The following is a 45,787-nucleotide window of genomic DNA, read 5'->3' as shown; positions in this document are numbered from 1 at the left end:
ATCCTATGGTACTGATTATTTTGAAGGGCGTTTGCAAGCAAGTCTTTTTCAGATAATAAATTTTATTTTAACTGATATAAATTTTGTATCTCGCTTGAAGGAGCTTTTAAGTAAGACGGCCCCAACTTTTGGAGAGCTTGTTAGATATAATGGACTATTAATATCTTTAGCTCCGACGGCCATAAGATGCGGATTAATGTTTGTTTTCCTCGTTTCTTTTATGTTACGAAGTTTTCATATTTCCCTGCTTTTATTTTTACAACGCTTGGTGGAAAGTGAGGCTCCAGTATTTGCATTGATGGGAAGCGCGATAGGATTTACTGCAAAACTTATCCAAGTATTAATGCAATAGTTTCTATTTTTTCATTCGCCGCCTGGGCAACCAGGCGGCTTTTTTATTGCCGCAAGCGGACGCGACGCGGTGCACGGCCGGAAGGCCAACGATAGGGCGGATGCCCGGAAAGAACGACCATGCCATTCAAATACAACGCAGACGGAACCATTGCCATCGACGGCGAGAAGAAGTTGCCGATCTTCATTCACCCGAACGGTACCGAAGCGCCATTCGACGCGGATACCACGCTGGGCACGATCACCCGCCTGAACGGCGAGGCCAAGACGCACCGCGAGGCGAAGGAGGCTGCCGAGCTGCGCCTGAAGGCGTTCGATGGCATCGAAGATGGCGTGGCCGCCCTGGCAGCACTGAACACCGTGAAGAGCCTCAGCTCCGGCGAACTGAAGACAGCTGCGCAGGTCAAGGAAATCCAAGATGCAGCCGCGAAGACCGCGCAAGAGCAGGTCGCTGCGCAGGCCAAGGCGAGCGCCACGCAGCTGCAGGAACTGACCGCGCAGCTGGAAAAGCGCACCAGCGAACTGAACACCCACATGATCGGCGGCGGCTTCGCCAGCTCGAAGCTGTTCACCGACGATAAGCACCCGATGCGCCTGGCCATCCCTACCGAGATGGCAAAAGCCTATTTCGGCAACAACTTCAAAGTCGAGGACGGCAAGACTGTCCCGTATGACGCCGCCGGCAACAAAATCTTCTCGCCTACTCGTCCTGGTGAAATCGCCGACTTCGACGAAGGCCTGGCGCAGTTGGTGCAAGCCTGCCCATTTAAGGATCAGATTCTCAAGGGCTCCGGCGCCTCCGGTGGCGGCGCCACGGGCGGTGCCGCAGGCGCTAGCGCAGGCAAATCTATGACGCGCGCGGCTTTCGATGCAGCAACGCCGGCCGCCAAGGCGGAATTTGCCAAGGGCGGCGGTGCTGTTACCGATTAATTGCCCGACATTATGCGAAGGTCGGCGCCACGCTGACTCTTTCCATTTCCGCAGTACCGCAACGCATAGCCAACGCCTGGATGGGGGTTGGTGCTTTGGGCTGGATGGCCTGTCTGTTTTAAAAATTCCAAATCACCAACTTTTAAAGGCTTTACCATGAAGAAAACCTTGCTGTCGGTCATGGCTCTGTGCGCTATGGCCCTGTCTTTCACCGCGTCGGCGGCCACCGCGATTGCCCACAAGGCCGTCGAGATGTTGGTGGCCGTGCCGGAAAAAGCCGATTTCGCCGGTCGCGTGCTGGTCGAACTGGCATATCGCCACATCACCAACTACGCCGCGCGCACCGGCGTTATCATGGGCGCCAATTCGCTGAGCGGCCTGATCACCACCATCTACAGCGCTTCGGATCAGGTTGCGCGCGAGTTGGTCGGCTTCATCCCGGCAGTTTCCGCAGATATGAACTTTACCCGAGCAGCGGTCGGCCAGGAGGTTACGTCGCCAGTCGCGCCTGCTGCGGTTGCTACTGATATCGCTCCAGCGGTGACGCCGCCCAATGACGGCGACCAGAACATCGGCAAAAAGGGCGTGGTCATCACCAAGGCGCGCCGCGTCCCGATCCGTTGGAACGGCGAAGAGCAACTTGCCTTGGATAACAATGGCGCGAGCTATAACGTGATCCTGCGTGATCAGATTTCGCAGGCCATGCGTACCCTGGTGAACGAAGTCGAGAGCGACTTGGCCGCGCTGTATGTCAAAGCATCCCGCGCTTGTGGCACTGCCAGCGTTGCCCCGTTCGCTACTGCCGGCGACCTGACCGACACTGCTGGCGCGCTGCGCATCCTGGAAGAGAATGGCGCTCAAGGCCTCGACTTCCAGTTGGTGCTGGGCTCGGCCGCCATGGTCAACCTGCGCGGCAAACAATCGGGTCTGTTCAAGGTGAACGAAGCTGGCCGTGAAGATATGCTGCGAAACGGCATGACTGACCGCCTGCAGGGCTTTGCACTGCGCAACAGCTCGGGCATCAAACTGCATGCCAAAGGCACCGCCGCCGCTGCAACCACCAATGCCGCAGGCTATGCAGTTGGCGCCACTGTCATCACCCTGGCGGCAGCTGGTACCGGCACTTCACTGGCTGGCGACACCATCACCTTCGCTGGCGATACCAATCAGTACGTCGTGTCGAGCGGCGATGGCGATGTCTCGAACGGCGGCACGATCACCCTCGCAGCACCAGGCCTGCTGAAAGCCATTCCGGCTGCCGCCACTTCCATCACCGTCGCCGCGTCGGGCTTCCGCAATATGTTCTTTGCCCGTTCGGCCATTCAACTGGCAACGCGTGCGCCGGCGTTGCCGAAGCAGGGCGACTCGGCCGTCGACCGCATGCTCGTCACCGACCCGTTGACCGGACTGACCTTCGAGATCAGCATGTACGCCCAGTACCGCCAGATGCAATACGAAGTGGCGCTGGCATGGGGCTGCGGCTCGGTCAAGGATGAATTCATCGGCATCCTGCACGGCTAACCATCAACCTGGCCCGGCCATCACTGTGGTGCAGCCGGGCCTCACCTGGAATTCATCATGACCATCAAAATTGTTTCCACCGATCCGGCCAGTCAAGGCCCTTTCGTCATCATTGACCGGGCCAACTTCAACCCCGACGTGCACGAACTGTACGGCGATCAAGACCTGGGCGCACCAACCGAGCGCGTGCCAACGATGGCCGAGCTGTTGGCCGCGCACGATCAACTGCTGGAGCGCGAACGCGCACTGGATGAGCGTGAGCAGCGCCTGGCCGAAGCGAAAGAGCGCATCGAGGCCCAAGGCGTTACCAACGAAGTCGAAGCGCTGCGCCTGCGCGACGAAGCTGCACGCATGCAGGTTGCCAACGATACCGCCACTGCCACCACTGCCACCGCTCCGCCGCCGGCCGCCACTGCTGCCTCGACCGAAAAGCCAGGCAAAGCCGCCAAGGCATAAATACGGGTCAATACCTCCCGCCGCACGACGGCATTCCCCAATCAGGACACGCATGCTCATAATCGAAACCGGCGCAGGCCTGCCTGACGCCGAATCCTACGCCAGCATCGCCGCAGCAGACGTGCGCTGTGTCAGCCTGGGTTCAACCGCCTGGGCTGCGCTGGCCGAGACTGACAAGGAAATCGCGCTGCGCAAGGCCATGATCTTCATGGCCACCTACCGCATGCGTTGGGCCGGCCGTCGCGTCTGTCAGCGCCAGGCGCTGGACTGGCCGCGCTACGGCGTGGGTGTCGATGGCTTCACGGTGCCGAGCACCAGCGTTCCGACGGACGTGGTCAATGCCTGTATCGACCTGGCCGTGCGCGCCGGCAGCGGCGAGGATCTGCTGCCCGACCTCGACACCGGCTCGAACGCCATTAAGCGCGACAAGGTGGGGCCGATCGATACCGAGTACTTCCAGAACACTACGGACGCGCGCGAACGCTTCGTGGCCGTCGACGCGCTGCTGGCGCCTTACTTCGGCTCGGCCGGCGGCGGCAATTCGATCAAGGTGACACGAGGATGAGCGCATACCCGGCAGTGAAGATCGACGGCTGTTTCGTCGCCGATAACACCTACAGTTCCGATGGAAAGGTATGGACCGTCACAAACCTGATCGCGCGCGCCAAGGATCTGGAACCGTTCGATTTGCCGCTGGCGGCGATCTACTCTGGCACCGAGGTCTGGACTCCCGTCGGCTCAGCCTACGGTATCGCGCACCACGTGCGCCGCGCGTTGGACGTCAACACCGAATACCCGATCATTCTGTGCCAGCAGGGTTTCATCATGGACGGCTGGCATCGCGTGCTGCGTGCCCTGATCGACGGCAAGACCACGATCAAGGCCGTGCGCTTCGTGGAGACGCCGCCGTATGACTACTTGAAAGCGCCATAGGCTATGAGCGACTACAGCAAGACCGCTGCGCGCGCCGACCAGTCCCTGCGCCGCAAGGGCGGCATCGTGGTGCTGCGCCAGGTCGTCACCGGCCCATATGATCCAGACCTGGGCACGGCGCCCATTACCACCACCGACTACGAAGGCACGGGCGTCAAGATCGCCTACGAGGCCGAGAACATCGATGGCACGCTGATCCAAGCTGGCGACCAGAAGCTACTGCTGTCGCCGCTGCAGCGCAATGGCCAGGCCATGCCGGCGCCGACAGCGGCCGACCTAGTGCTGTTCGGCGGCGCCAGCTACACGGTGAAGAGCATCGAAACTACTGCGCCGGTCGACGTGGCCGTGCTGCACACGTTGCAAATCAGGGGGCTTTGATGGCCAGTATGTCGTTTTCCATGCAAATCGCCGAATTCATCGCCAAGACAAAAGGCAATGTGGACCTGGTCACACGTGCAATCACCATGAAGGTCGACAACAAGCTGGTACAGCGTTCGCCGGTCGGTGACGCCAAATACTGGAAGCATAAGCCGCCGCCTGGTTACGCTGGTGGCCGCTTCCGCGCCAACTGGCAGCTTTCCATCGGCTCGCCGTCCGCCGGAGTGCGCGACCTGATCGACAAGGACGGCAGCGCGACGATTGCCGCGCACGGCAGCACGATCAGTGCGGCGAAGGCGGGCGACGTGATCTATCTCGTGAATAACCTGCCTTATGCGAAGCGCATTGAGGAAGGTTGGTCCCGCCAGGCGCCCGTCGGCGTGGTAATGCTGACGGTCGTGGAATTTCGCACCATTGTGGACAATGCTGTGAACGGCGTGCGCGACGGCACCACCGCAAGCGAGTTCGCCCAAGGCTATTCGAGCTACAAATTATGAGTCAACCAACAATACGCGCGGCGCTGGAAGCAGCGCTGGCCAGCCTCGCGCCGGCCATCGACACGGCATGGCAGAACGTGCCATACACACCAGTCACCGGCCGACCGTATCAAGCCGCCTACCTGCTGCCAGCGGAACCAAACAACCATTCCATGGGCGACGGCTCGCGCCAGGAGCGCGGCATCTTCCAGGTCAGCTTGCTGTATCCGCCAGGGCAGGGCACCGCAGCCGCCGGCGCGCGCGCTGAAATTATCAAGGAGCTGTTCCGCCGCGGCGCAAGCTTCACGAAGGGCGATGTGACCGTGCAGATTGAGCGCACGCCTGAAATCGCCGACGGCCGCGAGGACGGCGACCGCTGGATGGTCCCGGTCAAGATTCGCTGGTTCTGCAACCTGTAACCCGCATCAACCCACACAGATCGCCTCGGCGGTCTTTTTTTTCGACCAAAGAAAGGCACTCCACACCATGACCACTGCAAACGGCATCGACAGCCTGCTCGTTATCGCCAAACAGCCTGCGGAAGGCACGAAGGCGCTGGCCGCCGCCGGCCGCCTCTATCCGCGCGTGACCGCGACGTTCGACACGGACGCCGACAAGTACTCGAGCAATGAGATCGACCCAAGCCAGCAGCAAAGCGATACGCGCCTGGGCAACTTCCGTACCTCCGGCGCCATCAAGGGCGAAGCCAGCTGCGGCACCTACGCCGCGCTGCTGGCCGCGCTGCTGCGCCGCGACTTCACTGCTGGCGGCGTCACCGCAGCGCAAAACACCATCGCATCGGGTGCTACGGGCCTGACGCGCAGCGCTGGCTCGTTCCTGGCTGACGGCCACCGCGCCGGCACTGTCGTGCGCATCGGCGGCTTCCTGACCACCGGCGCGGCCAACAATGCCAAGAACTTCTTCGTCACCTCGGCCACCGCGCTGAAGCTGACGGGCCAGTTCATGGACGGTAGCGCCATGACGGCGAAGGTGGAGGGCGATCCGGTGACCGTGACGGCATCCGGCAAGCGCTCCTTCACGCCGCTGACCGGCCATACCACCGACTGGTTCACCGCAGAAGTTCAGGATCCTGGCATTGCCGTCAACCGCTGCTTCATCGACCAGCTGGTGAGCAAGGTCGACATCGCTGTGCAGCCGAACGGCATCACGAGCCTGGACTTCACCCTGATGGGCAAGCTGGAAGGCCCGACCACGCCTGCGGCGTATTTCGCGGCGCCAGCATCCACGCCCGGCACCGGCAAGTTCTCCGGCGCCACTGCGATGCTGTCGGTCGCTGGCATCCCGTCGCAAATCTGCACGGGCATGTCGCTGTCGCTGGACGGCCAAGTCAAGATCGACCCCGTGATCGGCTCGAAGTTTGCCACGGCCGCCTCGCGCGGCAAAGTGCTGGGCAGCGGCCAGTTCACGGTCCTGATGCAGGATTCGGCCTATATCGATTACTTCAAACAGGAGGTCGAACTGCCGCTGGCCTACGCCATGGCGGCCAGCACGGCGCCGCTGGCCGAAGTCATGGCGATCGCCATGGGCCGCATCAAGATCACCTCGGCCAAGGTCGATGATGGCGAGAAAAACAAGATTATCACTTGCGCCTTCGACATCTTGCGTTACCAGGGCGCTGACGCGCAGCACGAGGCCACGACCGTGGCGTTCCAAGACACCAGTTTGTAATCATCCCGCCCGGCCACGCACCGGGCTTTCTTTTGGCGCAAGCGCCACCCCAGCACCGACTGGTCGCTGTCGCCTTCGTGGGCGCGGCGGCCGGCACGGGCACTTATCAAAACCCACGAAAGGCATTACCCATGAGCACTACCCAAGCAACCCTGAACACCGCGCAAACCCTGGCCGTCGTCGGCTTCGACATCGCCAACCTGTCCGCACCTGCCGCCCGCGTGACCTTCGACGTGCCCGTGATCTTCGACGCCGATGGTGAGCCCGTGGCCGGCATCAAGATCGTCGGCAAGAATTCCGACGAGTACCGCAAGGAAAGCCACGCGGTGCGCGCCGAAGGCTACAAGAAGTCGGCAAAGCGCAAGACGGCCATCGACGCTTCCACGGACGAAGGCGCGGATCAGCTGGTGCACGTCATCGATGACAACCAGAAGCGCCTGGCCGTAGCTGTAGCCGTCGACTGGTACGGCTTCACCAGCAACGGGGGCCCGGTGCCGTTCGACAAGGGCCTGATCGCCATGGCGTTCGACAAATACCCGACCTGGCAGGATCGCGTCACGGCTGCCCTGGAAAACGACGCCAATTTTTTGAAGGTCTGACCCAGGCCCTGCTGCTGTACGCCGACCACCTGTTTGATCGAGCAGCGGCGGCAGGCGACGGCAATGCCAAGGGCGACCACCTGGACACTGCCCGGCAAAACCCGCTTTATCGGGCGCCCGAGGCACCAGCAGCACCGCAACTGCCGCCGGAGCTGGCCTACATCTGGGCCTGGTTTGCCCAGATGAACCAGAAGCGCCAGTGCGGTATGGCCGTGAACGCGCTGACTAGTGCCGAGATATTGGCCTGGCAGGCGCGCCACGGCGTGCGCTTCGATCCGTTCGAAGAGGGCGTGATCGATCGCCTTGACGTGCTCTTCATGCACCATCAAAACAAGAAGGAAAAATAAATGCCTGATATCGCCCAACTTGGACTTTCCATCGATACGCGCCAAGTAGCCGAGGGCAGCAAAGCCTTGGATTCCCTCGGCGAGGCGGCGGTGCGCGTCGAGCAAAAGACTGTTGGTGCGACGGCCGCCGTCGACAAGTTGGGCGAAGCCAGCTCTGGGGCCAAGACCAAGGCGACTGAGGGTGCGGCGGCTGTCGATGCGCTGGGTGATGCTGGCGCGCGCGTCGCGCCAAAAGTTGTTGGCGCAACCGCGTCCGTAGATTCGCTGAGTGCGGCGACGGCGCGCGTGCGCTCGACATCTGCCGAAGGCGTCAGCGCGCTGGACAACTTCACCAACTCGTCGGCCGGTGTATGGCGCCGCGGTAGCGATGCCGCTAAAAGCGTAGAAGCGCTCGGCGACGCCACGCAGCGCACTGGTCAGCGTGCGGCGATCAGCAATGGCCAGATGGACGACACGTCCAAAATCATGCGCGCGCAGGCTGAGACGGCGCGTCTGGCGGCCCAGGCCACGCAGGCGCTGGGCGGCTCAACCACGCAATTGACGCTGGGCCAGCAGCAACTGATCGAGCGCATGCGCGAACAGGCGGCCACGATTGGCATGAGTCGCACACAGCTGCTTGCCTATCAGGCAGCGCAAATGGGCGTGACCAAGGAAACGCAGCAGGCAATTGCCGCGATTAAGGGCTATGAGGACGCCATCAAGGCTGCGGCAAAGGCAAAGGAGGATGCCGCCAAATCGTCAGACATACTGGCGCTTGCGGTCAAGGCACTTGTCGCGGCCTATGCCGCCCTGAAGGTATGGGACTATATCAAGGAATCGTCACTGCTGGCGGCCCGCTATGAGACGCTTGGCGTGGTCGTTCAAGTCGTCGGCCGCAATGCGGGCTACACCAAAACCCAGATGGATACGGCGACCGACTCGATCGCTCGTCAGGGAATTACCATGGTCGAGTCGCGTGAGTCGGCCACCAAACTGGTCCAGGCTCACGTCGACCTAAAGAACGCCACCGTGTTGGCGCGCATCGCCCAGGACGCGGCCGTGATCGGTCACTTGAATTCGTCGGATGCGTTCGACCGCTTGGTGAACGGTATTTCGCGCGGCAATGTGCTGATCTTGCGGAACATCGGTATCAATGTGAACTTGCAGACGGCCTATCGCCAGATGGCTGATGAGCTGGGCAAGACTACCAAAGAGCTGTCGGAAAACGAGCGCGTGCAGGCTCGCTTGAATGCTGTGATCGACCGTGGCTCGGATATCGCCGGCACCTATGAGGCTGCCATGGGCACGGCTGGCAAGCAGATCACGTCGATGCAGCGCTACATGACCGATCTGAAAACCGTGGCCGGCGAAACTTTCCTTGAGGTGTTGACCGTTACGGTCATGGCGCTGACGAAGGGCTTCAAGGACGCGAACGGCGAAGTCAGCGAATTGTCCCGGAATAACCAATTGCACGAGTGGGGCAGTACGCTCGCTCAGGTGTTCGTTGTGGTCGCCGACAACGTCAACAATGCTTTTTCCGCAATGAAGCTGCTGGGCGCGGCGGGCTCGTATGCCAGCAAGGCTTCTGAAATTCATACTCAATACACGATTGACCGCTCAGAGGCAGGTTTTAGCATTACAGGTCAAATTGATGCCTATAAGAAGATGCAAGCGGCGATGGAGGCCAACGCCAAACTGCTTGGTGATACGAAAGACCAGATCCTTGCGGGAGAAGATAAGTTCCAAAAGGCCTATGACGAGCGGGTCCTGACCATCAACGCAAAAAGAAAAAAAGACGCTGACGAAAAGCTCAAGGCGGACAGTGATTACGCGCAGCGCGCACAGGCTCTGCTGGTGGAAAACGCCGGCAAGAGCCTGAAAATTCAGCAGGATGCCCAAGTTGCACTTGCAAATTCGGTGTATGTTGGCACTCCGACGTATCGGGACACTGAAGGCCGCGAGCCAAAGCCAAAGGTCGATCAGGTCGAAAACACGCAACTCGCTGATCGGATCAAGCAGTATGAGAAAGTGGCTGCGGTAGCCAAGGCGCATTATGATGAACTTGCCAAGCTTGACGATATGTACCTGAAGGGCGGAGAGTTGTCAGTTCAACAGGCGTACGAGAACAAGCGCTCGTATGCAATCAAAACCTATGAAGCGCAGATTGATGCGTACGACCTAGAGCTTGATGCATTGGCCAGCCACAACAGCCGTACCAACGGCGAGGCTGCGAAGCACGAACAGCAAATCAATGAAATTCTCGGGAAACGTGACGCGGCCGAGAAAGCCTTCTTTGACGAGAGTTTCCGCCGGGACGAAGAGGAACGCTTGCGCCAAGCGGCGAGTGCCACCGCCGCATCGGATGCTGCCAACAAAGAAATCGCGGCCATTAACGCCCAGGTAGCTGCCGTCGAAGAGCAAATCCGGACTTATGGCTTGTTGCCTGCGCAAAAAACCGCTTTGGCTGTCGCTGACCTTGAAGAGCAAAAAGCTGCTCTTGCTAGTTTCGAGGGCAATGAGAAGGTCATCGGTGGCATCAATCGCAAGATTGAAGCGTTGAACCGCCTTGGCAACGTGCAAGGCAAGGCTTCGGCGCAAGAGAAGGGCGGCGACGTGGCCAAGGCCAAGGAACTGCTGGATATCCTGACGGCTGTCGATGCCGCAACGAAGTCGGCAGCGCAAGGTATGACAGCGTCCTTCGGCGCGGTCGGCACTGCCATCGGCGGGCTGACGACAGCATTGTCCGGTTATGCCGTGCAGCAGCAGGCAATCGCTGCCCATTTGGCCGCTGCTACTAAGGATGCCTATGGCGACCCAACAAAAGTCGCCAAGGCCCAGGCCGCTGCTGCCCAGCAGGGCGCGCAGGCCCAGATCAAGTCCTATGGCGACATGGCCAGCGCGGCCAAGGGATTTTTCAAGGAAAACAGCACCGGTTACAAGGTGATGGAAACCGCAGAAAAAGCATTTCGTGCCTACGAAATGGCCATGGCCGTCGAGTCGATGATCAAAAAGATCTTCTTCAAAGAGGCGGAAGTCGCCGCCAACCTGACCTTGAACGCCACCAAGCTGACTGGCGAGGCGACGACCACGGCCGCGTCCACTGGCCTTGCCGCGACTGAGGCCAGCGCCTGGGGCATTACTGCCGTGGTGAAGGCCTTGGCCAGTCTGCCGTTCCCGCTCAACCTGGCGGCCGGCGCCGCGACGCTGGCGGCCGTAGTAGCAATCGGAGCAAAAATGTTCGGTGGCATGGGCGGCGCCAGCATCAGCCTGTCCGAACAACGCCAGGCGGCCAACGGCACCGGCACGGTCCTGGGCGATTCGTCCGCGAAATCGGAATCGATCGCGCACAGCCTAGCTATCATGGAGAAAAACTCCGGCCTGGGCTTGGCGCACACCATTTCGATGGACTCGTTGCTGAGGAAGATGGTGAGTGGGATCGGCAATCTGGCCGGCCTACTCGCCCGGTCGGGCGTAGTTGCCGAGGGCGGTGGTGCTGCAGCTGGCATACAGACCGGCTCGGTGTCGACGTTCGGCAAGGGTGGGCAATTGGCCCTGTCCGGTGCGGCCACCTACGGCGGCGCCATGCTGGGTGGCAGTATCGCCGGCGCGATGACGATGGGCACGATTGGCAGTAGCTTGACGATGATGGGCGCAGTCGCTGGCCCCATCGGCATGGCAATCGGTGCGGCAATCGGCTTTGCGGTATCGAAATTGTTTAAGACTTCGACGTCGATCAAAGACCAGGGCATTACCGGCAACGCCATGACGCTTGGTGATGTGGACGCGTTGGGCTTTACCGCTCAAGCGTATGCCGATGTCAACACGAAGAAGAAGGCATTCGGTTTCACCTATAAGGACAAGGACAGTACACATACCGCTGCGCTGTCGGCGGAAATGAATAACCAGTTCAGCATGATCATCAGCAGCATGGGGCGGACGATCCGCAGTGCTGCCGATGCGCTGGGTATGGGCGGCGCCGCATTCAATGCCCGGCTAAATTCGTTTGTAGTCGATCTGGGTAAGATCAGCTTGAAGGGCTTGTCCGGGGAAGAGCAGCAGAAAGCGCTGGAAACAGCATTTTCCAAGCTCGGCGATGACATGGCGAAGTTCGGCGTGTCTGGCTTGCAGGAATATCAGGCGGTGGGCGAAGGCTACCTGGAAACGCTGGTACGCGTCACCAACGACTACATGCAGGTGTCCGACGTGCTGACCGTGCTGGGCAAGTCCTTCAATACAACAGGCCTGGGTGCTGTGGCGCTCAGCGAAAGCCTGATCGCCGCAGCCGGTGGCCTTGATAAGCTGACCAGCGGTACCGGCTTCTTCGTCGAAAACTTCCTGACCGAAGCCGAGCGCATGGCGCCGATCACCAAGTCGGTGAACGATGCCATGGGCAAGCTGGGTATATCGGGCGTGACCACGGTCGATCAGTTCAAAGCCCTGGTGCTGGCGCAGGACCTGAGCACGGCTGCTGGCCAGGCGATGTATGTGGAGTTGATAGCCCTTGCCGAACCGTTCAAGAAAGCTGCCGATTACGCTGCCGAAGTGGCTGCGGCAACTGGTGAGTATGCAGCGGTGCTTAAAACCGCGAACGAAATTGCCAGCGAACACCGTGACCTGCAGCAGCAGCTGAACGAATTGACGAAAAGCGAAACGGAACTGCTGGCCATCCAGCGCTCCAGCATTGCCGCCGTCAATCGTGCGCTGTTCGACCAGGTGCAGGCCGCCAAAGCAGTGGTCTCGGCCAAGGATGCACTGGGCAAGGCCTACGAAAAGGAATCAGCAGCGGCCCAGACGGCGCTGGATAAATCGAAATCGTGGGTGGCCACGCTCAACGGCCTGAACGCCAGCATGGCACTGGGCAACCAGTCCATCCTGACGCCGGAGCAGAAGTATGCCGAGGCGCGCGCCCAGTTCGAGAAAACCCTGGCGGCGGCGAATGCCGGCGACACGACGGCGCAGTCCGGCCTGTCGGCAGCCGAGCAGGCCTTCCTGACGGCTTCGCAGGTGGTCAACGCCTCGGATGCTCGCTACGCAGCAGATTACGCCCGCGTGCTGGCGGCCAATAACGAGGCGCTGAAATGGGCCTCGGCTCAGGTCGGCGTGCAGCAAGCCAGCCTGGATGCGCTCAAGGCACAGGTGTCGGGCCTGATCACCATCAATGACAGTGTGAATGCGGGATCGCTGACGGTGGCGCAAGCCATCGCCAACCTGCGTGCGGCGATGGGCACGGCGACTGGCTTGGGCGTCAAGTTCGACGGTTCGCATGCCGGCGGCCTGGCCAATGTCCCGTTTGATGGTTACGCCGCTGAGCTGCACCGCGGCGAGGTGGTAGTGGACGCGCAAGCGGCCGCTGCCATGCGCCGCTACTTTGGTGGCGCACCCAGCCAGGGCGGCGGCAATAACGACGCCCTGGTGGCCGAGATCAAGAGCCTGCGGGAAGAGGTCAAAGGGCTGCGCGCCGACCAGGACAAACAGACCGGCGCCATGATCCGGGGCACCGTCGAGTCGAACGACAAGGCGGCCAAGACGGTCGTGGCTGGTGTCGACAAATCCACCAAGGCATCCGCCTGGGCGAAAAAAGTGGAGTACTCCCAATGACTGATGCACAATTTTTGGCGTGGCTGCAAAACTCGTCGGCCACCCGCATGGTGCTGATCGAGGTGCAGGTGAATGTGGCGGGCGTCGAAGTGACGCGGTTTATCTCGTCCTGGCCGTATATCACAGGCCCGACCGACATCCCGCCCAACGTCGAGTACTTGCCACTGGCCACTGGTGGGCTGGCCTTCACTGAACAGGTCAGCCTGACAGGTGAAGCTGGCCTGTCGGGCGGTGATATTGAAATCGATAACGCCGATGGCGCGCTTGATGCCTGGCTCGGTGACGTCTGGCGCAATCGGCCCATCAAGGCCTGGTCCGGCGATCCGGCCTGGCCGCGCGGCGACTTCCGGCTGGTCTTTGACGGCATCGTCGCCGATATCGGCAGTTCCGCGCGCGAATCGATCAACTTGTCGCTACGCGATAAGCTGCAGCGCCTGGACACGCCGATTGCCGAGGCGAAGCTGGGCGGCACCACGCCAAACAAGGACGCAACCTTGCCGATACCGTTCGGCGAATGCCACAACGTGACGCCCTTGCTGACCAACCCAGCTACGCTGGAGTATGGTTTTCTGGGTGCCGTCGAGTCGAGTTTCGAGGTGCGCACCAACGGCAAGCCGATTGCCGTGGCCCTGAATGACCAGGCCGGGCGCTTCAACCTGACCACCGACCCGTTTTCCACCACGATCACGGTCAGCGTGCAGGGTGACAAGGGCGGCGGCTATGCGCCGCGCATCGCGCCGCTGGTGCAGCGCATTGCCACCGCCTATGGCAAGGCCTCGGATCGCTTCACTCTGGCCGACCTCGATCTGGACAACCTGGCCGCCTTCGACGCCGCCCACCCGCAGCTGGTGGGTCTGTACGTTGCGGATCGGACGAACCAGGCGCAGGCGATCCAGCAGCTGGCGGCCAGTGTGGGCGCCCAGGCGGTCATGTCGCGCACCGGCCAGCTGCGCCTGGTGCAGATTGCGCTGCCGGCCGCCGGCGTGCCGGTGGAGATTGGCCCAGAGCACATGCGGCTCGATTCCCTGCGCCCGGTGCAGCGCCTGCCCGTGGTCGCCGCCGTCAAGATCGCCTTTGACCGTAATTACACGGTGCAGGCCAGCCTTACCACCAGCATCCCGCCGGCGCATGCCGACCTGTATGCCACGGAATGGCTGACCGAAACGGCGGTCGATGAGGCGGTGCGCACGCGCTACCGCCTGACGGACGACCCGCCGCAGATCGATACCTGCCTCAAGACCAACGCAGACGCCCGGGCGGAAGCGGCGCGGCGCCTGGCCCTGAACAAGGTGCAGCGCACGATTTACGAATTTGATGGAGAGCCTGAAATGATGATGCTGGAACTGGGGCAGCCTGTGGTGTTGCGCGATGATCGCTTTGGCCTGCAGGGCGGTGCACCTGGCGTGGTGGTGCTGCTGTCGCACCAATGGCTGGCAGGACGCGTGACGGTGGGAGTGCTGGTATGACAGCCATCGGCGGTGCCCGTGACACGCTGCTGCAGGCGACAGCGGAGCGCTTCAGCACCACAGCCGACGGCAAGGCGATCCTGATGGCGGGCAGCACGCCCGTGTTTCGCGTGAACAGCGCCGGCGCCGGCGCGCCCGGCTCGATTGCCATCACCGCCAAGCCGGTGAATGTGGTGGGCGATATCGTGTTTTCGGTGTCTGCCGGCACGCAGCTGACCGTCAACGGCAACGTGGCCACGGTTGATTTTGCCAGCATGACCACGGATACGGCCCTGGTGCAGGCGCGCATCCGCGAATTCGGCGTCGACTACGTCGGTAATTACATGATCAGCAAGGTCTTCGATGGCGTCGCCGGCAAGACGGGCCTGGACGGCTTGAACACGGGCCAGGCCTTTGCCTACAAGCGAGCGGCTGCCGCGCCTGCCGATTCTCCGGGTGACGTGATCTTTACTTTTGCCACGGCCGCCATCACGACGCCGGCCGGCAATGACCTGGCCAGCGGCTGGTCGAAGAATATCCCGGCCGGCACGGCGCCGCTGTACGTGCGCGTGGCCGCCGCCAGTTCGCGCAACGCCACGGACAATATTGCCGCCAATGAGTGGGCGGGGGCGGTGCAAATGGCCAAGGACGGCGCCGACGGCTTGAACGTGGCCCCCGTGCGCATCTACCAGCGCGGCGCCACCAACATCGCGCCGGCGCTGCCGAGCGCGGCATGCACGTTCACCTTTGCCACGGGCGCGCTCGCCGGCCTGAACAACGGCTGGTCGACCCAGGTTCCGACTGCCGGTGGCGCCTATCTGTTCACCTCGGGCGCCACGGCCGCGTCGCGCGCGGCGACCGATGACATCGCCCCAGGCGAATGGGCGGCCGCTGCGCGCCTGGCTGCCGATGGCGCCACTGGCCAGCGCGGTACCGTCACCGTGACGGCGCCCGGCTATTCCACCTGGTCGGATGCTTCGGCCGTGTATGAGCTGGGGCATGCAGGCTACGGCGTCCCGATCAACCGCGACGTGGTCACGTTATATGACGCCACGCATGCCGTGACGAAGTATTTTGACAACGGCGAATGGCTGGTGCTTGGCACGGTACTGAACGGCAATTTACTGGTTGATGGCTCGATTGCGGGCAAGTCGCTATCCGCTGATAGCTTGGGCGCCATCAAAGCCAAGCTCGGCACGGTGGTGGCGGGCGATATTTCCGCCTCGACCATCCATGGCGGTCCTGGTTACGCTCATTCATCGTTTGATTGGCCTCCAGCCGCTAACTCGGGTGGCGGTTTCCACCTAAGTGAGCAAGGCCTGCTGCTCGGCAACTACAAATCAGGCCGATATTTTATTGTGTATGCAAATGGCCAAATAGAAGCACCGGGCCTGTTAATTAAAGATGGGAATGCCACTTTTTCGGGCGCCCTGTCGGCGGCCACGGGCACGATTGGCCTGCTGCGAAGCCGAGCCAGCGGTGCACGTGTGGAGATTCGTGGCGATGTACAAAAAGTGATTGGCGTAAATGGTAGCGGTGTCGAAGTGGTGGTCGTACAAATCGGGGATTTGGACGCATGAGCAGCTATGGCGTGCTGTGCCGGGATATGCAAACCCGGGAGGTGCTTTATGACAGCCGTGCAGAAAGTACCTTGTTCTGGATCGCCGAAGTGGGCATTCCCGGCGCCAGTGTCGGCACCGGCACTGGTCGTACATTCTCCTACCCGGCGTATGCCGGTAAGAAAATCGTTGCCAACCTGGTTTCACCCTATCAAACCGGTGACGTTGACGGCTGGGCGGTGCTGAGCTGTCGCGTCAGCTATCCATCGGGCATCCCGACGGTTCAGGTGTTTGTCGACAATGCCACTGCCGGCTTACCGGTGTGCGATGGCTACATGATGATTTACTTTACCGGAGCGGCGCTATGAGAATGGGGTTTCAAACGAAGAATCTGGCGAAGGGTAACATCACCATCGATTCCAACTTGCGTGCGTATGTCTACCTTGGGAAGTACGCGATACCCAGCCAGATTGGCGCCTATCCGACAATCGACTTCCAGTGCAAGGGTATGCCCCAACTGTACTTTGACGTGCCTTACAACATCACGGCACAGGACATCGGTACTACCGGTCTGAATGCTTTCCGTTCGCGCACGGGCATTTGCCTGCGCAAGCTGCAGTCGCTGGGCGGTGACAACTGGCGCGCAACCATGGCCATCAACAACCACAACGGGCCTCCTTTGGCACTGTTCTTGCGAGTATTCGGACGTCTGGATCTGAACCCTCCAGCAGGCCCATATGGCTACGGCCTGCTGGTCCGCACGCTGGAGGAAAAGGCGTTGGTGTTTCTCAGCGGAAAGCGCATGTTGCGCCTGGCTGGCGATACCTACGATGTCGAGCTCACCCTCCCCTGGCAGGTGCCGCCCAGTGATAGCGCCCCAGCCAGTGGGCAGGACACTGCGGTCAACTTGCCGTTCAGCATGCAAGGCAAATCAATCAGCGCGAACACCCGGGGCATGGTCTCGATGCCGTATTACCTGTATTCGTACGATGACGACGGCCGGATCATGAACAGCTATACGGTGATGCACTACGAATCGCTGTTCTGGGCCATCGGCAATCAGCTACAGATGCGCCGTATCGCGGCGAGCGAAGACAGCATGGATGTCAGTGGCTCTCTCATTATCGACAATTCAAAATGCCAGACGGTGTACTCGCGGCTTTCAGTGATTGACAACTCCCAATTCCCATAATATGACCAACCTCCGCATCATCTACGACAACGCTGCCGACCGGGCAGTGCTGACGGCATCGAGCCAGGCCGGCGCGCTGGGCCCGGCTAACCTGCAGCGCGATGCCAAGTCAGCGGTGCTGCGCGCTGCCGGCACTGCGCAAACCATCACCGCCACCTGGACAACACAGGAGTCCATCGCCTGCGTGGCGCTGATCTTCACCAACATGACCAGCAGCGCGCGCATGCGCGTGCGCGGCTATGCCCAGCCGGGCGATGCCGTGCCTGTTCTCGACACAGGCAGCATCTTCCCGTGCCCGGCCGCCGTGCATGGCATTTATCCCTGGGGCGTGCTGCCGCTGGGTTGGAACGCCTACAAGTGGGGTGGCGCGAATACCTGGGCGCGTGGCGGCGGCGCTGATGGCGTGGCCTGGTTCGCGCCCGTGCGCGTGCGCAAACTGGTGATCGAGGTGTCCGCGCCACAAAGCCCGGGAGGCTACCTGGAGATATCGCGCCTGGTGGCGGGCAACTACTGGTCGCCGGAACACAATGCCGAGTACGACGCCCAGCTGCAGTTGCAGGATGCCAGCGAGGATTACCGCACGGGCGCCGGCGACCTCAAGACGCAGATTCGCCCGACCAGCGACAAGTTGAGCATCAACCTGGCACACCTGACGCCAACGGATCGCGCCCGTTTCATGCGCATCCTGCGCGAGAACGGCAAGGGGGAAGCCATGCTGTTCAGCCTGTTCCCGGAAAACCCGGATCCACTGCTGGAGCAAGACCACATGCTGTATGGCAAGGCCAGCAATCTCGATGCGGTCGCTACACCGTACTTTGAAACCTATTCTGCACCACTCCAAATCGAAGGAATTTAAATGGCGGACAAATTTTATGACGGCATGCCGAACGTCAATGAGGAACTCAATAAGCTGAATACGGCATTCGAGAAGGGGCCATACAACGCGCTACCGCTGACGGGCGGCAACTTGACCGGGCCAGTAGGAAGTAGCAGTAGTATCTCGGTGGCTAATAGATACCCGGGTGGCATTGCTCTCACGTACAGCTTGCTTGGTTGGTTCCGGGTGGCAAGACTCGCGGCAGTGTATGGCGGCGAGGCTATCCTGCGAATCTCGGGAGCGACTCCTTACTCCAATGGTGCGCTGACGATCATTACGATGCGCCGCGACAATGATGCGCAAATCAGGGGCACTTTTCACTCGCTCGGCGTCCCAGCCACCGGCGCAATCACTGCCGCGAAAATTGATATTGATGGGACAGTCTACGTCCTGAGTAAAAACTATTCGACCTTGTCCGTCTATTGCGACTCCAATATGGCGAACACTCCGCTGGTCGAATTTTTGGGGACCGGTGTCTTGCCGCCGTCGACCGCGATTGACGCCACGCCAGTATGGTGCCTGAAGATGGGCGATCTGGATGCAGTCAACGTCACTCCGGCGGGCATCGCTGTCGGCGCACGGCTGTCGCCAGCGGTGGACAACGCCTACGATCTTGGCCAAGCCTCGATGGCTTACCGCACCATTTATGCCCGCACTGGCACCATCAACACCTCAGATGCGCGCCTGAAATGTGATTTCCGTGACCTGACTGCAGCCGAGATTGCCGCCGCCAAGGATATCGCTCGTGCTATCGGCGCTTACCGCTGGCGTGATGCGGTCGACTGCAAAGGCGCTGACGCGCGCGAGCACGTCGGCCCGACCGTGCAAGCCGCCATCGAAATCATGCAGGCGCATGGCCTGGACCCGTTCAACTACGGCTTTATCTGCCACGATACCTGGGAGCAACAATCCATCGAGCACCCTGCCATCGAGGCCCAGCCCGCCGTGCCCGCTAGCTTGTCGTTGCCGGAAGTGCTTAATTCGTTTGGTGACGTCGTTACGTCGGCGGTGCAGGCAAGTGACGGTTTTCCCGCCGTCGAAGCGCGCGCCGCCTACACCGAGGTGGTGCTCGAAGCGGGAGACCGCTACGCGTTCCGGTATGACGAACTGGGCATGTTCATTGCCGCCGGGCAGGAGGCGCGGCTGGCGGCGCTCGAAGCGGCATAGAAAATCAATGCTTCACCACAAACCCGCTTCGGCGGTTTTTTTCATTTCCACCATCAGAAAAATACTGTCTCACCTTTCCCTAGAAATGAGACAGCTGTCGCCGTAATGTCGGCACCACTATCTTCTCCAACACCACCTCACGAAAGGCATCACATGGCCATCGAAACAACCGCCGCTGGCGGCGCACTGATTAAAATTTTTGGCATCCCGGTCCTGGCCGGCGCTGCCGCAACCTCACTGGGATTCATGTTCATGTGGCCAAAAACTGCCAAGGAAGCGGGCGTGCGCTTCTTCGTCACCATTCTGTTTTCCGCCCTGATGGGCCCGGCCCTGGTCGTGGTCGCGCGCAACTGGATGCCGGGCCTGTTCGACAGCGCGCGCGCCGTCGCAGTGCTGTACGGTAGCGACCCGGCCCTGGGCTTCTTGTTCATCGCTGCGCCGCTGATGGTGGCGGCCGGCTTGCCCGCCTGGTGGGTGCTGGGCGCCACAGTGCGCTGGCTCGACAATCGCCGCGACAAGGATATCGGCGAGCTGGCGCGCGACGCGGCCGCCATCGTCAAGGACGTGCGGGGTGGCCTGTGAACCTGAGTCCACATTTCAGCCTGGCCGAGCTGGTCGCTTCGCAGGTGGCCACCCGCAAGGGTATCGACAATGCGCCGGCGGCCGCTATCGTCGCCAACCTCACGCGCCTGGCCGCGCTGCTCGAGCAGGTGCGCGCGCTGGTGGGCGCGCCCATCGCCATTTCCAGCGGCTACCGCTCGCCGGCGCTGAACAAGGCCGTGGGCGGCGCGGCCAGCAGCGCCCACGTGCTGGGCCTGGCCGCCGATATCAGCACGGCCAAGCTGGCGCCCAAGGCGCTGGCTCTGCTGATCCGGCAAAGCGATATCGCCTTCGATCAGCTGATCTACGAGGGCACCTGGGTGCACATCGCGCTGTCGGCTGGCGCGCCGCGGCGTCAGGTGCTGACGGCCAAGTTCGCCGGCGGCGGCGTCAGCTACGTGGCGGGCATCGTATGAGCGCCCTTGGCACGCTGGCTGCTGGCGCCGTCAGAGGCATCTGGAAGGTGGCGGCCATCGTGCTGTCCGCCGCGCTGCTGCTCGTGGCCAGCTCCACCGGCACGGGCTGGTGGCTGACAGCCGCCGACCGTGACGCCGCGCGCGCTGCGCTGGTGCAGGAGCAAGGCGTCACCGCTGCGCTGCGGGCCTCGATCAGCGAGCAAAACCGCGCCATCGATGGCATGGGCAAGGCAACCCTGGCGGCGCAGCAGCGCGGTGCGGCGGCGCAGGCTGCGGCCGCCGCCAAGGGCAAGAAGTACGATGCTGCCCTGGCACAAGTTGTTGGCGCGCGCGCCACGACCTGCGACGAGGCCATGCCGGCTGTCAGGCAGTTGCTGGAGGGGGTGCGATGAGGCCCCAATTGGCACTACAAAATATTCCAAAAATTATTCCGATCCTGTTGCTGGCCGGCTGCGCCAGCGCGCCACCGGCGCCGCAGCGTGTAGAAATTCCCGTCTTTACACCATGTGTAAAGACGATGCCGCAGCGCCCGGTGTACGAGTTCGACCAACTGTTGCTGACCGCGACGGATGGTGAGATCGTCTTGGCGCTGGCACGCGACTGGACTCGCGGCCGAGCCTACGAGGAATTGCTAGTGGCAATTATCGTGGGCTGCGTTTAGCATATGTGACTTATCCTCTGCGTAACCGGTTAATGTGTCGTCTCGACTAATCCCGATGTAAATGGATGCAGTTGCGCAGTTGATCCCGTCGGTGATCCACTTCAGGAACGATGTATTGACGTGGTGTCGATAATATTTTGAGCTTCAGATTTTTTACTTAGGGAAAATTCCTGCCTAATACCGCCGGCTGCTGGTATTGAATCTAGATTCAATTGCATGGCGTCCTTTACTACGACAGATGATTCATATGATAAATCGAATTTTAGGAGAGTATCAATTATCGTTATTAGTAGCACATAGTTTGAAAAGAAAGTTCGCCACGATCCTTGATCCAAGATGAAACTTCCTTGGGGAGATGACATGTCCTCCCCCGTTCCGGTGTGATGTATGCGGATAAAAGTGCTCTTTTTGAAATTCTGTATTAATAAATAAATTTTATAACCACTTACATGTCGCTCCAATTGATATTCTTTTTCAAATGATTTGGCTAATTCTGTAACAGATAAAATGAAAACATCAAGGCCTTTTACGAAGTCTTGATTGATTTCGTAGAGCTCCGACTTTGAATTCGACTTTGAAAATATTAGTCGATAAATTTTTCGTGGCTCTGGAGCATACTTATCATAATTTTCATGGTCTTTGCAATATTTTTCAAATTCTTCAATATGTTTGTAATAGTTTGAGAAATTATTTTGAATTTTGGTCAGTTCTATTTGTTTGTTTGTTAGATCAATTTGATTCGCGGTCCTTTCTATTTGTTTTTTTGTTTGTTCGGATCTGTGGTTGGCCGCGCATAGTCCCACTAGCGTAAATCCGATAGCGAGAAGGGCTGCTGGAACTTTGTAAAGCTCGGCGAAATAATTGAAGCCGCTGGATGTGAAATCGAATGAAAGATTGCGTAGGCTATAAATTATTGTAAAAGTTACTATAAGCGCGAGTGCTGCTGATATTCCGGCGCACCAACGCACGATTTGGAGGTTGAACAAACTTTTTTCAGGCGAGAAATCAATGTTCATAATGTTTAATATTTTGTGGTTGGCAAAGAACCATTTAGTGTCAGTCGAAAAAAGCAAAGCATGCAGCAGCTATCACTATCGCAGCACCAATGAATTTGGTGGCACGGAAAGCTAATTCCCCTTTTTTTACTCGCTCCCATTCTGATTTTAGTACAATTTTCGCTTCATTAATTAATTGTCGTGCAAGTTCCTCTTCCTGCTCTGTTATAGTTTTGGTGTGAGTTATTTTTAGCTTGGAGATATTATCTTGAAATGAGTTTACTTTGCCCAAAAGGCTCATGTGTTTTTTGGGGTTAAGTCGTAGAACTATTCGATACTCGCTAGCATATGCTTCATGGGTTTGATCCGCCAATTCGGTTAATATTTTTAATTTTATGTCTGGCGTAGAGCCGCCATGAGCGCGAGCTATCGAATACAGCGAGGTCACTTTTGCCACATATTCAGCAATATCTTCTCTTAAAGCATCAATCCAAATCTGTCTAAACTCGGAGGTTTTCTGTTCCTTGGATAAAACGGAAGTTATATAAACTATAGCGCCGCTAATCAATGCTGCAATAATTGCTCCGATTGCGACGTCTGGGATGGGCATTTTCGACCTTTTGGTAATTGTGACTAAGGTAAGTAGCCAATACTGATTGGCCAGAATATTTTACTCTATAAATTTCTAGGCATAAGTTAATGCCACGCTCAGCCCAAGGAATTCGCTTTTAAAATACTCAAACAGTATATAGTACTGGTACACCTTGACCTTGCTGCTGTGTTGGAACTAGCGTTTACAGGTTACTGCGGTGAGATTGTGACGCGCTGCGATATTGTTCTATAGTAAACCTATGTGCGCTGACTACACCCCCAGCCGTAAAGAGCATATCGTAGACCGCTTCGGTATTCGACCGCCCGAACTTGACTTGCTGCCCGAGGCATGGCCAGGCTACATGGCGCCAATCCTGCGAGACTCACATGAAGCGCCCGGTGAATTAGGAATCACCCCGGCTATGTTCGGCATGGTTGCCCACTGGGCCGACGTCAAGCTGGCCCGCCAGATCTACAATACCCGCACGGAGACGGTGGCCAGCAAGCCGACCTTCCGCAGCGCCTGGAAGCGCAAGCAGTTCTGCATCATCCCAGCATCCAACTTCTTCGAACCCAACTACGAAACCGGCAAGCCTGTGCGCTGGCGCATCGAGCGCGCTGATGGTGGTCCGGCGGCCATCGCGGGCATTTGGGATTACCGCCCGGCGGATCAGCTGCTGTCGTTCTCGATGCTGACAATCAACGCCGACGGGCACCCGCTGATGCAGCGTTTCCACAAGCCTGGCGAGGAAAAGCGCATGGTGATGATCCTGGACCCTGACCAGTACCACGGCTGGCTGGATGGCTCGCTGGTGTCGGAAGAGGACGTTTATCGGCAGTATCCGGCGGAGCTGCTTGTCGCGCAGCCCGATCCTATGCAGCCGCGATCACGTGCAAAAACACCTGCGTCGGCCGCGCCAGCGGAACAGGGCGGGCTCTTCTAGTTACAAATTTCGCCTTCTGGTTTCCTAAGCTTGGCAATATACTGTGTTTTTATACAGTAAATTGATTTGGTTATGGACGGCACAACAAACAAGCATCAGTGGCCGGCGAAAGTAGAGGAGCGGCAGGGCATGCCTTTTCGTGTGATTTTGCTAAGGGATAAGGGGCGTCGAATTACCCGCCAGGAGATGCTCGACTCCGCGCCATTGGAAGGCCTGCTTGTTTTCGAGCATGTGGGAGCGGGCGCATGTGTTCGTTACCATAGCTCTGCCTCGCTGCGCCGGCCAAACTATGCCGGCTCGACCAACGTTTGCAAGCCACTTTTTGAGCCTGCGATGGAGCGTTTGGATGCTGATGGCCTGATACTCAAGGGGCATGAAAACGAAACAGTAGACGGAGCCCTAGTCCAGTACGTCCAGGTCTGGCTCTGCGTGCCCATTTTCCCCAGCGCTGTTGCAGCGGGCGCCTGACGATGCCCAGCCGACTACGCGCTGCTTCTGGTCGACCAGCACGATGACTTGGCAGCCGGCCGCCGCGCTGCCATAGTTCAGTTGCAGGTATTCGCCCTGGTGTTGATAGCTGGAGGGCGTGCCGAAGCGGGCGGCGAGGGCGAAGCTGTTCATGTCAAAAACGCCGGGTCGCGGTAGCGCTCGCGGAAATGCCGCTCCGCAACCTTGCTGCGTCAGCACGATGAAAAGAAGTGCTCCATATAATGAGTGAGATGTGGGCACTGATCCGCCAAGAACGTTGTATTTAAGTCATTATGGCTAATTGTGTTGGTTGGGGCTTGAGGTACGTCACTTCGTGGCTCACGTAAAACTCAGTGTAATTCTCAGTGTAATCCAGTGCAATTCAAGGGGTGTCACTGGAGTCTATTCGGCGAACGCCCCCTATGAGAGCACTGCGCAGGCCGATGCGCAAAGGCATTCACACTGCAGGGGTCGCAAGTTCGAAACTTGCACTTCCCACCAAATTTTTCGTTTGTATTCAATGACTTAGGATTTTACGTCTTGTCAAAATACGAACTTGGGGCAAGCTTGGGACAATAGGATTTTTAATCCACCACCCAGCCTCAACGATACGGCCGCTTCCTGCGGCCGTTTTCACATCAAGCCGACCTGGAATGTCAGATAATCCTCTTGCTTGCTCTCAAAGTAACAGTTTCGTACGCGGAACCAACCCGGCCGGCAGCTACCGGGATAGATTGGTTCACTTAGCATTGGTAGATGGGTTTTCCTCCCTGTCGGTAGCGATCAGGCAGCCTTGCAATGCTGGCGTGCCAAGGCGAATTGCTGCTTGAATTGGATGCATGCCGATCGCTGGCGCGCAGCCCATCATTTGTGCGTTTCCTCGATCTTTAAGGGGAGTGTCAAGTTTGCCTCCAGGCCGCCCTCCGGTCGCTGCATGAGTTCTATCGCACCACCAAAGCGCTCGGCAATTGCTGCGACGATGGACAGGCCCAATCCGCTTCCCTGACCGGAACCGCGCCGCCAGAAGCGCTCCTTGACCATCATCAATTCTTCCTTGCCAAGGCCGCTGCCTTGATCAAGTACACGGAAAACACAGCTAGTCGCGGCCAGCCGCATCTCCAGGACGATCTCTTGCGCCGCCGGCGTATGGCGCAGTGCGTTGTCGAGCAAATTACGCAATGCAGTAATTGCCAGGGCTTGCGGTAGCGCCAATCGCACCGGCCTGCCGGCAGGATGGAAAACGATGCGCTGCTGCCCGTTGCTGCTTGCGCCGGCATCACGAATCGCCAGCCGTGCGACTTCTTCAGCATCGGCACGGTTGCCGTCTTCCCAGGAAAACGGTCCTTCAATCTGCGACAGCGTCAGCAATTGCCCGAGCGTGCGCTGGAGCCGCGCCACGCCTTCCTCCGCGTAGTCCATCGCGAGCGCGGCGTCCTTGCCTTTGGTGATCCGCGACACCTGCAAATGCGTCTTGATGGCCGTGAGCGGGGTGCGTAGCTCGTGTGCGGCATCGCTTGTGAAGCGGCGTTCGCGGTGGATGGTGACGTGGACGCGTTGCAGCAAGGTGTTCAGCGTCGTTACCAAGGGCATGAGATCGCGCGACATCGCGCTCTCGGGGATCGGCGTCATGGTCTCCGGGCTGCGCCTGGCGAGTGCCTGCCGCAGCCGCTCCAGCGGCAACAAGCCGCGCTTCACGCCAAACCACAGAACGATCAGGCTGCCCGCCATGGCGACGACAAAGGGCAAGACTGCCGCCATTGCCACATTTTGCAGCAGTGAATTGCGTTCGGCCAGGCGATCGGCGGTGGTTACGCGCAAGTTGTCGGTCTCAAACGTGTAGCTGCGCCAGCGTTCGCCCTTGATGACCGTTTCGGAATAGCCGGGCTTGCCCATCGCGACAGCGTCCACGGTGGCGCCCGGCGTGCGCGCTATCACGTCGCCGCGCAGGGAAGTGATCTGGCAGTCGAAGCCTTTGGCCAGCGCGGGCGTCTTCAAGACCGCCTGGCTCTGCGTGGGGCCGCGCCCATCCCAGGCGGAAGGATTCTGCGACATCAGGCCGGCGACCATTTGCGCCGACATCGCCAGCCGCTGGTCCAGCGTGTGGTGTACTTCCGTGTCCAGACTGCGCAACATCCATATCGCTACGGCGCCCCACAACAGGCTGAGCGAAATTCCGATGAGCAACAGCAGCCGCAAGCGCAGGCTCATGGGTTCACCATGGAAATCTTGTAGCCCAGGCCGCGTACGGTTTCGATCAGGTCCGTGCCGAGCTTGCGCCGCAAATGATGGACATGCACGCTGAGGGCGTTGCTTTCAATCTCTTCATTGAAATGATAGAGACTATCCTTCAACTGATCGGCGCTCAGGATGCGTCCGCTGGCGTGCAGCAACGCCGACAGCAGGGCCAGCTCGCGGCGCGACAGATCCACCTGCTGGCCGTTGAGATGGACTACGCCGCTGGCGGGGTCCATGCGCAAAGGCCCGTGCTCGATGACGTTGACGCTGCGTCCGGCAGCGCGCCGCAGCAGGGCGTGCAGGCGCGCGACCAGTTCATCGAGGTCGAAAGGCTTGAGCAGGTAATCGTCGGCGCCGGCGCGCAGGCCCGCAACCCGGTCCTCGACGGCATCGCGGGCACTCAGCACCAGTACCGGAAGAGTCATGCCTGACGCGCGCAGGCGCGGCAGCAGGCGCATGCCATCTTCATCGGGCAAACCAAGATCCAGAATCACCACGTCCCAATGCAGGGTGGCCAGCGCCGCTTCGGCCTGTGCCGCATTGCTCACGCCGTCGGCTGTCAAGCCGTGCGCACGCAAGCCGGCCAGGATGCCGTGGGCAATCAGTTCATCATCTTCCACCAGTAATACACGCATCTCTATCCTCCATGCCCATCATTATTGCAGCTGTTGATTATCGCATCGTTAACGTGGCCTTAACCTGCATGAAACAGGATGGAAGCCTGTCTACTTCGGAGCTGCTTATGTTACGTATTCTGCGATACCTATGGGTGTTGGCCTTGCCCCTGCTGCTGGGGATGCCCGCGCATGCCGAAAATAATTTTCTGCCACCCGAGCAGGCGTTCAAGTTCAGCGTCTCTCAGGAAGAGCAGGGGAGGGTTCGCTTGACCTGGCAGGTCAGCGAAGGTTATTACCTGTATCGCAAGCAATTGAAGGTTGCCGCGGAGCCGTCCGACAGCGCCTTGCACATCGACTATCCGGCCGGGACGATGCAGACGGACGAATTCTTTGGCGAAAGCGAGGTGTACCACGACAGCGTCGAGCTGATCGTCAACGCCGCCGGCGCCCGGGCCTTGACCGTGGGCTGGCAAGGCTGCGCCGACGCTGGCCTGTGCTATCCGCCGCAAAGCCAGAAGGTCGAATTGCGCAGCGCAAGCGTGTCGCCGGCAGCGGCATCAGGCGAGGTGCGCGGCGAGGACCAAAGCATGGCGGATCGCCTGTCACAGTCCAGCCTGGTCTGGATGCTGCTGGTGTTCTTCGGCCTGGGTTTGCTGATGACGTTTACCCCTTGTGTGCTGCCGATGATACCTATCTTGTCCAGCCTGATCGCCGGCAGCGGCGCCGGACCCCGGCGCGGCTTTGTCCTGTCGCTGGCCTTTGTGTTGCCGATGGCGCTGACGTATGCGGTATTTGGCGCGGCGGCGGCATTGGCCGGTGCCAATTTACAGGCGATGCTGCAAAACCCGTGGGTGCTCGGCGTGTTTGGCGCGATATTTGTTGCACTGGCAATGGCCATGTTTGGTTTCTATGAACTCCAGTTGCCGGCGTTCCTGCGCAACCGTCTCGATCAAGCCAGCCAGGGCCAGCGCGGCGGCACCGTGCTCGGTGCCGGCGCGATGGGCGTGCTGTCGGCGCTCCTCGTCGGTCCCTGCATGACGGCGCCGCTGGCTGGCGCCCTGCTATATATCGGCGACACGGGGAACGTCCTTAGCGGCGGTCTGGCCTTGTTGTTCATGGGCCTGGGCATGGGCGTGCCCCTGCTGCTGGTGGGCACCGTTGGCGCGAAACTGCTGCCACGACCAGGCAACTGGATGAACCGCGTCAAGGCCTGCTTTGGCTTTATCCTGCTGGGCATGGCCATTCTGTTCGTCGGCCGGGTATTGCCTGCTTCCGTCGCATTGGCCCTGTGGGGTGCCTTGCTGCTGGCATGTGCATTGAGTCTGTCTACGTTGGCGCAGCAGTTCGTTGCTGACGGCGGCCGCTTGCTGATGCGCTGCATCGCATTACTCATCGGTATTTGGGGCGGCATCATGGTCTTGGGCGCCGCGGCCGGCGGACACGACCCGCTGCAACCGCTGGCTTTCGCCGCGCCTGCCAATGCTGCCGGGAACGCCAGCGGCAAGCAGAATTTCATGGAGACCTTTGCGACCGTCAGGACGCCCCGGCAGCTTGCTGACGGCGTCGCCGAGGCTGGCCGCAACGGACAGTGGACGCTGGTCGATTTCTACGCTGACTGGTGTGTCTCCTGCAAGGCGATAGAACGCGAGGTGTTTGCCGATCCCCGGGTGCAACAGGCCTTGGCCGGCATGCAGTTGCTGCGTCCCGATATCACGGCAAACAATGCCGATGACGTGGCGATGCTGCGTGCATACCAGGCGTTCGGCGCGCCGACCATCCTGCTGATCGGTCCGGACGGCAAGGAGCACCGCGCCGAACGCATTATTGGTGAACTGAGCGCGGAAGAATTCCTCGCGCGCCTCAAACGTGCGCAAGACAAGGCCTGAACATGCCCACGGCGCCGTGGCCGCGCTGCCGGCGGCAAGCTGCAAGCCGCTGGGTGAGGCGGCTACAGGCGCCTGAGCCATCCAGGCTGTCCCATCCTCTTTTTGAAAACCAGGAGTAAATGAACCATGCGCAAATATTCATTCATGTTCGCCGCAGCCATGTCTGTGGCGACCGGCATCGCCGTGGCAGCCCCCGCGGTCAACTGGCCGGCGCCCATCAAGGCACTGGAAGCACAGGGCGTCGAAATCGCAGGACGTTTTGATGCGCCAGGCGGCATGCAAGGCTATGCGGGCGTGCTGCAACAGAAGCCGCTAGGCATTTATCTGACGGCAGACGGCAAGCAGGCGATCGTCGGCACCATGCTCGATGCCAAGGGCGTCAATCTCACCGAAGCGCCATTGAAAAAGCTGGTCGGTAAACCGATGACAGCGAAAAGCTGGCGCAAACTTGAAAATAGCAGCTGGATTGTCGACGGCAGCAGGGACGCGCAACGCGTCGTCTATACCTTTACCGATCCGAATTGCCCGTATTGCAATAAATTCTGGAAGGATGCCCGCCCCTGGGTCACGGCGGGCAAGGTGCAAATACGCCACATTATGGTCGGCATCATCAAGGACAGCAGCGCCGGCAAGGCGGCCGCGCTGCTTGGCGCAAAAGATCCCCAGGCCGCCCTCAGGCAGCATGAACAGCAACACGCCAGCGGCGGCATTCAAGCCATGACGACGGTTCCAGCAGGCATACGCGTCAAGCTCGACAGCAACAAAAGCTTGATGCGGGAACTCGGATCTTTTGCCACGCCCACAATTTTCTACCAGGATTCAGAAGGCATCCTGCAAACCGTCCAGGGGGCGCCTGGGACGAATGCGCTGAACGCGATTCTCGGCGCGCGCTAGCGCCGCAGGCCGCAGTTCGAGATGGTGTCGCGTGCATCATCCGCCGGGCGCAAGCAGGCAGGCCCATGCGGTACCTGGGCAAGACTACGTGCGGCGAATGGCCGCATTGGCAAGGCCAAGGAAGAGCCAGGCAAGCAGCACGAAGGCAAACCATAGGCCGAATGCGTTGCGCAACGCCATGTGATAGCCAATCGACATGACGTCGATAAATGGATATGGGTACATTCCCAGAACGGCGCCGCGCACCAGCGCATAGACGAAGTACAGTAGCGGGTACAAGGACCAGGCCAGAGGCGACCACCATGGCAGCGGCGGTGTTTTCAGAGGGGTGATGAGACGCGTAAACAGCCAGTACATGCAGAAAGCCAGCGGAGTCAGGTAGTGAAGGATCAGGTCGGCAAGCCACTGCGCGCCGGTCGGATGCCACAGATCGCGCAACAGGAAATGGTAGCCTAGTCCGACAAAGGCGATGCTGGTGGCGGCACAAGCCCATACTTCGGGCCGGGCAAAGATGCGGCCTGTCGGGCTTCCAGGCGCGAATGCCGGCAGAGTCAATGTGAGCGCCACGAAAATATTCGTCGTGACTGTGAAGAAACCGAAGTATTTCACCAGTCCCGCTACGATGGAGGCGCCATGTGGATGGGCCAGATTCAACGATAGCCAGAATTGCAGGAACACGCCGGACCATGCCAGCAGCGTGAGGATGGACGCGGCGGTTTTTTGCACACGGGAGTGCTGTTCAGGCAGTACGCCACATGGGGTCATAGTCATGAAAGAGCGATAAGATACGCCGTATATTTTTAGGCATGAATTGGTAAATTATCACAAATGTGTCCATGCAACAATTTATGCAAGTTCCCTGTCGGGAAGCAACTGCCTGCTCGGCAGATACAGTCACCTGTAATTCAACGTTTGCAAACCCAGAAAAGGAGTTTTAAATGGCAAGTATGAATAGTCTTCAAGGCAAAGTTGCCTTTGTGCAAGGGGGATCCCGCGGTATCGGCGCCGCTATCGTCAAGCGGCTGGCGCAGGACGGGGCTGCGGTCGCATTCACGTATGTCTCTTCTGCAGAGCGGGCAGAAAAAGTCGTTGCCGAAATAAGCAATGCAGGCGGCAAGGCGCTTGCCATCCAGGCTGACAGCGCTGATGCCAATGCCTTGCAGCAGGCAATACGTCAAACCGTCGCGCATTTCGGCGGCCTGGATATCCTCGTCAATAGCGCCGGCGTCCTGTCATGGGGGGGCCTTGCAGACCTCACGCTGGCCGACCTTGACCGTACGCTTGCGGTCAACGTACGCAGTGTCTTTGTTGCCTGCCAGGAGGCCGCGCGCCATATGGGCGAAGGGGGCCGCATCATCAATATCGGCAGCATCAACGCCGAGCGCGTGCCCATGGCAGGCGGTTCCATATACGCGATGAGCAAGTCGGCGCTGGTAGGGCTGACCAAAGGCATGGCGCGCGACCTGGGGCCACGCAAGATCACGGTCAATAACGTCCAGCCGGGTCCCGTCGATACCGAGATGAATCCTGCCGATAGTGAAACTGCCACCGAGCTGAAAGCATCCATGGCGCTGGGGCGTTATGGTAGCGCTGAAGAGATTGCTGGTTTTGTTGCCTATCTCGCGGGACCTGAAGCCGGATATATCACGGGCGCCAGTTTAAGTATCGACGGCGGTTTTTCCGCATAACGCACGCCGCGGACAGGATGGATGCGCCAGGCCTGCCCGCCCGCAGCGTGGCGCCGCCTGGAGAAACCTGAACGCCGTAACGTTCGCGCCGCTTCAGCGGAAAACAAGCTGGCGGCCAGGAGCGCCGCCAGTCCCCGTGCCGGAGATTTTTACACCTGCCTGCCGCGCCTGTCGCCCCCATTTCAAAAATGCTTTGTAAACAAACGCTTGCCATGATTACCTGACGATGGCATTGATTTTGCATAGCACTATGCAGCTGAAAACTCCATGGAGAAACATTCCCCAGGTTTCCAGGCAATCCTGTCAGAGGAGAAGTCATGAGCATCATACAACTGCTGTTTGCTGTCCTTGTTTCCATCCCTGCGAGCCTGAGTTTTGCCGCTGTCTCTACCGAAGTGGATTTGAAACAATATCTTTCATACAAAAATACCTACCTGAACGGTGTCGGCGGGCCGGATCTGTACATCACGGATACCAGCGACGTCTTCGAGTACTACACCAATGAGTTCGACATATCTCGCCGTACATTGAAGATCAGCTATGACGTTCAGTATGTGGCCGATCCGCTGACGGCGGACCCGACCTACGATCTCCTGGCCTTCCGGGTTTTTCCGCAGGGGCAATGGGTAACGCATTGGGGAACGACAGCGGGAGACGTCGACGTGCTTGATTTTGCCCCCAGAATCGATGTCTCAAAATCGATCATCATCGACCTGGCGCCCTTTCAGGGCAGCGCCATGGCACTGGGCTGGGCCTTTGTGTCGGATGTGCCATCCCAGGCGCACATCGTGATATCCAATATACATATTGAAACGATAGATGAACCTGGAACTTTTGCGCTATTGGGTATCGGCTTGCTTGCCGCGTTGACTTTCATGCGGCGGTATCGCGCCGGGAAGTGAAACGCTTGTGGACGACAGGGCAATCTGCCGTCCGTTCTGGACGGGATGCCTCCGGATGCGGGGCGATATGTGCGCTCGCGCGGCGCACCTGCGTCCGGCGTTTCTCGAGCAAATGGATGACCACGTCCTCGCCGACTTGCTGAAAATCCTCGTACCATTCGCCTACCGAGTGGAACGGGAAAGGGGCGTGCAGGCAGATCGTTTCATCGGCGATGCGGGACAGCGCTTTGCGGCTTGCGCGGGAAGCGACGGGGACGGCGACGATGATCTTCGCTGGCTGCATGCGGCGAACGGCACGCACCGCCATGCACATGCTCGCTCCGGTGGCGACGCCGTCATCGACGAGGATGATTATCCTGCTCTCAAGCGGCAGGGCTGGCCTGGCAGCGCGATACAGGCGTTCGCGCCTCGCTATTTCCGCTCTTTCCCTGTCGATCAAGGCTTGCATCGTGCTCATCTGCATTGCGGATGACCTGATCTTTTTCATGCGTAGCAGGCACTGCCCATCGCCTGCGACGGCACCGAGCGCATATTCAGGCTGGGCTGGCAGCCCCAGTTTGCGCACCATCAAGATATCGAGGGGCGCGCCCAGCGCCCGCGCCACCCGATACGCTGGCGGCACGCCTCCCCGTGGCAAGGCCAGCACCAGCACATCGGGATTGCCGGCGTAGGCCGCCAGGCGCCCCGCGAGCATATTGCCTGCATGAAAACGGTTTTTGAACAGCGAGTGCATGAGCCATCTCCCGGTCCGACTTCGCGCAGCCCCCTGTGCGCCCGTTCAGCGTTGGACCGGTGGCGGACGGTTTGGTTTGCGCCGGTGTCCTGCTGATGCTGTGCGCTTATGCTGCGCCGCGCCGGGGCATGTGAGGCGCCGCGTGTCCCCTGATGTGGCGAGTGGCGCCGTCCTGCCGCACGATTGACGTGCATCAAGCGTGGCAGATGGGCGGTTCTTATGCTGATGGGAGTACCTCGCGGCCTGGCGGGATGGCAAGGCCAACATCAACTGGTTAACGGAGGTGGGTATGCTGAGCGATAGTGAAGTCAAAAAGAATGTCGAGCATGAACTGGACTGGGCGGCGGATGTCAGCGCCGGCGATATTGGCGTAGCGGTCAAGGACAGCGTGGTCACGCTGACGGGCTTCGCGCACAGCTTCGGCGACAAGATGCGCGCCGAACGCTGCGTCAAGGGCGTGGCCGGGGTGGCTGGCGTGGCCAATGATATCGAGGTGAGGCTGGCAGGCCAGGCCCGGCCCGATCCCGAAATCGCGCGCGATGCCGTGGCGGCTCTCAAGGCGCAGTTGCCCAGTTCCTCCGAGGCGATCAAGGTGGTGGTGCAGGATGGCGTGCTGCGGCTGGAGGGACCGGTGGCGTGGAATTACCAGCGCCAGCGGGCCGAGGAGGCGGTGCACAATGTGCGCGGCGTGCGCAGCGTCGTCAACCAGATCAGCTTGCGGCCCAGTGCCTCGGCTGGCGAAGTACGGCAAAAGATCATTTCGGCTTTCCAGCGTAGCGCCACCGTCGACGCCGCGCGCCTGACGGTCGAGGCGCATGGCCCGCGCGTCGTACTGAGCGGCAATGTGCGCTCGTGGGTAGAGCGCGAGGATGCGGAAAAAGCCGCCTGGAATGCCCCCGGTGTGACGGAAGTGGAAAACCACGTCAAAATCAATCCAACGCTGGCATAGCCGCCGGCAATCGCGAAACGGCGCATGCAGCGGCGTATCTGCCGCTCCATTCGCTTGAGCATCGGCCACTACCTGCCGCGCAACTGGATGGTTTGTTGCGTTGGTATTGTGCCGTGGTATTGCGCCGTTTGCCAGGTGCATGCCTAGATGGGCGACAGGCCGGGAGCGAAGGCGGGCGGGGCTTGCCCGAGCCGGCCCAGTTCCGCTGCCAGAGTCCTTATCTGTTCAAGATGGTGGCTTGTCCGCACCGCATCTTCGCGCAGGCACAAGCTGGCAATGGCTTCCCGGTGGCATAGCGCGGCCATTTCGTCGAGCGCGTCCTTGCCACCCCGTCCGGCCATGGTGCAAAACAGGCCGACGCGATGAAAATGCTGGCGCTGCTGTTCAATGTAGCTGCGCATGGGCGCGCTCATATGACCCGCCCAGACTGGCGTTCCCAGCACGATGAAGGGATAGTCGGACGGATGCCGTTGCGCGGCGGCGATGGGCGCCGGAATGCGGCACACGGCTTCCCAGCCGGCACGCAGGAAGCCGCTTGCCTTGCGGTAGGGGCGCAGCGCCTGCAGTGCTTCCAGGTCCGCGCCGCATGCCGTGGCCAGGTCCTGGGCGGCCTGCGCGGTCACGCCCGTGCGTGAAAAGTATACGATCAGACAGCTTTTCATGGTCTTCTCCTCGATGGACAGGTTCTGATGGCGTGCTTGCATGCCCGCATGGCGCGCGGCGTTTCAGCCGGCCATACCGTCCGCGCGTTTATCGGCTGTAGACGGCGCCGGCATCGCGGGGCCAGGAAAACCCACCGTCTGGGCCAGGATGATGCGCTGGGTTTCCCGCAGCCCCAGGACGTGGGCCAGCACCGGCCGGTCCACCCAGGCGCGGGCCACGGTAGCGAGGCCCTGCGCGGCGCAGAACAGGTAGACGTTCTGGCTGATGTAGCCCGTATCGAGCGCGGCATAGAATTTTTGCTCCCAGCGGGGCGCATGGTCCATTCTGGCCAGGTCGGCGACATACACGAGGTTGACGGGCGCCTGGGCCACAAAGTCTTGCCAGCCCGTTGCCGCGCGCACGTCGCGCTGGCCCAGCTGGCGCAATGCGCCGGCGGCAGGTTCGAACAGGAACAGGCCGTCTTGCTGGGCCACATAGATGTCGATCTCCTGCCAGTTCTTCGCCGACGGGGCGGTGCGCTGTCCCGTCTCCTGGCGGTTCACGCCGGATGCGGCCCACAGCAGTTGCGCCAGCACCGCAAGGGGCACGCTGCGGGGCGAGAACCGGCGTTCGCTGCGCCGTTGTTTCATTACACTGAGCAGCGACTCGCTCAGCGGCGTCAGTACGCCTTGCGCGTCGTCAAGCGGCAAATTATGCAGCAGCGGATCGCTGCCCAGCAGGCTGGTTTCCTCGAGCATGACATCTTCCCTCCCGGTTTGGGTGCCTGGCGGCTGGCGGCGGTGAAACGCCGGATATGAGTACGACCGGGCGCGGGGCAAAAGAGTTCACGCCGTTTGCGCGCCGCGCGGGATTCCGGGCGGCGCCGTCCGGATGGCGTGCCCGGGCGCCGGATGGCCGCGCGGCGCGTTGGTATGCCAGACTGAGCAATGACCGTCTTATTCCATATCAAATTACGCGCGTTTCATTCGCCTGCCTTTGTCGTGCCTCAAGGCGGTCGTGGCACGCCGTCCTAACATGGGACTTCCGCGCCAAATGGCGCACCGCCGCAGGCAAGAAGAACAGGAGGATGTATGCGTATTCGGAACGGTATCTTGGTATGGCTTTTTGCAGGATTTGCCGGCATGCTCGGCGCTGGCGCCGCGGCGCAAACGGCGGACCGCGCCGCCACCCCGGCGCAGTCCGGCCAGGCATCGGCGCAGACGGCGGCGCAGCGGGTCACGGACGCCCTTGCCGTCGTGCGCCAGCTCGATGCGGAGCCGCGCATGAAGCAGCTGCTGCAGCAGGCAAAGGGCGTGCTGATCATCCCTTCGTATGGCAGGGCGGCACTCGGTGTCGGCGCGCATGGCGGTGCCGGACTATTGCTGCTCAAGCGTGCGGATGGCAGCTGGAGCGGCCCCGCTTTCTACAATATGGGCGGCCTGACGGTGGGCCTGCAGGCGGGGATCGAAGGCGGCCCGATGGCGATGGTGCTCAATAATGACAAGGCGGTGCAGGAGTTCATGAAGAAGAACAACTTTTCGCTGAGCGCCGATGCCGGCCTGACCGTCGTCAACTGGAGCAAGCTGGCGCAAGGTACGGCGGGTACGGGCGATGTGGTGGCCTGGAGCGCATCGAAGGGGCTGTTTGGCGATGTCGTGACAGTGGGCCTCAATGATATCCGTTTCAACCAGGCCATGACCAACGCCTATTACGGACGTACGCTGTCGCCCCAGGATATTGCCGCTGGCACGGTCAGCAATCCGCAGGCCCAGCCTTTACAGCAGGCGCTGGGCAGTGCTTCCACCGTCGCCAGGTAGCACACGGGACGCATGTGTGCGATTCGCCCGCAATACCTGGAGCGTCCGGACGGCCTGATCGCGCCGTCGCACGGGGTGATGCGGCAAGAGTGGGGCGATGCGGAGCACGCGTCCGGCGCGCATGCGCGGCGTTGCCGCCAGCGTTGTCAGTCATCAGGGAGTAGCCATGTTTCGACATATCCTGTTTCCCACCGACGGCGAAGGTCCGTCCCGCGCGGCGATGACGCCATGCGTCACGTTCGCGAAAGAGTGTGGTGCGCGCCTGACGGTTTTGCACGTATTGGGCCCCTTCCATGTACTCAGTACGGACGCGGACATGCTGCGCGATACACCCGAAAGCTACGCCGCGCATAGCCAGGCGCATGCCCGGGCCTGCATCGAGCAGGTGGCCGCCTGCGCCCGGGCGCAAGGCGTGGTCTACGAGACGATGGTCGTGCAGCACGACGATCCCTACCTTGCCATCATCGAGGCGGCGTGCATCCAGCATTGCGACCTGATTGCCATGGCCTCGCATGGCCGGCGCGGCGTGCGGGCCATGCTGCTGGGCAGTGAAACGCAGAAGGTACTGACCCACAGTCAGTTGCCGGTTCTCGTTTATCGCTGAGACATTGCCCGGCAGTGGCAAGCCGCTTCCCCTGCTGCCACAGGAAGGCAGCGAGGTGGGACAACGGCGCATCGGCAGCGCTGCCGGCGGGCCGCCGCACTGTCGTTTTGCATGAGGACCGCACCATTGAATGCCAGTGAAGATGCGCGCTTGTCGCCAGAACCGCCAGCCGACCGGAAGCTGGCCCGGGCGGCGCTGCAACAGTCGCAGCTGCTGCAGCGGCTGGCGCGCCGGCTGGAGGCGGTGGCGTCGCGCGTACGGCTGATTGAGACCGATATTTCCTGGATATTGCTGGCGGGTGATCTGGCCTATAAATTCAAGAAGGCCATGCGCCGCGATGTCCTCGATTACAGCAGCCTGGCGGCGCGCCACTTTGCCTGCGAAGAGGAACTGCGCTTGAACCGGCGCCTGGCGCCCGCCTTGTACCTGGGCGTGAGCGCCATTACCGGTCCGCGCGCCTGTCCCGCCATCGACGGACGGGGCGCGGTGCTGGAGCCCGCCGTGCGCATGCGCCGCTTCGCGCAGTCGGCGCTGTGGCAGGCGCGGCTCGATGCCGGGCAGCTTGGCGCCGCCGAGGCCAGCGCTTTTGCCGTGGCAATGGCCGATTTTCATGCCGCCGCGCCGCGCGCCGGCCGTGAGCAGCCGTGGGGGCGCGCCGCGCTGATCGGCGCGCGCACGCGCGAGGACTTGGCCGGCATTGCCCTTGTGTTGAACAACCCGCACCAGCGCGCCTCGCTTGCTGACGTGGCCGCCTGGCTGACGGCGCAGGAGCAGCCCCTGGCGCGCGTGTTTGCGCAACGCAAGGCCGGTGGCTGGGTGCGCGAATGCCATGGGGATTTGCATTGTGGAAATATCCTCACGCTGCAAGGGCAGGTGGTCGCGTTTGACGGCATCGAATTCAATCCCGCCTTGCGCTGGATCGACGTTGCCCAGGACTTGGCCTTCCTCTGGATGGACTTGCAGTGCCAGGGATGGGGAGGGCTGGCAGCCCGGCTGTTGAATGACTACCTGGAGCGCGGCGGCGACTATGGCTGCCTGGCCGTGCTGCCGTATTATCGGGTGCAGCGTGCGCTCGTGCGCTGCAAGGTCGCCTTGCTGCGCGCCTTGCCAGGCAAGCCTGGCCGCATTGCGGCGCAGGCGCAGGCGGCGCGCTATCTGGCATACGCCCATGCTTGCGCCAGGCCGGCTGCACCGGCGCTGCTGATCGCGCATGGGCTGTCGGGCAGCGGCAAGTCCTGGCTATGCGATGCGCTGGTCGAGCCGTTGGCGGCGGTGCGTTTGCGCTCCGATGTGGAGCGCAAGCGGCTGTACGGGGCAAACGTGGCGGAACGCACCCGGTTTGCGCCTGGCGAAGGCATGTATGACCGCGCCAGCAATAGCGGCACTTACCGCCAGCTCGCGCGGCTGGCGCAACGGGGTCTGGAGGCCGGTTTCACGATGCTGGTCGATGCCGCCTTTCCGGAGCGCGCCTGGCGCCTGGCATTTCGCCGCCTGGCCCGGCGCTGCAAGGCGCCTTTCCTGCTGCTGCACGTGAGCGCACCGCTGCCCCTGCTGCTGGCGCGCCTGAGCGAGCGCGCCCGTGCCGGCCAGGATCCTTCCGATGCGGACCCTGGCGTGCTGGCCCATCAACTGGCAGCCGGCGTGCAGGCATTGCCGCCGGATGAGGCGCTGGATGCGGTCGAGATATGCAATGACGCCGGATTCGACGGCCCCGCGTTGGCGGCGCTGCTGCGGCGGCTTTGCCAGGCGCTGCAGCAGCGCGGCGCCGCCATCGGCGTTGCCTCGGACCCGCCAGCGGAACCGGCTCCGCCGGCATGACGGGCTTGGCGCCGCTGCGGCAGCCGCCCGCTGCCTTCCGGCCTCAGTCTATTTCATACAATTCCGTGTGGCCGAAGCCTTTTTGATAGTCGAGCACGGAAATGACGCGCGGGTCGATGCGCAGGAAAATGGCGCCCGCCCACGGCATGGCTTCCGTTCCCGCCATCATTTCCCTGATCTGCGGGAAACGCCGCAGCAGGCAAGCGGACGCGTGCTCCGCCTCGTCGCGTTCGCCGATGATGCGCGCCGTGGCGCCCATCGACAAGCCTTGTATGTGCTGCCAATCCGCATAGGGCCGGGTGATGGTCAGCGATACCTTGTTGTTCAGCTGTATGTTGCAGGCTTTCTGGCTGCCCAGGCCCACGCCGGCGTACAGCGTGAGATTGTCGTTGGCATAGCTGACGGTCGTGGCGTGCGGGTAGCCGTCCGGCCGCACGGTGGCCAGGGTCATGTCGGGTACCAGCCGCATCAGATGCAGGATGAAATCGCGGGTGCTGTGGTTCAGTCGCATGGTGTCGCTCCGTGAGCCCGGTCTGTCGGGCCATGCCGTCCACCATAATCCGATTGCGGCCGGCGCGCATGCATGCACGTTGATCGGTATCAGGCAATGCGCATTTGGCGTGCCAGAATCTTGAATCGGACACAAAAGCAGGTGCTGTTTTTCATTTTGGTGTTTGTGCAATATCAAGGCGTTTCGTTTGATGCAGGTCATGCGATGCCTGCCAGCGGCTTCTAAGATGGGGAAGTCGTCCGCGTGCGCGCCCCCTGCCGGAGAGGTCTCTCCAGCCGCGCAGGCGGCAGTACTGCATTTCAGGAGAGCAGACATGGCCAACAGCTTGATGTCATTGAATCCGTTCAGCGAGCTTGCCCGGTTCGATCCGTTCCGGGATCTGGATGATTTTCTGCAGGAATACACGGCATTGCCGCGCCTGCGCACGGCCGATGCCGCGCCACGCATGCGCCTGGATATGTCGGAATCGGACCAGGCGTATGTCGTCAAGGCTGAAGTGCCTGGCGTGCAGAAGGAAGACATCAAGGTGGCCATCGACGGCAAACAGGTGTCCATCAGCGCGGAAGTAAAGAAGGAAGAGCGCCAGGAAAACGGCAATATGGTACGCAGCGAGCGGTACTACGGACAGCAGTACCGCAGTTTCAGCCTGCCGCACGAAGTCGACGAGAGCAAGGCGGAAGCCCGGTGTCAGGACGGCATCCTGGAACTGACCCTGCCAAAAAAGGCGGGCGGTGCCAGCAGGACTTTGCAAATACAATAACGTCAGATGCTTGCGCGAGCCGCACGATGTCGTTAACAGGAGCAAAGCATGGCCAGCATATTGCAGCGTATCACACCGCTTGCGCGGCATTGGCGCTTGCCGACCCGGGCACGCATGGAAGAGGGGCTTCATCGCTGGCGCCTCGCGCACGCATTGCGTGCCATGCACAAACGGCGCAATTTCCGGCTCGATATCGCGGAAGCGGACGATGCCTACCAGGTCACGGCGGAGATGCCGGGCTACGACAAGGAGGCACTGCGGGTGGAGATCGACGGTAGCGCCGTATCGATCCATGCCGAGGGTGGCGCTGCCGGCGCGGCGCCCGGTACGCGCCAGCGGGAACCGCAGTACCGTTACTTTACCTTGCCGCAGGCGGTTGACGAGCGTGCCGCGACCGCGCGCTACCGGCATGGCATCCTGGAACTGACGCTGCCGAAAAAGACGGATGGCCGCGGCAAGTACCTGACGGTACGCTGACTTTGCCAGGCGGCGCCAATGATGCAGCCGGACAGCATGCTGGCCATGCAGTGGCCGGGACCAGGCCAGGAATTGCGGGCGGTGCAAGTAGCAGTGCCAGTATGCGGCGTGCATGAGGTGCTGTTGCGGGTTCTGGCCTGCGGCGTGTGCCGCACGGATCTGCATATCGTCGATGCCGACCTGGCGCCGCACCGCTTGCCGCTGATACCTGGGCATGAAATTGTCGGGCAGGTTGTCCAGGCTGGTGCTGGCGTCGAACGCTTCGGCATCGGCCAGCGCGTGGGCGTGCCCTGGCTGGGCGGTACCTGCGGCAGCTGCCCATACTGCGGGCAGGGGCGCGAGAACCTGTGCGACCGGCCCAGCTTTACCGGCTACGACCGCGATGGCGGCTATGCGCAGTTTGCGCTCGCCGACGCGCGCTACTGCTTTGCCATGCCGTCGGGCTACGATGACGCCCATGCGGCGCCGTTGCTGTGCGCGGGCCTGATCGGCTATCGCGCCTATCTCATGGCCGGTGCCGGCCGGCGCCTGGGCCTGTATGGTTTCGGTGCCGCTGCGCACATCGTTGCCCAGGTGGCGCTGGCGCAGGGGAGGGAGGTGTATGCCTTTTGCCGGCCCGGCGATGCGCGCGCGCGCCATTTCGCCTTGTCGCTCGGCGCCACCTGGGCCGGCGGCAGCGACGTGGCGCCGCCGCAGTTGCTGGACGCCGCCATCATCTTTGCGCCCCTCGGCAGCCTGGTGCCGGCCGCGCTGTCGGCCTGCGTCAAGGGCGGCACCGTCGTGTGCGCCGGCATCCACATGTCGGCGATTCCATCGTTTCCCTATGCGCTGCTATGGCAGGAACGCTGCGTGCGCTCCGTGGCCAATCTGACCCGTGCCGACGGCGAGGCTTTTCTGGACCTTGCCGCCAGGCTGCCGTTGCACACGTCGGTGACGACATGTCCCTTGAGCGAAGCGAATCGTGCGCTGGCAACCTTGCGTAGTGGCATGGTTGACGGGGCGCTGGTGCTGTTGCCGGACTGGCACACATGAACCGGCGCGCCTGAGGAGGGCGGGCCATGGCCCGTGTATGGGCACGCCGACACGGAATGCGCGGCGCAATGGAATGGGGCTGCCCGTCCGACGTCAGCACGGGCATAGAATGATCGGCCCAGGCAAGGAATGGCTGGCAAGTAACCCCAATAAATGATGGTGCTTTCCAACTTTCATAAGCGGGGCCCTGCGGCGTTGCCTGCCGGTAGCAGTGCGCGCACTGAGTCGCGGCGGACGCCTTGCATCGCAGCAGCTTGTGTTTGCTATAAATTCACATTACCCGGGGAACGGTCGCCCAGTTCGGCTTTACCCTCCATCTGCACGCGCGTGGCGAGGAGGCGTGGCGTATGAAACGAGAGGCAAGTTTCCGTGCGCGACGCTGGGTTGTTGAACGCACGCCCAGTTGGATGAACCGCTTCCGTCGCATCCTGGTCCGATGGGAAAAGCTCGCCACGACCTATCTCGCCTTTCTGCATATCGCCTGTGCCGTGATTACGTGGCGTGCTGCTGGCCTACTGAAATAAGCTCTTAGTGCGACATCAGCACGGGTAAAGTCATCGAACGCAGCACGGTGCGCGTGACGCCGCCCAGCAGGATTTCGTTCCAGCGCGGGTGGCCATACGCGCCCATCACGAGCAGGTCGGCATTGTGCCCCGCGGCCAGCGACAATAGGGCCTCGCCCACGGGCAGGTCAGGCGGCGTGCTTTGCCGCAGGACTTCCACCTGCACGCCATGACGCGCAAGAAACAGCGCAATGTCAGCGCCCGGCTGGGGACCGTGTACGCCATGTTCGCGTTCCGGATTGAACACGGCGACCGTCACGAGCTGGCTGGCGCGCAGCAGGGGAAGCGCATCGCTGACGGCGCGTGTGGCGGCGCGGCTGCCATCCCAGGCCACCAGCGCGTGCCGGTCCACATGCGCGTAGCTGCCCGCGTGCGGCACCACCAGTACGGGCCTGCCCGCAAACAACGCCACATATTCCGGCAGATGTTCGCTTGCGCCTTTTTCGTTGTCGTTCGCATGACCTTGGCTCAGCACGAGCAGATCGGCATAGCGCGCCTGCAGGGTCAGGTTGCTGGCGGTGTCGAGCTCGCTCAGGCGGCGTTCATGGGACACGTCGGCGGAACGGGCCTGTGCCTCGAAGCGGTCGAGCGCTTCCAGCACGGCTGGCCTGGCTTCCGGTCGCGCCGCTTGCGTGGCGGCGCCCACCAGGTGGGCCTGCTGGCTGCCTGCGACGAGTGCCGCCACGGCGATGCGTTCGCGGGCGCGGGCCGCGCCATCCACGTGTACCACGATAGTCTTGTAGGGCATGCTGTGCTCCCTGTGCAGGTAGGCTTCCAGCCTAGCAGGCGCCTGCGGCCAGCGTCTGATCTGCATCATGTATTGGCCTCTTTGGCGGAAAGTACTGGCGGCACCGCCGCGCCAGCGTGCCGTTCGCCGGGCGCGATCCATGGTAGCCTTGTGTTCTGCGCCATAGCCTGTCGGCTGCCGGAGATGTGCCATGCCACTGCGTCAAGAGGAAACGACCGGTTGGACCAGCGCCGAGGCGGCGTCGCGCCTCGCCGCCGATGGCCCGAACGAATTGCCCGCTGCGCGGCCGCTGGGCCGCTGGCGTCTGCTGGCCGAGATCGTCGGTGAGCCGATGCTGCTCCTGCTGGTCGCGTGCGGCATGGTGTATCTGCTGCTGGGAGACCGCCAGGAGGCGCTCATGCTGCTGGCCTTCGTGCTGCTCGTCATCGGCATCAGCTATGTCCAGCGTGCGCGCACGGAGCGCTCGCTGGCGGCCTTGCGGGACTTGTCCAGCCCGCGCGCGCTGGTCATCCGCGACGGCCGCCAGGCGCGCATCGCCGGCCGCGAACTGGTGCGCGGCGACTTGCTCCTGCTGGCCGAAGGCGACAGGGTGCCGGCCGACGTGACCTTGCTCGCCGCTTCCAACCTGATGGTCGACGAATCGATGCTGACGGGCGAAGCGGCGCCCGTCATGAAGCAGCCTGCGCCACGCAACCACCCCAGCCCGGGGCCCGACGGCTGCGTGTACGCGGGCACGCTGGTGACGCAGGGCACGGCCAGTGGCACCGTGAGCGCGACGGGCACGTACAGCGCGCTGGGGCGCATCGGCGCCTCGCTGGCCACGCTGGGGGGAGAACTGACGCCAGTGGAGCAGGAAACGCGGCGCGTCGTGCGTTCGGTGGCCATCGGCGCGCTGGGCCTGGCGGCGGCGCTGGGCGTGGCCTACTGGTGGCTGCGCGGCGACGCCCTGCGCGGTCTGCTGGCCGGCTTGACATTGGCCATGGCGCTGCTGCCGGAGGAACTGCCGGTGATCCTGACCCTGTTCCTGGGACTGGGGGCCTGGCGGCTGGCGCGCGCACACGTGCTGGCGCGCAGCATCCCGGCCATCGAACTGCTGGGCGCCACGACGGTGTTGTGCGTCGACAAGACCGGCACCCTGACTTGCAACCGCATGCAGCTGTGCCAGCTGTGGTCGGCGCAGGCGCGCCATGCGTGCGGCCCGGCGCCGGCGCCAGCCTTGCCCGAAGAGTTGCACCGGCTGCTCGAATATGCGGTGCTGGCCAGCCACCGGCAAGCTTTCGATCCCATGGAAGCGGCCATCGGCGCGGCTGGCGCGCGCTTGCTGGCCGGCACCGAACACCTGCATGGCGACTGGACCCTGGTCGACGATTATCCCCTGTCGCGGCGCATGCTGGCCATGTCGCGCGTGTGGCGCTCGCCGGGGCGGCAAGATTACGTGATTGCCGCGAAGGGCGCCCCGGAAGCCATCATGGACCTGTGCCACCTGGACACTGCGCAGTGTGCGGCCATCGCGGCACAGGTGGCCGTCATGGCCGGTCAAGGCTTGCGCGTCATCGGCGTGGCGGGTGCCGCCTTCGCCGCGCCGCCGCTGCCATCGGATCAGCACGACTTTGATTTTGCCTTCCTTGGCTTGCTGGCGCTGGAAGATCCCGTGCGCCCCGAAGTGCCGGCGGCGGTGGCGCAATGCCGCGATGCCGGCATGCGCGTGGTGATGATCACAGGCGACCATCCCGCCACCGCCTTGTCGGTGGCGCGCCAGGCCGGCATTGCCACGGACGGGGAAGCGCTGACGGGTGTTGAACTCGACGCCCTGGATGACGCCGCGCTGGCGTTGCGCCTGGCGCAGGTGCGGGTATGCTGCCGCATCGCGCCGCAGCAGAAGCTGCGTCTGGTGCAAGCCTTGCGCGCGCGCGGCGACATCGTCGCCATGACGGGCGACGGGGTCAACGATGCGCCTGCGCTCAAGGCGGCGCATATCGGGGTGGCCATGGGCGCGCGCGGCACCGACGTGGCGCGCGAGGCCGCCGCGCTGGTCTTGCTGCAGGACGATTTTGCATCGCTGCTGACGGCCGTGCGCCATGGCCGGCGCCTGTTTGCAAATTTGCGCAAGGCCATCGTCTTCATCGTCGCCATCCACGTACCCATCGCGGGGCTGTCGATACTGCCTGTCCTGCTGGGCTGGCCGTTGCTGCTGTTGCCCGTGCATATACTATTTCTGCAATTGATCATCGACCCTGCCTGTTCCGTCGTCTTCGAGGCCGAGCCCATCGACGACGACGCCATGCGCAGGCCGCCACGGCCACCGGGCCAGCCGCTGTTTTGCCGCGACATCCTGCTGCGCGGTGTGCTGCAGGGCGCCGGCTTGCTGGCCATGCTGCTGTGCCTGGGCGCATACATGCGTGTATCGGGCCAGTCCGACGATGCGGTGAGGGCCGCCGTCTTCCTTGCCCTGGCGCTGTCGAATCTGGCGCTGATCCACGCCAACCGCCGCGCCGCCGCTCTGCGCCGGGCGCCAGCCGCAGGCGCGAATCCATATTTCGCCTGGATCAGCGGCGCCTGCGTGCTGCTGTTGCTGCTGGTGCTAGGCGTGCCCGCGCTGCGGCAGCTGTTCGCCTTTGCCGTGCCGGGCCTGGCGGCGCTGGCGTTCTGTTGCCTGGTGCCGCTGCTGGCGCTGGCATGGTGCGCGCTGCTCAAGCGCTATGGGCCGGCTTCCGCCGGCGCGGGGGGCGCTGCCAGGCC

47 protein-coding genes and 1 pseudogene are annotated in these 45,787 nt (G+C 61.6%); 37 read left to right on the top strand and 11 right to left on the bottom strand.

Features of this window, described 5'->3' with window-relative positions; all coding sequences use genetic code 11:
- The 23 genes from AC07X6_RS26875 to AC07X6_RS26765 form a co-directional block, all read left to right on the top strand.
- A partial coding sequence (locus tag AC07X6_RS26875; RefSeq protein WP_494792990.1) for a hypothetical protein occupies window positions 1–352 on the top strand: 352 nt, incomplete at its 5' end.
- A gap of 119 nt (window positions 353–471) precedes the next feature.
- Window positions 472–1,281 carry a DUF6651 domain-containing protein gene (locus tag AC07X6_RS26870; protein WP_494792989.1) on the top strand — a complete coding sequence of 270 codons (810 nt, stop codon included), beginning with the start codon at window positions 472–474 and terminating at the stop codon, window positions 1,279–1,281.
- Between the two features lie 156 nt (window positions 1,282–1,437).
- Entirely contained in the window at window positions 1,438–2,802 is a 1,365-nt protein-coding gene (locus tag AC07X6_RS26865) for a major capsid protein (protein ID WP_494792988.1), read from the top strand.
- Between the two features lie 57 nt (window positions 2,803–2,859).
- On the top strand, window positions 2,860–3,258 hold the full coding sequence (locus AC07X6_RS26860) for a hypothetical protein (protein WP_494792987.1): 399 nt from the start codon (window positions 2,860–2,862) through the stop codon (window positions 3,256–3,258).
- Between the two features lie 52 nt (window positions 3,259–3,310).
- A complete protein-coding gene (locus AC07X6_RS26855) occupies window positions 3,311–3,823 on the top strand; it encodes a DnaT-like ssDNA-binding protein (protein ID WP_494792986.1) in 513 nt (170 codons plus the stop codon).
- Window positions 3,820–4,191, top strand: coding sequence for a hypothetical protein (locus AC07X6_RS26850; RefSeq protein WP_494792985.1), 372 nt, complete (start codon window positions 3,820–3,822; stop codon window positions 4,189–4,191). Before AC07X6_RS26855 ends, AC07X6_RS26850 begins: the two co-directional genes overlap by 4 nt.
- Before the next feature lie 3 nt (window positions 4,192–4,194).
- On the top strand, window positions 4,195–4,569 hold the full coding sequence (locus AC07X6_RS26845) for a hypothetical protein (RefSeq protein WP_494792984.1): 375 nt from the start codon (window positions 4,195–4,197) through the stop codon (window positions 4,567–4,569).
- The gene (locus AC07X6_RS26840) at window positions 4,569–5,066 is read left to right on the top strand and encodes an HK97 gp10 family phage protein (RefSeq protein WP_494792983.1); all 498 of its coding nucleotides are present in this window, start codon (window positions 4,569–4,571) and stop codon (window positions 5,064–5,066) included. The genes AC07X6_RS26845 and AC07X6_RS26840 overlap by 1 nt, the downstream gene beginning before the upstream one ends.
- Window positions 5,063–5,464: a DUF4128 domain-containing protein gene (locus AC07X6_RS26835; RefSeq protein WP_494792982.1), complete on the top strand. Its 402-nt coding sequence runs from the start codon at window positions 5,063–5,065 to the stop codon at window positions 5,462–5,464. Before AC07X6_RS26840 ends, AC07X6_RS26835 begins: the two co-directional genes overlap by 4 nt.
- Before the next feature lie 67 nt (window positions 5,465–5,531).
- A complete protein-coding gene (locus AC07X6_RS26830; protein WP_494792981.1) occupies window positions 5,532–6,734 on the top strand; it encodes a phage tail tube protein in 1,203 nt (400 codons plus the stop codon).
- Window positions 6,735–6,865: 131 nt separating this feature from the next.
- The gene (locus tag AC07X6_RS26825) at window positions 6,866–7,333 is read left to right on the top strand and encodes a hypothetical protein (protein WP_494792980.1); all 468 of its coding nucleotides are present in this window, start codon (window positions 6,866–6,868) and stop codon (window positions 7,331–7,333) included.
- The gene (locus tag AC07X6_RS26820; protein ID WP_494792992.1) at window positions 7,267–7,680 is read left to right on the top strand and encodes a phage tail assembly chaperone; all 414 of its coding nucleotides are present in this window, start codon (window positions 7,267–7,269) and stop codon (window positions 7,678–7,680) included. Before AC07X6_RS26825 ends, AC07X6_RS26820 begins: the two co-directional genes overlap by 67 nt.
- On the top strand, window positions 7,681–13,257 hold the full coding sequence (locus AC07X6_RS26815) for a hypothetical protein (RefSeq protein WP_494792979.1): 5,577 nt from the start codon (window positions 7,681–7,683) through the stop codon (window positions 13,255–13,257).
- Entirely contained in the window at window positions 13,254–14,723 is a 1,470-nt protein-coding gene (locus AC07X6_RS26810; protein ID WP_494792978.1) for a hypothetical protein, read from the top strand. The genes AC07X6_RS26815 and AC07X6_RS26810 overlap by 4 nt, the downstream gene beginning before the upstream one ends.
- Complete coding sequence (locus AC07X6_RS26805; RefSeq protein ID WP_494792977.1) at window positions 14,720–16,282, top strand: hypothetical protein; 1,563 nt, start codon at window positions 14,720–14,722, stop codon at window positions 16,280–16,282. The genes AC07X6_RS26810 and AC07X6_RS26805 overlap by 4 nt, the downstream gene beginning before the upstream one ends.
- Window positions 16,279–16,629, top strand: a complete 351-nt coding sequence (locus AC07X6_RS26800) for a hypothetical protein (protein WP_494792976.1) — start codon at window positions 16,279–16,281, stop codon at window positions 16,627–16,629. Before AC07X6_RS26805 ends, AC07X6_RS26800 begins: the two co-directional genes overlap by 4 nt.
- A gap of 2 nt (window positions 16,630–16,631) precedes the next feature.
- A complete protein-coding gene (locus AC07X6_RS26795; protein WP_494792975.1) occupies window positions 16,632–17,453 on the top strand; it encodes a hypothetical protein in 822 nt (273 codons plus the stop codon).
- 1 nt (window position 17,454) lies between these two features.
- On the top strand, window positions 17,455–18,309 hold the full coding sequence (locus AC07X6_RS26790) for a hypothetical protein (protein ID WP_494792974.1): 855 nt from the start codon (window positions 17,455–17,457) through the stop codon (window positions 18,307–18,309).
- Complete coding sequence (locus tag AC07X6_RS26785) at window positions 18,310–19,497, top strand: tail fiber domain-containing protein (protein ID WP_494792973.1); 1,188 nt, start codon at window positions 18,310–18,312, stop codon at window positions 19,495–19,497.
- A 252-nt stretch (window positions 19,498–19,749) separates the two neighbouring features.
- Window positions 19,750–20,079 (top strand): hypothetical protein, encoded by a 330-nt coding sequence (locus AC07X6_RS26780; RefSeq protein ID WP_494792972.1) that lies wholly within the window; start codon window positions 19,750–19,752, stop codon window positions 20,077–20,079.
- On the top strand, window positions 20,076–20,513 hold the full coding sequence (locus AC07X6_RS26775) for a D-Ala-D-Ala carboxypeptidase family metallohydrolase (RefSeq protein ID WP_494792971.1): 438 nt from the start codon (window positions 20,076–20,078) through the stop codon (window positions 20,511–20,513). Before AC07X6_RS26780 ends, AC07X6_RS26775 begins: the two co-directional genes overlap by 4 nt.
- Window positions 20,510–20,905: a hypothetical protein gene (locus tag AC07X6_RS26770; RefSeq protein ID WP_494792970.1), complete on the top strand. Its 396-nt coding sequence runs from the start codon at window positions 20,510–20,512 to the stop codon at window positions 20,903–20,905. The genes AC07X6_RS26775 and AC07X6_RS26770 overlap by 4 nt, the downstream gene beginning before the upstream one ends.
- 8 nt (window positions 20,906–20,913) lie before the next feature.
- Complete coding sequence (locus AC07X6_RS26765; RefSeq protein ID WP_494792969.1) at window positions 20,914–21,174, top strand: hypothetical protein; 261 nt, start codon at window positions 20,914–20,916, stop codon at window positions 21,172–21,174.
- Window positions 21,175–21,275: 101 nt separating this feature from the next.
- On the opposite strand, the gene AC07X6_RS26760 is transcribed toward AC07X6_RS26765, so the two are convergent.
- Both AC07X6_RS26760 and AC07X6_RS26755 read right to left on the bottom strand, forming a co-directional pair.
- Complete coding sequence (locus AC07X6_RS26760; protein ID WP_494792968.1) at window positions 21,276–22,190, bottom strand: hypothetical protein; 915 nt, start codon at window positions 22,188–22,190, stop codon at window positions 21,276–21,278.
- 40 nt (window positions 22,191–22,230) lie between these two features.
- Window positions 22,231–22,779: a hypothetical protein gene (locus tag AC07X6_RS26755; protein WP_494792967.1), complete on the bottom strand. Its 549-nt coding sequence runs from the start codon at window positions 22,777–22,779 to the stop codon at window positions 22,231–22,233.
- Window positions 22,780–23,020: 241 nt separating this feature from the next.
- On the opposite strand from AC07X6_RS26755, the gene AC07X6_RS26750 reads away from it, so the two are divergent.
- Window positions 23,021–23,704, top strand: a complete 684-nt coding sequence (locus AC07X6_RS26750; protein ID WP_494792966.1) for an SOS response-associated peptidase — start codon at window positions 23,021–23,023, stop codon at window positions 23,702–23,704.
- 399 nt (window positions 23,705–24,103) lie between these two features.
- On the opposite strand, the gene AC07X6_RS26745 is transcribed toward AC07X6_RS26750, so the two are convergent.
- The 3 genes from AC07X6_RS26745 to AC07X6_RS26735 form a co-directional block, all read right to left on the bottom strand.
- A complete protein-coding gene (locus tag AC07X6_RS26745) occupies window positions 24,104–24,325 on the bottom strand; it encodes a hypothetical protein (RefSeq protein ID WP_494792965.1) in 222 nt (73 codons plus the stop codon).
- 711 nt (window positions 24,326–25,036) lie between these two features.
- Entirely contained in the window at window positions 25,037–26,380 is a 1,344-nt protein-coding gene (locus AC07X6_RS26740) for an ATP-binding protein (RefSeq protein ID WP_494792964.1), read from the bottom strand.
- Window positions 26,377–27,042 (bottom strand): response regulator, encoded by a 666-nt coding sequence (locus AC07X6_RS26735; RefSeq protein WP_494792963.1) that lies wholly within the window; start codon window positions 27,040–27,042, stop codon window positions 26,377–26,379. Before AC07X6_RS26735 ends, AC07X6_RS26740 begins: the two co-directional genes overlap by 4 nt.
- Window positions 27,043–27,053: 11 nt before the next feature.
- On the opposite strand from AC07X6_RS26735, the gene dsbD reads away from it, so the two are divergent.
- Window positions 27,054–28,910: a protein-disulfide reductase DsbD gene (dsbD, locus tag AC07X6_RS26730; protein WP_494792962.1), complete on the top strand. Its 1,857-nt coding sequence runs from the start codon at window positions 27,054–27,056 to the stop codon at window positions 28,908–28,910.
- Between the two features lie 126 nt (window positions 28,911–29,036).
- A complete protein-coding gene (gene dsbG / locus AC07X6_RS26725) occupies window positions 29,037–29,804 on the top strand; it encodes a thiol:disulfide interchange protein DsbG (RefSeq protein ID WP_494792961.1) in 768 nt (255 codons plus the stop codon).
- Window positions 29,805–29,888: 84 nt separating this feature from the next.
- On the opposite strand, the gene AC07X6_RS26720 is transcribed toward dsbG, so the two are convergent.
- A complete protein-coding gene (locus tag AC07X6_RS26720; protein WP_494792960.1) occupies window positions 29,889–30,530 on the bottom strand; it encodes a Pr6Pr family membrane protein in 642 nt (213 codons plus the stop codon).
- Window positions 30,531–30,742: 212 nt separating this feature from the next.
- Between AC07X6_RS26720 and AC07X6_RS26715 the strand changes: the two genes are divergently transcribed.
- Window positions 30,743–31,492: a 3-oxoacyl-ACP reductase family protein gene (locus AC07X6_RS26715; RefSeq protein WP_494792959.1), complete on the top strand. Its 750-nt coding sequence runs from the start codon at window positions 30,743–30,745 to the stop codon at window positions 31,490–31,492.
- Between the two features lie 317 nt (window positions 31,493–31,809).
- The gene (locus AC07X6_RS26710) at window positions 31,810–32,394 is read left to right on the top strand and encodes a hypothetical protein (RefSeq protein ID WP_494792958.1); all 585 of its coding nucleotides are present in this window, start codon (window positions 31,810–31,812) and stop codon (window positions 32,392–32,394) included.
- On the opposite strand, the gene AC07X6_RS26705 is transcribed toward AC07X6_RS26710, so the two are convergent.
- Window positions 32,366–33,127 carry a phosphoribosyltransferase gene (locus AC07X6_RS26705; RefSeq protein WP_494792957.1) on the bottom strand — a complete coding sequence of 254 codons (762 nt, stop codon included), beginning with the start codon at window positions 33,125–33,127 and terminating at the stop codon, window positions 32,366–32,368. The genes AC07X6_RS26710 and AC07X6_RS26705 overlap by 29 nt on opposite strands.
- 289 nt (window positions 33,128–33,416) lie before the next feature.
- Between AC07X6_RS26705 and AC07X6_RS26700 the strand changes: the two genes are divergently transcribed.
- The gene (locus AC07X6_RS26700; RefSeq protein ID WP_494792956.1) at window positions 33,417–34,076 is read left to right on the top strand and encodes a BON domain-containing protein; all 660 of its coding nucleotides are present in this window, start codon (window positions 33,417–33,419) and stop codon (window positions 34,074–34,076) included.
- A 143-nt stretch (window positions 34,077–34,219) separates the two neighbouring features.
- Here the strand turns inward: AC07X6_RS26700 and AC07X6_RS26695 are convergent, their stop codons facing one another.
- Window positions 34,220–34,738, bottom strand: coding sequence for a flavodoxin family protein (locus AC07X6_RS26695; RefSeq protein ID WP_494792955.1), 519 nt, complete (start codon window positions 34,736–34,738; stop codon window positions 34,220–34,222).
- Between the two features lie 63 nt (window positions 34,739–34,801).
- Entirely contained in the window at window positions 34,802–35,476 is a 675-nt protein-coding gene (locus AC07X6_RS26690) for a nitroreductase family protein (RefSeq protein ID WP_494792954.1), read from the bottom strand.
- A 384-nt stretch (window positions 35,477–35,860) separates the two neighbouring features.
- On the opposite strand from AC07X6_RS26690, the gene AC07X6_RS26685 reads away from it, so the two are divergent.
- The 3 genes from AC07X6_RS26685 to AC07X6_RS26675 all read left to right on the top strand — a co-directional run bounded on the left by AC07X6_RS26685 (window position 35,861) and on the right by AC07X6_RS26675 (window position 38,957).
- Entirely contained in the window at window positions 35,861–36,535 is a 675-nt protein-coding gene (locus AC07X6_RS26685) for a lipid-binding SYLF domain-containing protein (protein WP_494792953.1), read from the top strand.
- 166 nt (window positions 36,536–36,701) lie between these two features.
- Window positions 36,702–37,139: a universal stress protein gene (locus AC07X6_RS26680; protein WP_494792952.1), complete on the top strand. Its 438-nt coding sequence runs from the start codon at window positions 36,702–36,704 to the stop codon at window positions 37,137–37,139.
- 126 nt (window positions 37,140–37,265) lie between these two features.
- A complete protein-coding gene (locus tag AC07X6_RS26675) occupies window positions 37,266–38,957 on the top strand; it encodes a bifunctional aminoglycoside phosphotransferase/ATP-binding protein (protein WP_494792951.1) in 1,692 nt (563 codons plus the stop codon).
- A 43-nt stretch (window positions 38,958–39,000) separates the two neighbouring features.
- On the opposite strand, the gene AC07X6_RS26670 is transcribed toward AC07X6_RS26675, so the two are convergent.
- Window positions 39,001–39,468, bottom strand: a complete 468-nt coding sequence (locus tag AC07X6_RS26670) for a pyridoxamine 5'-phosphate oxidase family protein (protein WP_494792950.1) — start codon at window positions 39,466–39,468, stop codon at window positions 39,001–39,003.
- A gap of 313 nt (window positions 39,469–39,781) precedes the next feature.
- On the opposite strand from AC07X6_RS26670, the gene AC07X6_RS26665 reads away from it, so the two are divergent.
- From AC07X6_RS26665 to AC07X6_RS26650, 4 genes and pseudogenes are all read left to right on the top strand, one after another.
- On the top strand, window positions 39,782–40,228 hold the full coding sequence (locus AC07X6_RS26665; protein WP_494792949.1) for an Hsp20/alpha crystallin family protein: 447 nt from the start codon (window positions 39,782–39,784) through the stop codon (window positions 40,226–40,228).
- 48 nt (window positions 40,229–40,276) lie between these two features.
- The gene (locus AC07X6_RS26660) at window positions 40,277–40,705 is read left to right on the top strand and encodes an Hsp20/alpha crystallin family protein (protein WP_494792948.1); all 429 of its coding nucleotides are present in this window, start codon (window positions 40,277–40,279) and stop codon (window positions 40,703–40,705) included.
- A 36-nt stretch (window positions 40,706–40,741) separates the two neighbouring features.
- The gene (locus tag AC07X6_RS26655) at window positions 40,742–41,737 is read left to right on the top strand and encodes a zinc-dependent alcohol dehydrogenase family protein (protein WP_494792991.1); all 996 of its coding nucleotides are present in this window, start codon (window positions 40,742–40,744) and stop codon (window positions 41,735–41,737) included.
- Between the two features lie 281 nt (window positions 41,738–42,018).
- Window positions 42,019–42,261: pseudogene (locus AC07X6_RS26650) on the top strand (transposase); the annotation flags it as partial.
- 4 nt (window positions 42,262–42,265) lie between these two features.
- On the opposite strand, the gene AC07X6_RS26645 reads toward AC07X6_RS26650, so the two are convergent.
- Window positions 42,266–43,048 carry a universal stress protein gene (locus AC07X6_RS26645; RefSeq protein ID WP_494792947.1) on the bottom strand — a complete coding sequence of 261 codons (783 nt, stop codon included), beginning with the start codon at window positions 43,046–43,048 and terminating at the stop codon, window positions 42,266–42,268.
- A gap of 190 nt (window positions 43,049–43,238) precedes the next feature.
- Here AC07X6_RS26645 and AC07X6_RS26640 point away from each other — a divergent pair.
- The coding region (locus AC07X6_RS26640) for a cation-translocating P-type ATPase (RefSeq protein ID WP_494792946.1) at window positions 43,239–45,787 on the top strand (2,549 nt) is incomplete at its 3' end.

Source organism: Janthinobacterium sp. GW460-12-1-14-LB5 (assembly GCF_059423585.1).
The sequence above is the reverse complement of the archived record's forward strand: the minus strand, read 5'-3'. Positions and strand labels throughout refer to the sequence as shown.

What these genes read in the sequence shown, in the direction of transcription:
- AC07X6_RS26665 (WP_494792949.1), top strand. Translation starts at nt 39,782, where the DNA reads ATGGCCAACAGCTTGATGTCATTGAATCCGTTCAGCGAGCTTGCCCGG.
- AC07X6_RS26705 (WP_494792957.1), bottom strand. Translation starts at nt 33,127, where the DNA reads ATGCACTCGCTGTTCAAAAACCGTTTTCATGCAGGCAATATGCTCGCG.
- AC07X6_RS26840 (WP_494792983.1), top strand. Translation starts at nt 4,569, where the DNA reads ATGGCCAGTATGTCGTTTTCCATGCAAATCGCCGAATTCATCGCCAAG.
- AC07X6_RS26795 (WP_494792975.1), top strand. Translation starts at nt 16,632, where the DNA reads ATGGGGTTTCAAACGAAGAATCTGGCGAAGGGTAACATCACCATCGAT.
- AC07X6_RS26680 (WP_494792952.1), top strand. Translation starts at nt 36,702, where the DNA reads ATGTTTCGACATATCCTGTTTCCCACCGACGGCGAAGGTCCGTCCCGC.
- AC07X6_RS26800 (WP_494792976.1), top strand. Translation starts at nt 16,279, where the DNA reads ATGAGCAGCTATGGCGTGCTGTGCCGGGATATGCAAACCCGGGAGGTG.
- AC07X6_RS26645 (WP_494792947.1), bottom strand. Translation starts at nt 43,048, where the DNA reads ATGCCCTACAAGACTATCGTGGTACACGTGGATGGCGCGGCCCGCGCC.
- AC07X6_RS26790 (WP_494792974.1), top strand. Translation starts at nt 17,455, where the DNA reads ATGACCAACCTCCGCATCATCTACGACAACGCTGCCGACCGGGCAGTG.
- AC07X6_RS26685 (WP_494792953.1), top strand. Translation starts at nt 35,861, where the DNA reads ATGCTCGGCGCTGGCGCCGCGGCGCAAACGGCGGACCGCGCCGCCACC.
- AC07X6_RS26825 (WP_494792980.1), top strand. Translation starts at nt 6,866, where the DNA reads ATGAGCACTACCCAAGCAACCCTGAACACCGCGCAAACCCTGGCCGTC.
- AC07X6_RS26660 (WP_494792948.1), top strand. Translation starts at nt 40,277, where the DNA reads ATGGCCAGCATATTGCAGCGTATCACACCGCTTGCGCGGCATTGGCGC.
- AC07X6_RS26810 (WP_494792978.1), top strand. Translation starts at nt 13,254, where the DNA reads ATGACTGATGCACAATTTTTGGCGTGGCTGCAAAACTCGTCGGCCACC.
- AC07X6_RS26755 (WP_494792967.1), bottom strand. Translation starts at nt 22,779, where the DNA reads ATGCCCATCCCAGACGTCGCAATCGGAGCAATTATTGCAGCATTGATT.
- AC07X6_RS26870 (WP_494792989.1), top strand. Translation starts at nt 472, where the DNA reads ATGCCATTCAAATACAACGCAGACGGAACCATTGCCATCGACGGCGAG.
- AC07X6_RS26715 (WP_494792959.1), top strand. Translation starts at nt 30,743, where the DNA reads ATGGCAAGTATGAATAGTCTTCAAGGCAAAGTTGCCTTTGTGCAAGGG.
- AC07X6_RS26805 (WP_494792977.1), top strand. Translation starts at nt 14,720, where the DNA reads ATGACAGCCATCGGCGGTGCCCGTGACACGCTGCTGCAGGCGACAGCG.
- AC07X6_RS26780 (WP_494792972.1), top strand. Translation starts at nt 19,750, where the DNA reads ATGTGGCCAAAAACTGCCAAGGAAGCGGGCGTGCGCTTCTTCGTCACC.
- dsbD (WP_494792962.1), top strand. Translation starts at nt 27,054, where the DNA reads ATGCCCATCATTATTGCAGCTGTTGATTATCGCATCGTTAACGTGGCC.
- AC07X6_RS26850 (WP_494792985.1), top strand. Translation starts at nt 3,820, where the DNA reads ATGAGCGCATACCCGGCAGTGAAGATCGACGGCTGTTTCGTCGCCGAT.
- AC07X6_RS26670 (WP_494792950.1), bottom strand. Translation starts at nt 39,468, where the DNA reads ATGCGACTGAACCACAGCACCCGCGATTTCATCCTGCATCTGATGCGG.
- AC07X6_RS26860 (WP_494792987.1), top strand. Translation starts at nt 2,860, where the DNA reads ATGACCATCAAAATTGTTTCCACCGATCCGGCCAGTCAAGGCCCTTTC.
- AC07X6_RS26865 (WP_494792988.1), top strand. Translation starts at nt 1,438, where the DNA reads ATGAAGAAAACCTTGCTGTCGGTCATGGCTCTGTGCGCTATGGCCCTG.
- AC07X6_RS26855 (WP_494792986.1), top strand. Translation starts at nt 3,311, where the DNA reads ATGCTCATAATCGAAACCGGCGCAGGCCTGCCTGACGCCGAATCCTAC.
- AC07X6_RS26760 (WP_494792968.1), bottom strand. Translation starts at nt 22,190, where the DNA reads ATGAACATTGATTTCTCGCCTGAAAAAAGTTTGTTCAACCTCCAAATC.
- AC07X6_RS26700 (WP_494792956.1), top strand. Translation starts at nt 33,417, where the DNA reads ATGCTGAGCGATAGTGAAGTCAAAAAGAATGTCGAGCATGAACTGGAC.
- AC07X6_RS26740 (WP_494792964.1), bottom strand. Translation starts at nt 26,380, where the DNA reads ATGAGCCTGCGCTTGCGGCTGCTGTTGCTCATCGGAATTTCGCTCAGC.
- dsbG (WP_494792961.1), top strand. Translation starts at nt 29,037, where the DNA reads ATGCGCAAATATTCATTCATGTTCGCCGCAGCCATGTCTGTGGCGACC.
- AC07X6_RS26815 (WP_494792979.1), top strand. Translation starts at nt 7,681, where the DNA reads ATGCCTGATATCGCCCAACTTGGACTTTCCATCGATACGCGCCAAGTA.
- AC07X6_RS26845 (WP_494792984.1), top strand. Translation starts at nt 4,195, where the DNA reads ATGAGCGACTACAGCAAGACCGCTGCGCGCGCCGACCAGTCCCTGCGC.
- AC07X6_RS26690 (WP_494792954.1), bottom strand. Translation starts at nt 35,476, where the DNA reads ATGCTCGAGGAAACCAGCCTGCTGGGCAGCGATCCGCTGCTGCATAAT.
- AC07X6_RS26745 (WP_494792965.1), bottom strand. Translation starts at nt 24,325, where the DNA reads ATGAACAGCTTCGCCCTCGCCGCCCGCTTCGGCACGCCCTCCAGCTAT.
- AC07X6_RS26655 (WP_494792991.1), top strand. Translation starts at nt 40,742, where the DNA reads ATGCTGGCCATGCAGTGGCCGGGACCAGGCCAGGAATTGCGGGCGGTG.
- AC07X6_RS26785 (WP_494792973.1), top strand. Translation starts at nt 18,310, where the DNA reads ATGGCGGACAAATTTTATGACGGCATGCCGAACGTCAATGAGGAACTC.
- AC07X6_RS26835 (WP_494792982.1), top strand. Translation starts at nt 5,063, where the DNA reads ATGAGTCAACCAACAATACGCGCGGCGCTGGAAGCAGCGCTGGCCAGC.
- AC07X6_RS26750 (WP_494792966.1), top strand. Translation starts at nt 23,021, where the DNA reads ATGTGCGCTGACTACACCCCCAGCCGTAAAGAGCATATCGTAGACCGC.
- AC07X6_RS26735 (WP_494792963.1), bottom strand. Translation starts at nt 27,042, where the DNA reads ATGCGTGTATTACTGGTGGAAGATGATGAACTGATTGCCCACGGCATC.
- AC07X6_RS26770 (WP_494792970.1), top strand. Translation starts at nt 20,510, where the DNA reads ATGAGCGCCCTTGGCACGCTGGCTGCTGGCGCCGTCAGAGGCATCTGG.
- AC07X6_RS26695 (WP_494792955.1), bottom strand. Translation starts at nt 34,738, where the DNA reads ATGAAAAGCTGTCTGATCGTATACTTTTCACGCACGGGCGTGACCGCG.
- AC07X6_RS26830 (WP_494792981.1), top strand. Translation starts at nt 5,532, where the DNA reads ATGACCACTGCAAACGGCATCGACAGCCTGCTCGTTATCGCCAAACAG.
- AC07X6_RS26710 (WP_494792958.1), top strand. Translation starts at nt 31,810, where the DNA reads ATGAGCATCATACAACTGCTGTTTGCTGTCCTTGTTTCCATCCCTGCG.